Source organism: Microbaculum marinisediminis (assembly GCF_025397915.1).
GTDB classification, from domain to species: Bacteria; Pseudomonadota; Alphaproteobacteria; order Rhizobiales; family Tepidamorphaceae; genus Microbaculum; species Microbaculum marinisediminis.
Map to the genome: position 1 here is coordinate 1 of NZ_JALIDZ010000003.1, position 57671 is coordinate 57671.

General features: G+C 65.4%; 49 protein-coding genes, 2 tRNA genes and 1 pseudogene (1 of these 52 running past the window's edge). 27 read left to right on the top strand and 25 right to left on the bottom strand.

From position 1 onward, the window contains the following. The 4 genes from MUB46_RS06170 to MUB46_RS06185 form a co-directional block, all read left to right on the top strand. On the top strand, window positions 1–656 hold a 656-nt coding region (locus MUB46_RS06170; protein ID WP_261615018.1), incomplete at its 5' end, for a CBS domain-containing protein. Beyond that, the gene (locus MUB46_RS06175; RefSeq protein WP_261615019.1) at window positions 647–1660 is read left to right on the top strand and encodes a 1-phosphofructokinase family hexose kinase; all 1014 of its coding nucleotides are present in this window, start codon (window positions 647–649) and stop codon (window positions 1658–1660) included. The genes MUB46_RS06170 and MUB46_RS06175, both read left to right, overlap by 10 nt. Window positions 1661–1966: 306 nt before the next feature. Further along, entirely contained in the window at window positions 1967–3004 is a 1038-nt protein-coding gene (locus tag MUB46_RS06180) for a universal stress protein (RefSeq protein WP_261615020.1), read from the top strand. Beyond that, the gene (locus MUB46_RS06185) at window positions 3001–11469 is read left to right on the top strand and encodes a glycoside hydrolase family 94 protein (RefSeq protein ID WP_261615021.1); all 8469 of its coding nucleotides are present in this window, start codon (window positions 3001–3003) and stop codon (window positions 11467–11469) included. The genes MUB46_RS06180 and MUB46_RS06185 overlap by 4 nt, the downstream gene beginning before the upstream one ends. 223 nt (window positions 11470–11692) lie before the next feature. Here MUB46_RS06185 and MUB46_RS06190 read toward each other — a convergent pair whose 3' ends face one another. From MUB46_RS06190 to MUB46_RS06200, 3 genes and pseudogenes are all read right to left on the bottom strand, one after another. Further along, window positions 11693–11872 (bottom strand): ATP-binding protein, encoded by a 180-nt coding sequence (locus MUB46_RS06190; RefSeq protein WP_425256229.1) that lies wholly within the window; start codon window positions 11870–11872, stop codon window positions 11693–11695. Between the two features lie 13 nt (window positions 11873–11885). Continuing rightward, window positions 11886–12152: pseudogene (locus MUB46_RS06195) on the bottom strand (integrase core domain-containing protein); the annotation flags it as partial. A gap of 104 nt (window positions 12153–12256) precedes the next feature. Beyond that, a tRNA-Ile gene (locus MUB46_RS06200) sits at window positions 12257–12363 on the bottom strand. Window positions 12364–12492: 129 nt separating this feature from the next. Between MUB46_RS06200 and MUB46_RS06205 the strand changes: the two genes are divergently transcribed. Genes MUB46_RS06205 through MUB46_RS06215 form a run of 3 tightly spaced genes read left to right on the top strand, consistent with a single transcriptional unit; the run spans window position 12493 to window position 15456 of the window. Beyond that, window positions 12493–13188 (top strand): DUF3489 domain-containing protein, encoded by a 696-nt coding sequence (locus MUB46_RS06205; protein ID WP_261615022.1) that lies wholly within the window; start codon window positions 12493–12495, stop codon window positions 13186–13188. A 14-nt stretch (window positions 13189–13202) separates the two neighbouring features. Next, window positions 13203–13688: a DUF2924 domain-containing protein gene (locus tag MUB46_RS06210; protein WP_261615023.1), complete on the top strand. Its 486-nt coding sequence runs from the start codon at window positions 13203–13205 to the stop codon at window positions 13686–13688. Next, window positions 13666–15456, top strand: a complete 1791-nt coding sequence (locus MUB46_RS06215) for a recombinase family protein (protein ID WP_261615024.1) — start codon at window positions 13666–13668, stop codon at window positions 15454–15456. The genes MUB46_RS06210 and MUB46_RS06215 overlap by 23 nt, the downstream gene beginning before the upstream one ends. Before the next feature lie 307 nt (window positions 15457–15763). Here MUB46_RS06215 and MUB46_RS06220 read toward each other — a convergent pair. After that, a tRNA-Arg gene (locus tag MUB46_RS06220) sits at window positions 15764–15840 on the bottom strand. Window positions 15841–15949: 109 nt separating this feature from the next. Here MUB46_RS06220 and MUB46_RS06225 point away from each other — a divergent pair. Together MUB46_RS06225 and MUB46_RS06230 are read left to right on the top strand one after the other, a co-directional pair. Then, a complete protein-coding gene (locus MUB46_RS06225; RefSeq protein WP_261615025.1) occupies window positions 15950–16747 on the top strand; it encodes a thermonuclease family protein in 798 nt (265 codons plus the stop codon). Next, the gene (locus tag MUB46_RS06230) at window positions 16731–18248 is read left to right on the top strand and encodes a M48 family metalloprotease (protein ID WP_261615026.1); all 1518 of its coding nucleotides are present in this window, start codon (window positions 16731–16733) and stop codon (window positions 18246–18248) included. The genes MUB46_RS06225 and MUB46_RS06230 overlap by 17 nt, the downstream gene beginning before the upstream one ends. Before the next feature lie 81 nt (window positions 18249–18329). On the opposite strand, the gene MUB46_RS06235 is transcribed toward MUB46_RS06230, so the two are convergent. From MUB46_RS06235 to MUB46_RS06270, 8 genes are all read right to left on the bottom strand, one after another. Next, the gene (locus tag MUB46_RS06235) at window positions 18330–19193 is read right to left on the bottom strand and encodes an RNA polymerase factor sigma-32 (RefSeq protein ID WP_425256230.1); all 864 of its coding nucleotides are present in this window, start codon (window positions 19191–19193) and stop codon (window positions 18330–18332) included. 161 nt (window positions 19194–19354) lie between these two features. Beyond that, entirely contained in the window at window positions 19355–19924 is a 570-nt protein-coding gene (locus MUB46_RS06240; protein ID WP_261615028.1) for a CarD family transcriptional regulator, read from the bottom strand. A 349-nt stretch (window positions 19925–20273) separates the two neighbouring features. Further along, window positions 20274–20612 (bottom strand): ferredoxin FdxA, encoded by a 339-nt coding sequence (gene fdxA, locus MUB46_RS06245; RefSeq protein WP_261615029.1) that lies wholly within the window; start codon window positions 20610–20612, stop codon window positions 20274–20276. 88 nt (window positions 20613–20700) lie between these two features. Beyond that, on the bottom strand, window positions 20701–21093 hold the full coding sequence (locus tag MUB46_RS06250; protein WP_261615030.1) for an RNA-binding S4 domain-containing protein: 393 nt from the start codon (window positions 21091–21093) through the stop codon (window positions 20701–20703). Further along, complete coding sequence (locus tag MUB46_RS06255; protein ID WP_261615031.1) at window positions 21090–24314, bottom strand: helicase-related protein; 3225 nt, start codon at window positions 24312–24314, stop codon at window positions 21090–21092. Before MUB46_RS06255 ends, MUB46_RS06250 begins: the two co-directional genes overlap by 4 nt. A 450-nt stretch (window positions 24315–24764) precedes the next feature. Beyond that, window positions 24765–25496, bottom strand: coding sequence for a class I SAM-dependent methyltransferase (locus MUB46_RS06260; RefSeq protein ID WP_261615032.1), 732 nt, complete (start codon window positions 25494–25496; stop codon window positions 24765–24767). Between the two features lie 132 nt (window positions 25497–25628). Then, entirely contained in the window at window positions 25629–26498 is an 870-nt protein-coding gene (locus MUB46_RS06265; RefSeq protein ID WP_261615033.1) for a DUF3108 domain-containing protein, read from the bottom strand. Window positions 26499–26636: 138 nt separating this feature from the next. Continuing rightward, complete coding sequence (locus MUB46_RS06270; RefSeq protein ID WP_261615034.1) at window positions 26637–26765, bottom strand: hypothetical protein; 129 nt, start codon at window positions 26763–26765, stop codon at window positions 26637–26639. A gap of 459 nt (window positions 26766–27224) precedes the next feature. On the opposite strand from MUB46_RS06270, the gene rpmB reads away from it, so the two are divergent. After that, entirely contained in the window at window positions 27225–27518 is a 294-nt protein-coding gene (gene rpmB, locus MUB46_RS06275) for a 50S ribosomal protein L28 (protein WP_261615035.1), read from the top strand. A 130-nt stretch (window positions 27519–27648) separates the two neighbouring features. Continuing rightward, the gene (locus MUB46_RS06280) at window positions 27649–28197 is read left to right on the top strand and encodes a queuosine precursor transporter (RefSeq protein ID WP_261615533.1); all 549 of its coding nucleotides are present in this window, start codon (window positions 27649–27651) and stop codon (window positions 28195–28197) included. A gap of 105 nt (window positions 28198–28302) precedes the next feature. Here MUB46_RS06280 and MUB46_RS06285 read toward each other — a convergent pair whose 3' ends face one another. From MUB46_RS06285 to MUB46_RS06300, 4 genes are all read right to left on the bottom strand, one after another. Then, window positions 28303–29334: an esterase-like activity of phytase family protein gene (locus MUB46_RS06285; RefSeq protein ID WP_261615036.1), complete on the bottom strand. Its 1032-nt coding sequence runs from the start codon at window positions 29332–29334 to the stop codon at window positions 28303–28305. Between the two features lie 7 nt (window positions 29335–29341). After that, window positions 29342–31255 (bottom strand): cobaltochelatase subunit CobT, encoded by a 1914-nt coding sequence (cobT, locus tag MUB46_RS06290; protein WP_261615037.1) that lies wholly within the window; start codon window positions 31253–31255, stop codon window positions 29342–29344. Window positions 31256–31282: 27 nt separating this feature from the next. Further along, entirely contained in the window at window positions 31283–32269 is a 987-nt protein-coding gene (gene cobS, locus MUB46_RS06295; protein WP_261615038.1) for a cobaltochelatase subunit CobS, read from the bottom strand. Window positions 32270–32346: 77 nt separating this feature from the next. After that, a complete protein-coding gene (locus MUB46_RS06300) occupies window positions 32347–32985 on the bottom strand; it encodes a J domain-containing protein (protein WP_261615039.1) in 639 nt (212 codons plus the stop codon). A 110-nt stretch (window positions 32986–33095) separates the two neighbouring features. On the opposite strand from MUB46_RS06300, the gene MUB46_RS06305 reads away from it, so the two are divergent. Then, a complete protein-coding gene (locus MUB46_RS06305; RefSeq protein ID WP_261615040.1) occupies window positions 33096–33380 on the top strand; it encodes a BolA family protein in 285 nt (94 codons plus the stop codon). Here MUB46_RS06305 and MUB46_RS06310 read toward each other — a convergent pair. Further along, complete coding sequence (locus MUB46_RS06310) at window positions 33377–33991, bottom strand: helix-turn-helix transcriptional regulator (RefSeq protein WP_261615041.1); 615 nt, start codon at window positions 33989–33991, stop codon at window positions 33377–33379. The two genes, MUB46_RS06305 and MUB46_RS06310, sit on opposite strands and share 4 nt — an antisense overlap. Before the next feature lie 122 nt (window positions 33992–34113). Between MUB46_RS06310 and MUB46_RS06315 the strand changes: the two genes are divergently transcribed. Further along, window positions 34114–35514, top strand: a complete 1401-nt coding sequence (locus tag MUB46_RS06315) for an MFS transporter (protein ID WP_261615042.1) — start codon at window positions 34114–34116, stop codon at window positions 35512–35514. A gap of 21 nt (window positions 35515–35535) precedes the next feature. On the opposite strand, the gene MUB46_RS06320 is transcribed toward MUB46_RS06315, so the two are convergent. The 3 genes from MUB46_RS06320 to MUB46_RS06330 are packed head-to-tail and all read right to left on the bottom strand — an operon-like array spanning window position 35536 to window position 38695. Beyond that, entirely contained in the window at window positions 35536–36861 is a 1326-nt protein-coding gene (locus MUB46_RS06320; protein WP_261615043.1) for an HlyC/CorC family transporter, read from the bottom strand. Continuing rightward, a complete protein-coding gene (aroB, locus tag MUB46_RS06325; protein WP_261615044.1) occupies window positions 36858–38003 on the bottom strand; it encodes a 3-dehydroquinate synthase in 1146 nt (381 codons plus the stop codon). The genes MUB46_RS06320 and aroB overlap by 4 nt, the downstream gene beginning before the upstream one ends. Next, complete coding sequence (locus MUB46_RS06330; RefSeq protein ID WP_261615045.1) at window positions 38000–38695, bottom strand: shikimate kinase; 696 nt, start codon at window positions 38693–38695, stop codon at window positions 38000–38002. Before MUB46_RS06330 ends, aroB begins: the two co-directional genes overlap by 4 nt. 175 nt (window positions 38696–38870) lie before the next feature. Here MUB46_RS06330 and MUB46_RS06335 point away from each other — a divergent pair, with 175 nt between their 5' ends. From MUB46_RS06335 to MUB46_RS06350, 4 genes are all read left to right on the top strand, one after another. Then, window positions 38871–39014 (top strand): histidine kinase, encoded by a 144-nt coding sequence (locus tag MUB46_RS06335; RefSeq protein WP_261615046.1) that lies wholly within the window; start codon window positions 38871–38873, stop codon window positions 39012–39014. A 10-nt stretch (window positions 39015–39024) separates the two neighbouring features. Then, window positions 39025–40020: a site-specific tyrosine recombinase XerD gene (locus tag MUB46_RS06340; protein ID WP_261615047.1), complete on the top strand. Its 996-nt coding sequence runs from the start codon at window positions 39025–39027 to the stop codon at window positions 40018–40020. A gap of 93 nt (window positions 40021–40113) precedes the next feature. Continuing rightward, window positions 40114–41067 (top strand): acetyl-CoA carboxylase carboxyltransferase subunit alpha, encoded by a 954-nt coding sequence (locus MUB46_RS06345; RefSeq protein WP_261615048.1) that lies wholly within the window; start codon window positions 40114–40116, stop codon window positions 41065–41067. Between the two features lie 179 nt (window positions 41068–41246). Continuing rightward, complete coding sequence (locus tag MUB46_RS06350) at window positions 41247–42671, top strand: L,D-transpeptidase family protein (RefSeq protein ID WP_261615049.1); 1425 nt, start codon at window positions 41247–41249, stop codon at window positions 42669–42671. 71 nt (window positions 42672–42742) lie between these two features. On the opposite strand, the gene MUB46_RS06355 is transcribed toward MUB46_RS06350, so the two are convergent. The 3 genes from MUB46_RS06355 to secA form a co-directional block, all read right to left on the bottom strand. Next, window positions 42743–44518, bottom strand: coding sequence for an SLC13 family permease (locus MUB46_RS06355; RefSeq protein ID WP_261615050.1), 1776 nt, complete (start codon window positions 44516–44518; stop codon window positions 42743–42745). Window positions 44519–44591: 73 nt separating this feature from the next. Continuing rightward, window positions 44592–45473, bottom strand: coding sequence for a lipid kinase (locus MUB46_RS06360; RefSeq protein ID WP_261615051.1), 882 nt, complete (start codon window positions 45471–45473; stop codon window positions 44592–44594). A gap of 68 nt (window positions 45474–45541) precedes the next feature. Beyond that, window positions 45542–48364, bottom strand: a complete 2823-nt coding sequence (gene secA / locus MUB46_RS06365) for a preprotein translocase subunit SecA (protein WP_261615052.1) — start codon at window positions 48362–48364, stop codon at window positions 45542–45544. A gap of 368 nt (window positions 48365–48732) precedes the next feature. Between secA and MUB46_RS06370 the strand changes: the two genes are divergently transcribed. From MUB46_RS06370 to MUB46_RS06385, 4 genes are read left to right on the top strand one after another with little or no spacing between them, the layout of a single operon-like run. Beyond that, a complete protein-coding gene (locus MUB46_RS06370) occupies window positions 48733–49644 on the top strand; it encodes a peptidylprolyl isomerase (RefSeq protein WP_261615053.1) in 912 nt (303 codons plus the stop codon). A 24-nt stretch (window positions 49645–49668) separates the two neighbouring features. After that, the gene (argJ, locus tag MUB46_RS06375) at window positions 49669–50910 is read left to right on the top strand and encodes a bifunctional glutamate N-acetyltransferase/amino-acid acetyltransferase ArgJ (RefSeq protein WP_261615054.1); all 1242 of its coding nucleotides are present in this window, start codon (window positions 49669–49671) and stop codon (window positions 50908–50910) included. Between the two features lie 10 nt (window positions 50911–50920). Then, window positions 50921–51334, top strand: coding sequence for a (deoxy)nucleoside triphosphate pyrophosphohydrolase (locus tag MUB46_RS06380; RefSeq protein ID WP_261615055.1), 414 nt, complete (start codon window positions 50921–50923; stop codon window positions 51332–51334). Window positions 51335–51384: 50 nt separating this feature from the next. Further along, window positions 51385–51564, top strand: coding sequence for a Flp family type IVb pilin (locus MUB46_RS06385; protein ID WP_261615056.1), 180 nt, complete (start codon window positions 51385–51387; stop codon window positions 51562–51564). 14 nt (window positions 51565–51578) lie between these two features. Here MUB46_RS06385 and MUB46_RS06390 read toward each other — a convergent pair whose 3' ends face one another. Further along, window positions 51579–52505 (bottom strand): methyltransferase domain-containing protein, encoded by a 927-nt coding sequence (locus MUB46_RS06390; RefSeq protein WP_261615057.1) that lies wholly within the window; start codon window positions 52503–52505, stop codon window positions 51579–51581. A gap of 121 nt (window positions 52506–52626) precedes the next feature. Between MUB46_RS06390 and MUB46_RS06395 the strand changes: the two genes are divergently transcribed. The 4 genes from MUB46_RS06395 (at window position 52627) to MUB46_RS06410 (ending at window position 55140) form a co-directional block, all read left to right on the top strand. Then, complete coding sequence (locus tag MUB46_RS06395) at window positions 52627–53421, top strand: ComF family protein (RefSeq protein WP_261615058.1); 795 nt, start codon at window positions 52627–52629, stop codon at window positions 53419–53421. 59 nt (window positions 53422–53480) lie between these two features. Continuing rightward, window positions 53481–53735 carry a glutaredoxin 3 gene (gene grxC / locus MUB46_RS06400; RefSeq protein WP_261615059.1) on the top strand — a complete coding sequence of 85 codons (255 nt, stop codon included), beginning with the start codon at window positions 53481–53483 and terminating at the stop codon, window positions 53733–53735. 92 nt (window positions 53736–53827) lie between these two features. After that, window positions 53828–54697 carry a carbon-nitrogen hydrolase family protein gene (locus MUB46_RS06405; protein WP_261615060.1) on the top strand — a complete coding sequence of 290 codons (870 nt, stop codon included), beginning with the start codon at window positions 53828–53830 and terminating at the stop codon, window positions 54695–54697. Next, the gene (locus MUB46_RS06410; protein WP_261615061.1) at window positions 54694–55140 is read left to right on the top strand and encodes a DUF1178 family protein; all 447 of its coding nucleotides are present in this window, start codon (window positions 54694–54696) and stop codon (window positions 55138–55140) included. The genes MUB46_RS06405 and MUB46_RS06410 overlap by 4 nt, the downstream gene beginning before the upstream one ends. Before the next feature lie 15 nt (window positions 55141–55155). On the opposite strand, the gene ubiG is transcribed toward MUB46_RS06410, so the two are convergent. Next, window positions 55156–55911, bottom strand: coding sequence for a bifunctional 2-polyprenyl-6-hydroxyphenol methylase/3-demethylubiquinol 3-O-methyltransferase UbiG (gene ubiG, locus MUB46_RS06415; protein WP_261615062.1), 756 nt, complete (start codon window positions 55909–55911; stop codon window positions 55156–55158). A 187-nt stretch (window positions 55912–56098) separates the two neighbouring features. Here ubiG and ppk2 point away from each other — a divergent pair, with 187 nt between their 5' ends. Next, on the top strand, window positions 56099–57019 hold the full coding sequence (gene ppk2 / locus MUB46_RS06420; RefSeq protein ID WP_261615063.1) for a polyphosphate kinase 2: 921 nt from the start codon (window positions 56099–56101) through the stop codon (window positions 57017–57019). A 131-nt stretch (window positions 57020–57150) separates the two neighbouring features. After that, window positions 57151–57671, top strand: the 5' portion of a protein-coding gene (locus MUB46_RS06425; RefSeq protein ID WP_261615064.1) for an aspartate kinase. The gene runs 733 nt beyond the window's last position; only the first 521 of its 1254 coding nucleotides appear in the window; it begins with the start codon at window positions 57151–57153; its stop codon lies beyond the right edge, outside the window.

A 57671-nucleotide genomic window follows, 5' to 3' on the forward strand; every position in this document is an offset into this window, starting at 1 on the left:
CGGTTCGCGTCGACGCGACCGTAGCCGATGCGGCCCAGCTTATGTTGGACCACCGTATCAGTGGGTTACCGGTGATCGACGAGCAAGGAAGTCTTGTCGGCATGATCACGGAGCGTGATCTTCTGCGGCGAGTTGAGGTCGAGACCAACCGCGAGCGACCTCATTGGCTCGAGCTCTTGCTCGGCGCGGGAGAGCTGGCGGAGGAATATGTCCGAACGCACACCAAGCGAATTGAAGACGTGATGACCCGGGACGTGGTGACTGTTTCGAGTGACACGCTTCTGAGCGAGGTCGTATCATTGATGGAGCGGCGCGACATCAAACGAATTCCGGTTGTTCGGGATGGCAAGGTAATCGGCATCGTCAGCCGCGCCAATATTCTGCGCGCCCTGGCCCGTCGCATCGACGATAAGCCCCCGACCGCCGGAGACGACCTCACGGTCCGGCGGAGTGTTTTGGAGGAGCTTGAAAAGCACGGTTGGATACCGGGTGGCGGCCTAGAGATCGTAGCACGGGATGGAGTTGTCGAACTGCGCGGGACGGTCGGTGACGAGCGCGTACGCCAAGCCATTCGTGTCGCCGCCGAGAGCCTACCAGGCGTCAAGCAAGTGGAGGACCGGCTGCACGTCGCAGGGACGCCACCGGGTTGGATCTGAAACGCTACCCGGTCGGCAGCCGAGGAGCGGAGGTTGCGGTGGCGGGGATTCTGACGATCACCATGAGTCCGACGATCGATATTTCGGCGTCGACACGGAATGTAGTCCCCATTCACAAACTGAGCTGCAGTGGGGTACGCCGTGATCCTGGCGGTGGTGGGATCAACGTGGCAAGGGTCGTACGGCGCTTCGGAATGGAATGCCGCGCCCTCTATCCCACGGGTGGCTATACTGGAGATTTTCTTCGCGCGCTCATGGACAAGGAAGGCGTTGAAAGCCTTCACGTGACGATTGCTGCCGACACTCGCGAGAGCTTCACATTGTTCGAGGAGTCAAGCGAGCAAGAGTATCGGTTCGTCCTGCCCGGCCCGGAGTTGCGAGAAGAGGAGTGGCAATGTTGTCTCGACCGGTTGGCAGCGCTTCCGCACCGTCCGGCCTACCTTGTGGCAAGTGGTAGCCTGCCACCTGGCGTGCCGGATGACTTTTATGCGCGGGTTGCTCGGATCGCGGAATTGCTCGGCGCGCGGTTAGTCGTTGACAGCTCGGGAGCGGCATTGAAGGCGGCGTTGGACGCGGGCATATATCTCGTCAAGCCCAACCTTCGTGAGTTGCGGGAGCTCACTGGAGAATCTCTCGAGCTGCAATCGGAATGGGAGGATGCGGCAACGGCGCTGATCAGTGCCGGCAAATCCGAAATCGTCGCGCTAACGTTGGGTGAGGACGGCGCATTTCTCGTCAGCCCGATGGGATGTCTGCGCGCGACAGGACTTCAAGTTGATATTCACAGCGCGGTCGGGGCCGGCGACAGCTTTCTCGCCGCAATGGTGTGGCAGTTGTCGCTTGGCCGAAGCCTCGAATGCGCGTTCCGATACGGCGTGGCTGCCGGGACAGCCGCCCTTGGTACACCGGGCACGGAGTTGTGTCGCATCCAGGACGTCGAGCGGCTGTACGGCGAAGTTCGCGTTGAGCCTGTGGCGTGTACGGGGCGGCGAAATAGTTTGTAAATCTGATTGATACCCATGGCCTTGCGCGACCATGTTCACGCGACTCGTGCATAAGGCGCGGCGAAAGCGCATGGCGGCGGAATGGATTTAATCCTGATCAATGACAATTTCGCCGTAATTGAGGTATTGTTTTAAAAGTAGCAATCGGCGTTAAAAGCGAAAAGGCCCGAAGACCGACGCTCGCGGCGGCGCATCTAGAGTCGGTGACTCCTCAAAGCTGTTAGCCAAGCTATTTCGTTCCTGACTGCATCATATGACTCTGGCGCCTGCCCTTGCCGTGCGGATATGCACAATGGGAGGCAAGTTATGCATGAATCTGCCGTGGCAACAGACTGCGGCTCGCGTGAGCGAGCTACCCCGTCAAACTCGTTGTCGAGCACGGCCTTTCGTCGTGTTGTGGCGTGTGTGGATACGTCAGAGCTGTCGCGCAAGGTGATCCCTCATGCCGTTGTACTAGCCAATGCGGTACGAGCTCCGCTTACCGTACTTCACGTCCTGGAAATCGAACCGACGGCCGGAATACCACCGGACCCCGTAGAGTGGGACGTCCGCCGCCACAGAGCCCACGACCACGCCGTGCGACTTGTTAGGTCGCACGGTGGCGACGTTCCAGAGATCGACGTCCGCATCATTGAGGGCCGCCCGGCCGAGCAGATCTGCCTATGGTCTCGCAGCCATGAGGTGGGCGTGACGGTAATAGGGACCCGCAGCGACTCGGGGACGCCGGCGTGGCAACTCGGCGACACGGCGCGCAAACTCTTGGACCAGGCTTCCGGGATGCTGCTTCTTGTACCCGCGACAGTCGCGGATGTGCCGATAGTGCATTATCGGCGGCTGTTGGTGCCGCTCGACGGGTCGTGCCAGGCGGAGAGCACACTTCCACTCGCGATGCGAATCGCAGAGGCCGAAGACGCAGAGTTGCTGCTCGTTCACGTGGTTCCCGTGCCGGAGCTGACAGAGGTCGGTCCGCTCGAGGCAGCAGATATCAGACTGCGGCAAGACGTAATCAGCCGAAATGAGCAGGTCGCCCGCCAGTATCTCAACCGCATTCGCGCCCTCGTCGCGGAACGCGGCATCGGGGCAAGAAATGTAATACTTTCCGACAACGATGTCCGCAGCCAACTCACCCGGCTCATTGTCGAGGAAGCAGTGGACCTTGTCGTCTTGTCGGCGCATGGTCGCAGCGGTCGCGCCGACGTCTCGTGCGGGAGCGTTGCTTCCTATTTGGTAACGCATGCACAGGCACCGCTGCTGCTCAAGCTTAACGGCACTCTAGCGTCGGCCCGACGTATGATTCCTGGAAGTGGCCGGAACGGGCGGTTTCTCAGCCGCGCCGCGCTGTGAACGACTGGGAAGAGGAAATCCCAATTGATCCATTGGCGGCCGCAGCGCATGAAATTGGCGCTCGCCATGCGATCTCGAAACTGAAGCCAGATCGCATTGCAGCGTTGTCGCGGATCGACCAGATGTCGGGATGGCTGACGCGCGCGCGCGCGGCCGCCGCCCACCCCCCGCCGGAGGCCACCAAGGCAGCCGAGTGGCTACTCGACAACGACTACCAGATTCAGCGCGCTATCGTGCAGATCGAGCATGATCTGCCGCCCCGGTTCTACGAGCGGCTCGCGCGTCTGGAGGGGGGCACGGACGACGGTCTGCCGCGTATCTATGCAACCGCTCACGAATTCCTCCGCGCCTCACATCTTCAGGTTTCGCTCAGTGCCGCAGTCCGATTTGTGCAGGCCTATCAGGAGAGCGCCTCGCTCACCATCGCGGAGCTGTGGGCGTTCCCGACGATGCTTCGACTGGCCTGCCTCGAATTCATGGCTTGTGGTTGTCAGCGACTCTTTCCGGGGCTTGATCCTCCCTTCGCACCAACACCCCATGCAGCGTCATGTCCGGAGTTCGAGGACACTGAGTGCGTCGCGCGCGCGCTTGCAAATCTTGGCGTAATCGCCGCCATTCCGTGGAAGGACTTTTTCGATCGGACCAGCCTCGTCGAAGCTGTCCTCGCGAGCGATCCGGCAGGAATCTATTCGCGTATGGCGTTCGAGACGCGTGATGCATACCGCAAGGCGGTGGAGGAGATTGCATCAGCGGCAAAGCGATCTGAGACGGAAGTCGCTGATTGTGTGATCGGCGGGGCGGGCACGGCCGGCGCCGCGCCGCCGCGCGACCATGTCGGATATTGGCTGGTCGGAGACGGTCGCAGAGACCTAGAGCGGCTGGTCGAGTTCCACGCATCATGGAAAGCAGCCTGTGTCCGGGAACTTGCGCGCCAAACCGGGCCGCTTTACGCTGCGGCCATCGCCACTGCTTCTCTCGCTGCGCTGCTCGTGCCGGCGATGTATCTGGCCGCGGCCGGGGCGGGTCCGGGCGCCTGGTTCATCGGCGTTGGTATTGTGCTGCTGCCGGCGTCCGTACTCGGCATCACGGCGGTGCATTGGATTGTTACTCTGCTCGTGCCACCCCGAGTCCTGCCCAAGCTCGACTTCCAGGCACGCATTCCGGCCGATTGCAACACGGCGGTAGTCGTTCCGGTGATCATCCGCGCCGCCACCGAGGTGCCGCGCCTGATCCAGCGCCTGGAGCGACATCGTTTGGCCAACCCGGACCCGTCTCTGCGCTTCATAATTTTGAGCGATCATGCCGACGCGCCTGCCGAGCACATGCCGGGAGACGACGAAATAGAGGGGGCGCTCCTGGATGGCATTCGTCAACTCAACAGCCGCTATGGAGGATCAACCAGGCAACCGTTTCATCTGCTGCATCGCCCGCGTCGCTACAACCCTTCCGAAGATTGCTGGATGGGATGGGAGCGCAAGCGGGGCAAGCTGGAGGAGTTCAACCTCCTCCTCCTCGGCGGTGACGGTCGCGGGTTCTCACTGCATGAGGGCGATCGGAACGCACTCAACCGAATCCGTTTCGTCGTTACGGTCGATGCCGACACTATCCTTTCTCCTGGGTCGGTCAACCGGCTCGTGGGAACAATGGCTCACCCATTGAACACGGCACAGTTCGACGAGCGTTCTGGCCGGGTAAGTGCCGGGTACACGGTTATCCAGCCGCGCGTGGAGATTTCTCCGGAGAGCGGCAACCGGTCACTGTTCGCCCGCCTCTATGCCGGCAACACGGCGATCGATATCTATTCGCGGGCTGTGTCAGATGTGTACCAGGACCTGTTCGGCTCGGGCATCTTTGTGGGCAAGGGCATCTACGAGGTCGGGCCGTTCCAGCGCAGCTTCGACGGGCGGATTCCCGAAAACGCCCTGGTCAGCCACGATCTCTTCGAGGGCATTAACGGCCGGGCGGCGCTCGCAAGCGATATCGTCCTCTATGAGGATTTTCCGACGAGCTATGTCGAATATGCTCGGCGCTGGCACCGATGGGTCCGCGGCGATTGGCAGCTGTTGCCTTGGCTCGGCATACGTGTGCCGGGCCCCGGCGGGGAGCGGCTCGGGAACCGGCATTCGATCCTCGACCGCTGGAAGATCGTGGACAATCTGAGGCGCAGCCTCGTACCGCCCGCGCTTGTGACTTTGGCTGCTGCGGGATGGCTGGCGCTGCCCGGGAGTCCCTGGGTGTGGACGGCGTTCACTGTGGCCGCCCCTGGCGCTTATCTGTTCACTGACCTGGTGACGGGCCTCGCCCGTGGGCGCCGGCGGGGCGCAGCGCGCAGGATGCTCCACCAACTCCTCGATCACTCAGGACGCTGGCTGCTTGCCATCGTATTCCTGGCTCAGGATGCTGCTGTTGCCGTCGACGCCATCGCCAGGACGCTCTGGCGCCTCCTGGTCTCCCGACGGCATCTCCTCGAATGGGTATCGACGGCGCACACGGCGGCAGCCAACGATGGTCGCAATTCACTGACGGCGCGATGGTTCCAGATGTGGCAGGCTCCGACCTTGTCCGTGACCTTGGGGGGCGCTGTCGCCCTGGCGCACCCGTCGGCTCTGCTACCTGCGGCCTGCCTCCTCCTCCCTTGGTTCGTTTCGCCCGAGATCGCTGCCTGGTTCAGTAGGCCCCGTCTCCCACGCAAAGAGGAGCTCGGCGCGAGCGACCTCACATATCTGCGGCGGTTGGCAAGGCGTACTTGGCTCTATTTCGAGACCTTCGTGGGTCCGGGTGACAATTGGTTGCCACCCGACAATGTACAGGAAGAGCCGCACGCAGCGATCGCCCATCGCACGTCGCCAACCAATATTGGCATGATGTTCCTTTCCTCGCTTGCCGCTTGGGACCTTGGTTATGTGAGTTCGACGGATTTTGCTGCGCGCGTCCACAACGCACTTGATTCCCTCGATCGACTCGAGCGCCACCGTGGCCATTTCCTCAACTGGTACGATACGCAACGCCTCGAGCCGCTTGAGCCTCACTATGTCTCGACGGTCGACAGTGGCAATCTCGCGGTCTGCCTCCTGGCGATGAAGGAGGGTTGCCGAGAGGCATTGTCGGCTCCGGCCATGCGCCATGAGCAATGGGACGGTCTCGCCGACACACTCGACCTGCTAGTGGAGGCCGTTAAGCGGATTCCGGACACGGAAACTCATGAATTGCTGCAGGTGCGCGTCGCCGCGATCTCGGCCCATATCGACAGTGCTCGACGCGATGTTTCGGCGACATGGCCGATTTTGGCCGAGCTGCGCCAGCAGGCGTTCACCGACCTCGAGTCCATCGTCGGACGCGCCATCGCGCTGCCGGGACCACCTCCGGAGGGCACCCTGCGCGACATCCAGATTTGGCTCGAGCGGGCTCGCCATCATCTTGTCCGCATGCAGCAGGATCTCGAGTTGCTCGCACCCTGGTTACCGCTGCTTGAGGCGCCACCTCCCGACTGTAAACGACTTGCGCGTGAGATCGGCGAAAAGGTGAACACCTCAGCGCCGATGGGGAAGATCGTCCAGCGCTGTGCCACTGCCCGCGAACTGGTGGCGGCCGTCGCGGGATCGGGACCCGACACCGCGACTACGCAATGGCTGATCGAACTTGACGCCGCGCTTGAGCAAGGCGCTCGCTCCCAAGCCGAACTGGCGGATGAACTGCTCAACAGCGCGAGACGGCTGGAGACGCTTGCTTTCGCCATGGACTTCAGGATGCTGTTTGATGACGAAACTCGCCTATTCCACATCGGCTACAACGTCAGCTCCGATCGTATCGATACCTCTCACTATGATCTACTGGCCAGCGAGGCTCGCCTGGCGAGCTTCTTTGCGATTGCAAAGGGCGACGTCCCGTTCGAGCACTGGTTTTTCCTAGGGCGACCAATCACTCGCACGTCGGATGGTCTTACGCTCGTCTCGTGGAACGGGTCGATGTTTGAGTACCTCATGCCGGCCCTTTTGCTGCGGAGTGAGCCGGACACGCTGATAGCCGAGAGTGAACGGACCGCCGTCGATGCCCAGCGCCGTTTCGCAGAGGAACGCGGGGTCCCTTGGGGAACATCGGAATCGGCATTTGCCTCGCGGGATTCCAGCCATCACTACCGCTATCGGGGTTTCGGTGTGCCGGAGCTTGGCCTGCGTCGGGGCCTGTCGCTCGATATCGTAGTGGCACCCTACGCCACCGCCCTGGCGCTTACCGCTCATACCAAAGCGGCCGTCGACAATCTTCGCGAGCTGGATCGCCTGGGACTTACCGGCAGCTACGGCCTGTTCGAGGCGGCCGATTTCACGCCGGAGCGTATCCCGGCGGGAACACGCTTCTCCCCCGTGCGGGCGTACATGGCCCACCATCAAGGCATGATGCTTTCCGCCCTGGATAATGTGCTCCGCGGTGACATCCTCGTGCACCGGTTCCACCGGGACCCGCGCGTGCGTGCCGTCGAACTGCTGCTCCAGGAGCGCGTGCCCCGGGAATTGCCGCCCGAGATCCGGGCACTTGAAGAGCGCGACGCGCCGCTTATGCGCCGTTCGGCTATTCCCGCGCCGCATGCCTGGATACCTGCTCCCGACGCGACCTTTCCGCAGATTCATACCCTCGGCAACGGTCGACTGGCGAGCTGGATATCGGAGGCCGGTGGTGGTGGCCTGAGCTGGCACGGGCACGCGCTGACGCGTTTCCTGCCCGACCCGACACGCGACGCTTGCGGCCTGTGGGTCTATGTCCGCGACGAGACCGATGGCGCGATCTGGTCGATCGGCCGCCAGCCTACGGGGATCACAGCGGATGAATACCATGTTGTCTTCCATCCGCATATGGCGGAGCTGCAACGCCGTGATCATGGTATCGGTCAGAGGATGGAGGTAGGTGTCGTCCCTGGCGACGACCTGGAGATTCGTCGGATCAGCGTCGTCAATGAGAGTGATCGCCGGCGCTCCCTGCGCATTACAAGCTTCGGCGAAGTGGTTCTGGCACCGCCGCTCGAAGACGAGCGCCATCCCGCATTCAGCAAGCTCTTCGTGGGCAGCGAATACCTGTCCGAGTTGGACGGACTACTCTTCACGCGACGCTCACGTAACCCGGGCGAGGCACCGCCTGTGTTGTTGCATCGAGTGGTTGCCGATGACGCCGGCGTCGAGGTCACCGGCTTTGAAACCGACCGGCGCCGTTTTCTCGGCCGCAAGGGCAGCGCGCACGAGCCGCGCGCCGTGCGGGAGGGGCTTTCCGGAACGACGGGCTGGACGCTCGATTCCGTCATGGCGATCGAGGTGCGGATTGTACTGGAGCCGCAGGATCGACGACAGTTCGCTTTCCTAACGATTGTCGCCGGCTCGCGGGAATCGGTACTCGCTATTGCCGAGCGCTACGCAACGCTCGCCTCGCTCGACTGGGCGCTCGCCGACGCCGCCTCTGACGTTGCCCGCGAAGCGCAAGAACTCCGCATCGAGCCAGCACGCCTGCCTGAGCTGCAATCGCTCGCCTCGCTCCTGCTCTACCGGCACCCGGCATTGCGTGGCCGGCCGGATGCAGTTGCCGAGAATAGGCTCGGCCAGCCGCGCCTGTGGGGACTCGGCATATCCGGCGACCTTCCAGTCCTTGCCCTTCGTGTCGCCGATCCAAAGGAGACGGACCTTCTACGTGCTCTCATCGCCGGCCACGAGTTGTGGCGGAGGCGGGGCATCCACGTCGACCTCGTGATATTGCGCGGCGGCGCTTCCGGCTATGTCGAGCCGTTACGGGAAAGCCTGCTGTCGCTCCTGCAGGAGGCAGGCAGTCAGGAACTACTGGGGCATAGAGGCGGAATCCACCTCGTCTTGGGCGACCAGATCGGGGATGAGGACCGATGTCTGATCGAGGCGACTGCTTGCGTCATCCTCGACACGTCGCAGGGCACGATCGAACACCAGCTGACCTCTGCTTCGGTGCCGCACTCGCTGCCACCGCGCTTCGAACCGACCCGGAGGGTCCCGCTTGTCGAGGATTCACCCAAGCTGCCGCGTCGTCTCGACCTGGCCTTCGACAACGGATTCGGCGGCTTTACCGCAGACGGCAGGGAGTATGTAATCCATCTCGAGCCGGGAGAGACGACGCCGGCGCCGTGGTCCAACGTGCTCGCGAACGAACGGTTCGGTACGATCATCACCGAATCCGGCGGTGGATTCACATGGGCTCTCAATAGCGGCGAGAATCGGCTGACGCCGTGGACCAACGATCCTGTAGCTGATCCACCGGTAGAGGCACTCTATCTCAGGGATGAGGAGACGGCCGAGATCTGGACACCTACACCTGGTCCAGCCGGGGACGGGGCGGCCTGTGAAATCCGACATGGCGCCGGCTATACCGTCTGGCAGCACGTGAGCCACCGGCTCGAGCAGAAACTCCTTGTCTTCGTGCCGCCGGACGATCCGGTGAAGATTGCACGCCTCACGCTACACAATCTGGAATCCCGCCCACGGCGGATTACCGCCACGTACTATGCCGAATGGTTGCTGGGAGCGCTCACGAGCGCCCGGCCGTTCGTAGTCTGCGAATATGATGCAGCACGTCATGCCCTGCTGGCTCGCAATCCCTGGAATCCCGACTTCGCCGAGCGCGTTGCGTTTCTGACATCGAACCATCCACCTCACAGCCTCACAACGGACCGGCAGGATTTCCTCGGTCGCGAAGGAGCCATGGGCGCACCGGAAGGTCTCATGCGCTGGGACCTCGGCGGTCGCGTCGAAGCAGGTGCGGACGCCTGCGCCGCCTTCCAGGTGCATATAGACATCGATGCGGGCGCCACGTCGGACATCGTATTCGTGCTCGGCCAGGGGGACAATCGGTCACATACCGATGAACTTGTGCGTCGCTGGCAGGATCTGGGTCATGTCGACCGCGCCTTCGACGCGTGTAACCATTTCTGGGACGAGCGGCTTGGCGCAGTCCACGTGGAAACGCCTGATTCCGCCTTCAATCTGATGGTGAACCGCTGGTTCCTCTATCAAACCCTGGCATCGCGCCTGTTTGCGCGCGCCGGATTCTACCAGGCTGGAGGGGCCATAGGCTTCCGCGACCAGTTGCAAGACGTCCTTGCCATACTCCACGCCGACCCGAAGAGGGCGCGGGCCCATATTCTCACAGTCGCTGCGCGGCAGTTCGAAGAAGGCGATGTTCTGCACTGGTGGCACCCGCCCTACAACCGAGGGGTTCGAACGCGCTGCTCCGACGACCTCTTGTGGTTGCCCTATGTGACGGGGTGTTATGTGGAGGCGACCGGCGATGAGTCGATCCTGCATGAAACGGTCCCGTTCTTGCGGGCGCCACCCCTCGCACCTGATGAGGAGGATCGTTATGCGCGCTTCGACACGATTTCCGAGCCGCGTCCGCTCTTCGAGCACTGCGAGCGTGCGCTCGAGCGCGGCCTCACCCCGGGATCGCACGGCCTTCCGCTGATCGGCGCAGGTGACTGGAATGACGGGATGAACCGGGTCGGCGCCGCGGGCCGGGGCGAAAGCGTCTGGCTGGCTTGGTTTGCCATTGCCACCATCAGGCAGTTTACCGCCCTGGCTCAGAGGATGAAACGCAATGACCTCGCAGAGCACTGGCTGACCCGGATCAGTGAGCTCCAAAAGGCGGTCGCGAAATCCGCGTGGGACGGGAAGTGGTACTTGAGAGCCTTCGACGATGACGGACACCCATTGGGTTCGGCCGATTCCGATGAATGCCGAATTGACTCAGTTGCTCAATCCTGGGCGGTGCTGTCGGCCGATCGTGTTTCTGAACGGGCTCGCACTGCCGTGGATAGCGCCGATCACGAATTGCTGCGCAAGGACGAAAGGCTTATCCGGCTGCTCTGGCCACCCTTCGATGCGACCCCGCACGATCCGGGATACATCAAGGCCTATCCCCCGGGTATCCGCGAAAACGGTGGTCAATATTCGCACGCCGCCGCCTGGCTAGGACACGCCTTCGCTCGCCTCGGTGATGGCGAGCGGGCAATGCAGGTTTTCAATATCCTCAATCCGATCCGTCATGCAATCACCCGCTCCGACGTGGAGCGTTATCGCGTGGAGCCCTACGCTTTGGCCGCCGATGTGAGCAGTGTTGCTCCCAACATCGGATGCGGGGGCTGGACTTGGTACACCGGAGCAGCAGGCTGGACTTGGCGGCTCGCCGTTGAGGCGACACTGGGCCTGCGGCTCCAGGAGGGCCGGCTTATGATCGATCCGTGCCTGCCGAAGGGCTGGGACTTTTTCAAGGTCGAGGTCAAAGGTCCCGCCGGCAATCTGGCTGTCCGGTTCGAGGATCCCGATCAGATTGGCAGGGGGCTCGTTGAAATATTTGTTGACGGAGAGGTACATCCGAACGGACCAGTGGCGTTTCCGACGGATGGCTCGACTCGTCAGGTCACGGCACGCCTTTGCCGGAAGCCTGCTCAGACTGCGACGTCGTGACGGCGGGAACTCTAAACATGAACGCGTCGTTCGGTGCCGAGCGTAAGAAATCGCGTGGGGGCTGTACGCGTCAGCGCCACGTTAAGCGGATTGAGTGCTTTCATTCATGTCAACGCCGGAGCAAAAATGCGCCGGTTGGCCGGAGTAAAAATGTGCCAGATGACGTCATGCGAAGGGGCCCAATCGGGCCCCTTCGCATGACGGCGCGCCGCTGCGTTGTGGATCAGCCTGCTTCGGGATCCCGTTTTGGCTCGGCAGCCTTGCGGGATTGCGCGAGACGATAACTTTCGCCGTTCATTTCGAGGATGTGGACGTGGTGGGTGAGCCGGTCGAGGAGCGCGCCAGTGAGCCGCTCGGAGCCGAAGACGCTGGTCCAGTGAGCTACTCCCCGATCGTTGGACAGATTTCGGCGTAAATTAAGCTACTCTCTGCCCCTGCTGGTCGGCTTCGATCTTGGTGGAGTAGACCACGGCGGGCGGCTGTCCGCCATGGGCGGCATGAGGCCGCTGGTGATTGTAGAAGGCGATCCACCGACCGACGCCAGCCTTGGCCTGCGTCCCGGTCTCCCGAGCGTGCAGATAGACGCACGCGTACTTCAAGGATCGCCACAGGCGCTCGATGAAGATGTTGTCGATGCAGCGCCCCTTGCCGTCCATCGAGATCCGGGTGCCGAGCCGTCTCAGCCAGTCGATCCAAGCGAAAACTGCGCAAAATGTGTAAAAACTGTGCAATACTAATCCGGAACAAAATCAAGGGGTTAAGCTTGCGCTTAACCCCTTGATTTTGTTGGTTACAGGGTAGGAACTTGAACCTACGACCTTCAGGTTATTAGCCTGACGGTCGCGCCGGAATGATACTGCACTTCCTTCGCATTGTTCTGCTGGACTTCCTGCGCACCGGAAGCATGCATAGGGACAACGGCGGGACCCTACGGCGCCGTCGGGAAGCCGCCCGGATCAAGTTCCGGGCTTTGGGTGGTGGAAGCGCTGGTTCGGGATCAGCGCGCTCGACAGGAGCCACCCAATGTCCACGAAGACGAAACCCAAACCCCTCTCCGACATGCAACTCGTCATCCTGACTAACGCCGCCGGTCGCAACGACGGCAGCGTCTTGCCCGTGCCCGCCTCTCTGAAGACAAAAGGCGCCGCGCTGAGCCGGGTGCTCGGGACCCTGCTGAAGTCTGGGCTGATCTCGGAGCGGCGCGCCAAACGGGACGACGAGGTCTGGCGAACGGACGACACCACCCGACTGACGCTCGCGATCACGCAAGCAGGCCTCTCGGCAATCGGCCTGGAAGAGCGCGAGACCGACGACACATCTTCCGATACGGCCGTTCTTGCGAATGGCGAGACCAGCTCGGTGAAGAAGCGGATGCGGTCCAGCAAACCGGCTGTCTCCGACCATCACCGCGGCAAGTCCAAGGAGCCTGGCAAATCCAGCGAACGTGACCGGTCGCGCCGGGAACAGGATTGTTCCTCGAGCAAATCACAACGGTCGACCAATGCCGCGCAATCGGAACGGCCTGCGAACAAGACCGCGACGATCACGGCCCTCCTGCAATCGTCGGATGGAGCAACCGTCAGTGACCTGATGGAAGCCACGGGATGGCAGGCCCACTCTGTCCGCGGCTTCCTGTCCGGTACGCTCAAGAAGAAGCTTGGCTACACTGTCACCAGCGAACGCCAGGACGGTGTACGGCGCTACCGGATCCCGGCCTAGGGCGCGGTGTCCCGATGGGACCAGACAGACGAAACAACGCAGGCATCGAGATCGGCGACCTCGCCGCTCTCGACCTGCAGTCCCTTCGCGAGCACTGGCGCACCTTGTACGAGTGTGAACCGCCTGTCCGGATGAGCCGGGAGCTCTTGATCCAGTCCATCGCGTACAGGCTACAGGAACAGAGGTACGGCGGCCTGTCCCGCCAGATGAGACTGAAGCTGGCCGAAGCTGGGAAGCTCGGGACAGGCGGCAAGAACCGTGACAAGTCGAAGGCTTCCGTTCGCCGGAAGATCAAACCGGGCACACGCTTCCTGCGCGAGTGGAAGGGCAGGACCCATGAGGTCACCGCCACAGCCGACGGCCGCTTTGTCTACAGGGGCACATCCTACCGATCGCTGAGCGCGATCGCCCGGGAGATCACCGGCACACGCTGGTCGGGGCCGGCATTCTTTGGACTCTTCGCGAAAACCAAAGCCGATGGCCAGACGCGGCAAAGATAGCGATCGCCGTTTCGGCGACGATCCAATGGCGCGGCGCAGGCTTCGCTGCGCCGTCTACACCCGCAAGTCCAGTGATGAAGGTCTGGAGCAGAGCTTCAACTCTCTGCATGCCCAGCGCGATGCCTGCGAAGCCTATGTCGCAAGCCAGAAGCACGAAGGCTGGATGCTGCTGCCTCAGGCCTATGACGATGGAGCCTACTCGGGCGGCTCAATGAACCGACCTGCCCTACAGCGGCTCCTGGACGACATCCGCTCGGGGTTGATCGACATCGTCGTGGTCTACAAGGTCGATCGCCTGACCCGATCGCTCGCCGACTTCGCCAAGCTGACCGAGCTGTTCGATGCAAATGGCGCGAGCTTCGTGTCGGTCACCCAAGCCTTCAACACTTCGACCTCTATGGGCCGGCTCACCCTCAATGTGCTGCTGTCCTTCGCCCAGTTCGAGCGGGAGGTCGCCGGCGAGCGCATCCGCGACAAGATCGCGTTGTCGAAGCGGCGTGGCATGTGGATGGGCGGTCTGCCGCCGCTCGGCTATGACGGCATCGACAAGAAACTGGTCGTCAACGAACCCGAAGCCGACACAGTCCGGCAAATCTTCCACCGCTATCTGAAGCTTGGCTCCATCGCAGCCCTCAAGCAGCATCTCGATGCATCCGGCGTCGTCTCCAAGCGACGGCGCTTCAGCGACGGCCGGGAGGTCGGCGGTGTCTCGCTCAGCCGCGGTGCGCTCTACCAGATCCTGCGCAACCGTCTCTATCGTGGTGAGATCGCCTATCGGGGCGAAGTCCATCAGGGCAACCACGAAGCCATCGTCGACGAAGACCTGTGGTCGCAGGTGCAGGACTTGCTGATCGCCCAAAGCCAGCGCAAGCGCAGTGCGCCACAACATCCCGATGACAACGGCGCCGGCCAACGATACCGGGAGCCGGCCCTTCTTGCCGGGCTCGTATTCGATGAACAGGGCAATCGGCTGACGCCGACCTACGCAACAAAGCGCGGGCGCCGGTATCGCTATTACGTCTCGGCGCCGCTCACGCGCGGTGAACGCAACGCCGATGGCATTCGGGTTCCAGCGCCCGACCTGGAAGCCCTCGTCGCAGAGACGCTCGAGCGGTACCTGTCTGATGGCTCCTGGGTCTGTGAGCACTTCGGCGCCGGTCTGGATGCCACGCAATTGGAGAGGTTGGTCGCTGCAGCTGGAAACCTCGCGAACCGGATCGCTTCACCGGCATCTGAAACCGAAGGGGATGTCGCCAGCCGTTCAGACGAAGGCCTTCGATCTCTGATCGCGCGAGTGATGGTTGGCAAGCAACGGCTGGCCCTCGAAGTCGATGAGAAGTGTGTTGTTGAAGCCCTGGAGGAGATCGATCGCGGGCTAGTTCAGGTCGACGTTCGAGAGGAGGCAATCCCAATCGAGGTCGAAGCGCATACCCTTCGCTGCGGCAAGCAGACCCGTCTCGTCGTTGGCGATGTCGAGACAGAGCATCGCTCACCGGATCCCAAGCTGGTCAAACTAGTTGCCGATGCGCATCGCTGGTTCGACGATCTCCGAACCGGCCGGCGGGCGACCATCGCGGAGATCGCTGCAAACGCAAATCAGCAGGTCTCGCATGTGAGCCGGACCATAGGGCTGGCGTTCCTCGCGCCGGATATCGCCAAGATGATCCTGATGGGCAGCCAGCCCATAAGCCTCACGCCGGAGCGACTCAAGGCCAATCGCCCGCTTCCCCTCGAGTGGAACGAACAGCGCGTCATTCTTCTCCCCTAATCTCCGTCTCGTCGGCAGCGCTGACCGATGCGAATCGCGCCGGCTAGGATGCATCCTATCGTCCTTTCTTCACTTTTTCGGACGGTTTGTTCGCATTCCGTCCGCACAGCTACCAATCAGGCATGGACTACAATCCGCAGCATGTCGCGGAAACAGTCCAACGGAGAACGAGGCGGACATTCGAGCTGAAATGGCGTCAAACAGCGCGGAGAGAGAGGCGCGACAGGGGTCTCTTGGTTGGTAAAGCGCTGAAACGTCGAGACAATTCAGCGTCTTCCAAAAGTGGCCCGCAGTCAGCCCGACTGAGTGGCGTCCCCGGCAGGATTCGAACCTGCGACCCTCAGATTAGGAATCTGATGCTCTATCCTGCTGAGCTACGGGGACCCCGGCGGCTGCGGTAACTGTCGGTCAGCCGGACATCGGTTCATACCATGGTCAACCGACTCGTGCAGCCTCATATAGTGCGAATGGACACGGAAACGGAGACCGCCCCGTGCGGACACTTGCCGTCATCGCGCTGGCGGGGCTGATGTGGCCCTTCGCGGCGGGGGCGCAGACGTGTCCGCCGCGGCCGCAGGAGACCGTTCGGGCCGCCGAGGCGATCGACGGGGACACGCTCAGGCTCGAGGACGGGCGGATCGTTCGGCTGGTCTCGGTGCTCGCGCCGAAGGCGGAGCCTGGCGCGCGAGCCGATGCGGCACGCCGGCTTGCCGACACCGCGCGCAGCGCGCTTGCCGAGGCGGTTGTCGGGCGCGACCTGGGCCTGGCCATCACCGGCCAAAAACAGGATCGCCACGGCCGATTTCTGGCACACGCCTTCGTGGACAGCGATCCGGACCGCTGGCTGCAGCGCGACATAGTCGCCAAAGGACTTGCGTGGGCCTATGCGCTGGAGGACAATTATCGCTGTGTCGGGTCGCTGCTGGACGCGGAGGCAGGTGCGCGGGCTGCGCGCGTGGGCCTTTGGGCGACGGACCTTGGCGCAATAGCGGATGGCGGCCGGCCGCGGCAGCTATCGGGGAGAACCGGCCGGTTCGCGATCGTAGAAGGACGCGTGCTATCGGTTGGCGAACGGCCGAGGAGAACCTATCTCAATTTCGGCACGAATTGGAGCGAGGATTTCACCGTCTACGTGGATCGTGGGGACTGCGCGCGCTTTGACACCGCAGACATCGCCCTCAAGGGGCTCGCGGGGCGCCGCGTGCGCGTGCGCGGCTGGATCCTCGACGACAGGGGCCCCGCCATTCATATGACGAATCCGGAGCAGCTCGAGATTGTCGACGCGCGCTAAATCGCTGACCTGGCCGAGAACGGCGTGGCGCAAGGCCCCGGCGGCGGGGATGCTGCTGGCCGCGCTGGCGCTCGCCGGCTGCGCCAATGGCGGCCTGAGCCTGGGTGACGGAGGAAGCCTCTCGGCCGCCGCCATCCAGCCGGTCCAGAGCAATGCCGGCTTCGACGAGAAGGAAGTGGCACTGGGCAAGCGCGAGCATCCCAAGATCGTCACCGCCTTCGGTGGTACCTATGCCGACCCGCAGCTGCAGCGCTATCTCAATGCGACCGTGGAGAAGCTGAGCCGGGCCTCCGACCGGCCCGACCTGGGCTACACGGTGACGGTGCTCAATTCGCCGTCGATCAACGCCTTCTCGCTGCCCGGCGGCTATGTCTACGTCACCCGCGGGCTGCTGGCGCTGGCCAACGATTCCTCGGAGGTCGCCAACGTCCTCGCCCACGAGATGGCGCATGTGATCGCGCGGCACGCGATCCAGCGCGAGGAACAGGCCAATTCGGTCGCGGTGATGAGCCAGGTCGTCAACGACGTGATCCGCGACCCGGAAGCGGGCCAGGCGGCGCTGGCGCTGACCAAGGGGCGGCTCGCCCAGTTCTCGCGCCAGCAGGAGCTCGACGCCGACGTGATCGGCATCCGCATGGCGGCGAAGGCGGGCTACGACCCGGAAGGGGCGGTGGCCTTCCTGCGGGCGCTCGAACGCCAGACGGACCTGCATTCCAAGGTGTTGAACCAGGTCTACGACGCCGGCCGCGTCGACCTGTTCGCGAGCCACCCGGCGACCCCGCAGCGCATCCTGTCGGCCGAGCGCGAGGCCACCCAGGTCGGCCGCAACGCCGACATGGAGCGCGACCAGGCGAGCTATTTCCAGGTCATCGACGGCATGGCCTATGGCGACGATCCGCGCGAGGGCTTCGTCTCGGGCCGGACCTTCATCCATCCCGCCCTCGGCATCACCTTTACGCTGCCGGAGGGCTACGGGCTGGAGAACACGCCGCGCGCCGTGGTCGGGTTCTCCGAGAATGGCGACATCATCCGCTTCGACGCGGTCGCCGTGCCGAGCACGGTGTCGCTGTCGGACTACCTTGCCGCCGACGCGGTGCGCGGGGGCCGGGTGACGGATATCAAGCCGATGACGGTCAACGGGTTGCCGGCGGCAACCGCGACCGTCGGCGGGGAGGGGTGGACCTTCAAGGTCGCCGCCATCCGAGGCGACGGCAACCGCGTCTACCGGTTCATCCTGGCCTCGCGCGATCTCGACTACGCGCGCGAACAGGAGTTGCTGGCCGCGGCCCGCAGCTTCCGGGTTATCCCGCAGGAGGAGGCGCGGTCGATCCGGCCGCAGCGGCTCGACATCGTTGCCGTCAGGCCCGGCGACAGCATCGAGAGCGTCGCCTCGCGCATGGCCTTCGACGACCACCAGATCGAACGTTTCCGTGTGCTGAACGGGCTGTCTCCCGCCGACCGGCTGCGCGCCGGTCAGGAGGTCAAGATCGTCGTCCGCTGAGCCGACGGGCGCTGATCCGACGGGCGGTGATCCGACGGGCACTGACCCGGCGAACCGGGACGCGCAGGCTAATCGGGAAACTCAGGTGAAGGCGCTCGCGTCGGGCTCTGCGGCCAGCAGCGCCGCACGCAGCTTCTCAAGCGCCCGGCTCTCGATCTGGCGTACCCGCTCCTTGGAGATGCCCAGCGCCTCACCCAGCGCCTCCAGCGTCGCGCCGTCCTCCGACAGCCGCCGCTCCTTGACGATCCTGAGCTCACGGTCGTTGAGCACCTCCAGCGCGGCATAGAGCCGCTTGGTGCGCTTTTCCTGATCGATCGCCTCGCCGACGGTCTCGTCGGGCAGCGGATCCTCGCTGACCAGGAAGTCCTGCCGCTCGGCGCTGCCCTCGCTTTCCAGCACGGGGGCGTTCAGGCTCGCGTCGAACCCGGACAGGCGCGCGTCCATGCGCGCGACGTCATCCTCGGAAACCCGGAGCGCCTTGGCGATATGGGCGTGCATCTCATGCTCGGCCATCGGCGAAGGGCCGCGTCCGAGCTTGGCGCGCAGGCGCCGCAGGTTGAAGAACAGCGCCTTCTGGGTGGAGCTGGTGCCGCCGCGAACGATCGACCAGTTGCGCAGGATGTGGTCCTGGATCGAGGCGCGGATCCACCAGGTGGCGTAGGTGGAAAAGCGCACCTCGCGTTCCGGCTCGAAGCGGGCGGCTGCCTCCAGGAGCCCGACATGGCCTTCCTGGATCAGGTCGGACATCGGCAAGCCGAAATGCTTGAACCGGGCGGCGATGGCGATCACCAGCCGCATATGCGCATGGGTGAGGCGGTGCAGGGCGTCGACATCGCCGTCCTGCTTCCACTTCACTGCCAGACCATGCTCCTCGTCCCTTTCGAGATAGGGAGCGTTCATGGCCGCCCTGACGAACCGGCGGCGATGGCTCATGGCGTTCTTCATGGCATCCATACCGAGGCGTCTATTCCGCCCTTCCTGCATCGATCCTCACAGGGAAACGATCGACTTGGCTGCACGGTTCACCAATCAAAGCAGAAAAGCCGCCCGGCTTGAAGCCGGGCGGCCTGCAGATCGGCTATGCGCCAGGTAAAAGGCGCGTGATCTCAGGCGGCTTCGTCGCGCTCGTCTTCCTCGGCGGCGGCACCGCGGCGCGGGCCCTTGGCCAGCATCGCCTCGATCTCGCGGATCGCCTCGGTCTCGGTGATCTTCTTCACCGCCGCGACCTCGCGGGCCATGCGGTCGAGCGCGGCTTCGTAGAGCTGGCGTTCGGAATACGACTGCTCGGGCTGCGACTCCGCGCGGTGCAGGTCGCGCACCACTTCGCCAATGGCGATGATGTCGCCGGAATTGATCTTGGCTTCGTATTCCTGGGCGCGGCGGCTCCACATGGTCCGCTTCACGCGGGCGCGGCCCTTGAGCACGGTCAGCGCCTTGCCGACAAGGGCGTCCTCGGACAGCTTGCGCATGCCGACGGCGGCGGCCTTGGCGGTGGGAACCCGCAGCGTCATCTTGTCCTTTTCGAAATTGATCACGAACAGCTCAAGCTTGGCGCCCGCCACTTCCTGTTCCTCGATGGCGGTAATCTGCCCAACACCATGCGCCGGATAGACGATGTACTCGCTCGTCCGGAAACCCTGACGCTGAACCGATTTCTTGCTGTTACGAGTGGTCATACTCTTTCTCGAACTCCTGCCTGTCGCCGCATAGCGACCAAATGTCCCACCTCGTGCCCGGCCTGCTCGCCCGAAAGGAGCAGGCGCGAAGTGCGGACGCCAAACGCGCCGTCGAAATCCCGCACAAAAAGCCCATCCGGACGCCTGAGAGGGCCTCCGGCAGAACAGCCAACCTAGCTCTCACAAAATATGCCCGATTTACGGGCAGTATGGGCGAGGGATTTCATCAGCTATTTGAAATATATAACACAATACTGGACAAATTCCAAGTGCTGCGCCGCATCATCGCCGAGCACAGCACCGTCTCGCCGATCCAAAAGCGCGCGTTCAACCCGGGTTTCCGGGCGGTTCAGTCGCCTTCGCCGGGCTCGGGCGAAAACTGCGTCTCCAACTTGTTGGCCACGCCGTCCCATTCCTTGGAGTCCGCCGGCGGTTCGCGCTTGATGGTGATATTCGGCCACTTCTCGGCGTACTCGGCGTTGAGCTCGACCCATTTCTCCAGGCCCGGCTCCGTATCGGCCTTGATCGCCTCGGCGGGGCATTCCGGCTCGCAGACGCCGCAATCGATGCATTCGTCGGGATGGATGACCAGCATGTTCTCGCCTTCGTAGAAGCAGTCCACCGGACAGACTTCGACGCAATCCATGTATTTGCACCGAATGCAGTTGTCGATGACGACATAGGTCATGTGAAGCTCCACGAAGAATGCGCGGGAAGAATACGCCGGAGGTGGTGCCTATCCGTTTTGTCCAATCGGTTCAAGACGGGCCGAAGGATTAGATTTCTCCGTCATCTGGGGCGCGTAGATCGTCTTTCCAGGCGACTATTTGCCGCCGGTCGCGTTTGGTGGGCCTACCACCGCCACGGGGGCGCGATCCCGGGGGCGTTTCTTCCGGCGGGAGTGGCGGGGGCGAGAGATCGCAATAGAGCGTCGCCGCCTCGCTCGCCGGTCCGCGCCGGTCGCCTATCGCCTCGATGCGCAGAACCAGAATGCGGCCGCGCAGCGCGATCGTCACCACGTCGCCGGGCTTGACGGGCTGGCTCGCCTTGGAAATCCGGGCGCTATTGAGCCGGACGTGGCCGCCCGTGACAAGCGAAGCGGCCAGTGTCCGTGTCTTGGCGACGCGCGCGTGCCAAAGCCATTTGTCGATGCGCTGGCTGTCGCTCACGCGCCCGAGCGCCCACGCTCGTTGAGCGTGTCGCGCAGGTCCTTGAGGGCGGCGAAGGGCGATAGCGGATCCGGCTCCTTCGGCGGGCGCTTGCCCTGCGGCGGGCCGTCGGGCCGGGAGCGGCCGCCCTTGCGGCCGTCGCCACGACCGCTTTTGCGACCCTTTGCCTCACCGCGCGAGGGCTTCTTGCCGTCGCCCTGGCGCGCCTTCGCGCCCTTCTGCTCGGGTTTGCGGCGGCGTGGCGCGTCGGGCCGGCGGCCGGGTCGCCAGACGACGATCTCCGCGGATTCGGCCTCGCCGGTTCCGGCCTCGGGGACCTCGGTCGCGGTCGCTGTCTCTGTTGGCGTCCCGTCCGGTGTCTCGGTCGGCGTTTCGGCCGTTGTCTCGGCCGGGGTATCGACCGTGGCTTCGACCGGGGTTTCGGTTTGGGCCTCTGCCGGTCCTTCCGCCGGGGCGGCGGCCGCCTCGGCGGGCTCCGCTTCTGCCGGTTCCGCTTCGGCTGGCGCGGCTGTGGGCTCCACCACCTCCGGTGTCACCACGTCTGGTGTCACCGTTTCCGACTCAACCGCTTCCGATACGGTCTCGGTGTCGCTCTGCGGATCGCCTTCGCTCGTAACGGCGGGCGTCTCCGCCGTTTCGACCCTAGCGGCTTCGGCCGCTGTCTCGGTCTCCGTCCCGGGATGCTCCGATGTCGTTGCCGCGTCACCAGCATCGGCGGTTTGCGGTGCCGGTTCCGTTTTCGCTTCGGTCGTCGCGGGTGCCGGGCGGCGTTCACTGCGATAGCCGAGGGCCTTGAGGATCTCCGCGAAATCGTCGCCGGCGCAGCCGGCGAGCGACGTCATCTGCTCGCTGACCCGGAACGTACGGCCGTCGACCGCGCCGGGGGGCGGGGCGGCGTCGCCGTCGGGACGCCAGGACAGGGCGGTGCGGATCAGGTCGGCGATGCGCTCGAGGATGTCGATGCGTACCGCGCGGCTGCCGCAGGCGCGGAAGCCGAAGGCGCGGTAGAGGCTGCGCGCGGTGCCCGGCGCGACGGCGACCGACATGCGCCCGCTCTGGGCGAGGGCGGCGATGTCGTCGAAGCCCGGCTGATGCAGCCCGCCGTGATGCAGCGCCCAGAGCTGGGCGGCGAGAACGCGCGGACCGGGCTTGAGCAATATCGGCAGATAAACGTGATGGGCGCCGAAACGCACGCCGTGCTTCCTGAGCTGCGCGCGGTCGTCCTGGCTCAGGGCCTTCACCTCGTCGGCGACGCGGGGCCGCTCGAGCACGCCCAGCGCCTCGCCGAGCTGGAAGGCGACGCCGCGGGCCATGCCGGTGATCGCCTCGTCGCTTTCGAGCGCGCGCAGCGGCCCGAGATGCACCGCGATGCGGCCGTCGATCCACTTGGCCAGACGCGCCTCGGCATTCTCGCGCGGCGCGCCGGCCAAGTGTTCGTCGGCCAGCAGCACGACGCGCGGGCTCAGGACGGAATCGCCCTTCTCGACGCGGCCGATCGTGGCGCCGCGCCAGGAGAAGGTGCCGTCGAGGCTGAGCTGGATAACCTCGTCGGCGTCCTTGGCAAGGCGCTCGGCGCGGGTATTGAGCTCTCCCGTCAGGGTGCGCCGCGCGGCGGCGGCGATGGCCTTCAAGTGCTGGCCATCGGCCTCCGGATCGGGCGTGAAACGCAATCCCTCGAGGCGGCCGACATGGTGGCCCTCGACGGTTACATCTCCGCTGGCGTCGATTTCGGCTTCCATGGCCGGATTCTCCCTCAAGCTTCGGGCAAGCACGCTGGTGCGGCGATCGACGAAACGCTGCGCCAGACGTTCGTGCAGGGCGTCGGACAGCCGGTCCTCTACAGCGCGGGCGCGCTCCTGCCAATGGGCGGGATCGCCAAGCCACTCGGGCCGGTTGGCGACGAAGGTCCAGGTGCGGATATGGGCAATACGGTTGGACAGCGTATCGATATCGCCGTCGTCGCGGTCGCACTGGCCGATCTGGCGCGCGAACCAATCATCATCGATGTGGCCGTAGCGCATCAGCTGGCTGTAGAGCGTGGCGACCAGCTCGGCATGGTTGGCGGGTGCGATCTTGCGGTAGTCGGGGACCTGACAGACGTCCCACAACAGTTCCACGGCGTCGCGGCCCCGGGCGATGTCGGCGATCTCCAGATCGCGTGCGACGGCCTCCAGCGCCAGTACGTCGTCGCTCGCGGGCGCGCGGGTCAGCGTGTCCTCGCGCGGCAGGGCGGCGAGGCTCGCGTGCAGGCTCTCCATGGTGGCGAAGTCGAGATGCGTGTTGCGCCACTGCAGGATGCGGACCGGCTCGAAATCGTGGCTTTCCAGGCGCGCGACGAGCTCGTCCTCGAGCGGGTCGACGCGGCCGGTGACGCCGAAGGTGCCGTCGCGCATGTGGCGGCCGGCGCGGCCGGCGACCTGGCCCATCTCGGCGGGATTGAGGTCGCGGAACTGCCAGCCGTCGAACTTGCGCCGCGCGGCGAAGGCGACGTGATCGACGTCGAGGTTGAGGCCCATGCCGATGGCGTCGGTGGCGACCAGGAAGTCGACGTCGCCGTTCTGGTAGAGGCCGACCTGGGCGTTGCGGGTCCGCGGGCTGAGCGCGCCGAGCACCACCGCGGCGCCGCCGCGCTGGCGGCGCACCAACTCGGCGATGGCGTAGACGTCGTCGGCGGAGAAGGCGACGATCGCGGAGCGGCGCGGCAGGCGGGTGATCTTCTTCTGGCCCGAATAGGCCAGGTGCGACAGGCGCGGGCGGGTGATGACGTTCAGGTTCGGCATCATCCGCGTCAGGATCGGCCGCATGGTGGCAGCGCCCAGCAGCAGCGTCTCCTCGCGGCCGCGCCGGCGCAGGATGCGGTCGGTGAAGACGTGACCGCGGTCGAGGTCGGCGGCAAGCTGCACCTCGTCGATGGCGACGAAGGCGACGTCGAGGTCGCGCGGCATCGCCTCGACCGTGCAGACCCAGTATTTCGGGTTCTCCGGCTTGATCTTCTCCTCGCCGGTGACCAGCGCGACGGCCTCCGCGCCGGCGCGCTCGACGACACGGTTGTAGACCTCGCGCGCGAGCAGCCTCAGCGGCAGGCCGATGACGCCGGACTCGTGGCCCAGCATCCGCTCGATGGCGAGATGGGTCTTGCCCGTGTTGGTCGGGCCCAAAATGGCCGTCACCGCGCGGCTGCGCGCCGCGGGATGGTGGCCGACATCCGGCGCGATACTCATGACGCCTCCCCGGCGAGGGACTTCAAGGGCGCGGCTGTCGCATCTTCGCGAGGCGCTGTAAAGGCCGAACCCGGGTCAAGGTAAGCGCCGGCGTCCCATTTCGGCACAAAATCGCCGCCGCCGTTAACCTGTAGAACGAGCCTAGAACAAATGCTGGCCGAATCGCTGACTCCGACGGAATCGCGTTTCGTTCCCGGCAAGATATTGGGTGGCTGGTTCATAATCCTACGATATCTGGATTCAGTCGGGTTGCGGCGAGGGTCTGCGGGCGCGTCAATCGTTAACCCGCGAACGGGAGTCATCCACAATCGCGGGCAAGCCGAGATCGGCGGTCAGGCGCGATTGGGCCTGAAGATGGTGACGGGGGCATGGCGATAGAAGGGCAGGTGGCATAGCCGCCTACTCTTTATAGCCGGGGGGCCGAACGGAGTCCGCCGGACCTCCGGCAGTTCATCGGCTCTCAAGCAGCCGGTAGCCGCAATCGAGGGATTCGAGACCAGCGAAATGTCCATGGCGGCGTTCCCATTCGCCGCTTTCCAGATCGTTCGCCAGCTTCGCCAACCCCTCCGAAACGTCGCCCATTGCCCAGAAACAGGACATCGCGGTGCGGACCCTCTCGTCGAGATAGGCCGCCGGACGTCGCCAGTAGCCGGCCAGAAACCCGTCCGTGCAGTCGTGCGGAACAGGCACCGACGAAACCGAAATGGGCCCGAGCCAGCGCGCGAAGTCGGCCATCGTGGGCATCTGGCCTTCGTCCAGTGAAACGAGCGCCGGAAAATACTCGGCGAGCCAGAACCCGCGAAACGAAGGGTCGTAGGTCAGGAAGACGATTTTTCCGCGGGTTACGCGACGCATCTCGGCGACGCCCCGCTCCTTGTCCGACCAGTGGTGGATCGTCAGAACCGCCATCGCGGCATCGAACGACTTGTCGCCGAAGGGCAGATTTTCCGCGCTTGCCTGAATGACGGTCGCGTCCGAAGCGGGGCGCTGCCCGATCATCCTGGCCGAGGGTTCGACAGCCGTGATCTGGCGATCCGAAGGCTCGTAGGAGCCTGTCCCGGCCCCGACGTTCAAGACGGTTTCCGCATCGCCGAGGGCTGTTTCGACTTGCCGGGCAATTCGTGGGTCAGGTCGACGCAGATCCGCGTAGTTCAGGCCGATCGTGTCGTACAGATTGTTCATGCGCGCGCATGCCTTGGAGCAACATTCCACCCCCCGACCAACAGCCGATGGACCGCAAGTCGACGCGCGCCGTTCCGCCGGCGTCAGATCTGTGCCGGGGGCCGGCCTGCGGGGCTTGCGGAGGTAACCCGATTATTCGCCGAGCGCGGCTGCGCGCGTGTTCAATGCGCCGGTCGTCGTGGTCGCGCCTGCCTGGATGACGGCGAGGCCGATCGGGGTCGGGATCGAAATGCGGTAGGGCACCAGCAGATCGGATCCGGCGACCGGGGCGAGCTTCAGCTCGATATCGATCTTCTCGGCCATCTCCACCTCCTTCTTGTCGGTGCGATGGCCGGCAATGGCGCGGTAGTGGGCGCCGCAGACGAGAACCTGTCCGCCCGGGACGTCGCTGCTGGAGATCGATTCGATCTTGCGGAACTCGAGCGTCACGTCGAAGCGCTCGCGGCCGTTGTAGATCGGCACGGTGCGTTCGCAGGCGCGCTTGTCGATTCCGCTCGGCGTATTGCCGCCGGCGACGATCAGGGCGCTCATCGGATCGATCGTGTTCTTGGTATGCGCGTCGGTGACCTGCACCCGATTGGGGTGCTTGTACCATTCCTTGGGCACCGGCGGGGTCAGCTTCAGGCGGCGGACGCCGTCCTGGTTCATGGTCATGCGGACCTTGGCGGACTTCTTGCCGTCGGTGGCGTCGACGCTGAAGGCGCGCGGCTGTGTTCCGCCCGACATCAGGCGGCCGGCCGAGGAGGCGCTGGCCGTATAGTCATAGACGGCACCGGCGAGCCCGGTGAGCTTGCCGTATCCGTCGAGACGGTACTGGGGGCCGTCGAACGTGCCGCTGAGGGTGGCCTTGCCGACGGGGACGCCGGCGAGATAGGCGCTGTAATCGGTCTTGAACTTGTACTCGGCGGCCGATGTCGTGCCTGCCGACAGGACAAGCCCCGCAAACGCGACCGCGCAGGCGGACCTTCCGCCAAGACCGGCCAACGATGCACCTGCCTTCATCACCTTACCGCCTCATACTGACCGGCCGGCAGAACCGGCCTTGCCGGAAACGCTACGCCCTACGGAGCGCAGAATCTCGTGCCAAGGTTAAGGAACAGTATAGCGCAATTTCGTCGACAGCGTGGCGAGGCGGTATTTTCAGCCGGCTTTTCTCCCGGCCGCCAGGGCGGCGGAGGCGTCCCCCCACAGGCGGGCGATGGTGTCGGCCCCGAACCGGTTTCGGCAGAATTCGCAGGTCTTCGCGTAGAACAGTCGGGTTTCGTCCAAGGCGTCTTGGCTCAGCGCGGTCCGGCGCGGCGTCGAAGGCGCGTTTCAGGTTCCGGATGGTCACTTCGTACCGGGTGCGCAATCGCGGCCGCGGAGTATCGAAGCTCTCCCGGAGAAGGGGATTCAGCACAGTTTCCTCGTCCTGGTCGGCCTCGACCGTCCAGCGCTTATGCAGTTTCATGCGCAGGGACGACTAGATGCGCTCCAGGGGGCGCGCATCAGAAACAGGGCTTTGACCGTGAAGCCCCTGGGTTCCAGCAGCGATCGGATGTAAAGGAAATGGTCCGGTCTCAGTCCGCCGACGGAACAGCGGGACGAGACTAAGGCGCAGTGATTCCGTCTGCCCGCTTGACGCTTGGCGGCCCGCTTACTATACGCTTTCGACGAAATCCCTACACGGCAAGGCCAGACTCGGCCACCGGCGTCTCCGGCGGCCGTAGACAATTGAGGATCAGTAGAATGGCCCGGCGTTGTGAATTGACCGGAAAGTCGGTCATGACCGGAAACAATGTGAGCCACGCCAACAACAAGACCCGGCGTCGGTTCCTGCCCAATCTCGTCAACGTGACGTTGCTGAGCGACGTGCTCGACCGCGGCTACAAGCTGCGCGTCTCCGCGCATGCGCTGCGCAGCGTCGAGCATCGCGGCGGTCTCGACGCGTTCCTTCTGAAGGCGCGCGACGAGGATCTGTCCGACAAGGCGCTCACGCTGAAGCGGGACATCGCCAAGGCGACGGCCGCCAAGGCGGCCTGACCCGACGCCTGTCCGGCAGCTTCGCTCCGACGGCGCGCGAGAGATGTCGCATTCCGACGAAAAGAGCAAAACCGGGCCGGCCAAGGCACGGTTGCTCATTCCGTCCGGGCTGTTCGTTCCAATCGGGGCGATGGCCCTGGTGGTCGTCGCCTCGAACATTCTCGTCCAGTACCCGTTCACGCCCTGGGGCCTTGCCGACTATCTCACCTGGGGCGCGTTCACCTATCCCTTCGCCTTCCTGGTCACCGACCTGACCAATCGCCGCTTCGGGCCGAAGGCCGCGCGCACCGTGGTCTATGTCGGGTTCGCCGCCGCCGTCGTGCTGTCTATCGTGCTGGCGACGCCGCGTATCGCGCTCGCCTCGGGAACCGCGTTCCTGACCGCGCAGCTGATCGACGTTGCCGTGTTCCACCGCCTGCGCCAGCGTCTCTGGTGGATGGCGCCGCTGGCGTCCTCGCTGATCGGCTCGACCGTCGACACCGCGCTGTTCTTCACGCTTGCCTTTGCCGGCAGCGGTGTCGGCACGGCCGATTACTGGGGGCTGACGCTGCCGGTCTGGGTCGGCTGGGCGACGTTCGATTTCCTGGTGAAGGCCGTGCATGCGGTCGCTATGCTCGGCCCCTTCCACCTCCTGCGCTCGCGCATCAAGGCCAGTCGGGAAGAATATCCCGCGCTGTGATCGCGGGTGAAGCCCGCAGGTTGGCCGTCCTCGAAACGGCGAGCCCGTGTTCCTCGGGATGACGTGTGGTTGTCGCGACTACGGCGGCACCGGGGGAATTGCGCCCTACAGAAGCTCGAACTGCAGGATCAGCGTGCGCTGCAGCAGGTTGAAGTTGTCGTCCGAGATGATCGTCAGGACGGTGCGGCCCTGCGCGTCCGTGTGCACGGCGACGCCTTCCATGTTGTCGACCTCGTGGGCGGAGCCGGCGGTCAGGAGCGTGGCGGCCTCCATCGGTTGGGGACCGTCGAGCGCGGCGGCGGGAATGCGCCGCAGCCGCATGGCCACGCCCGAGAAGATGCTGAAATAGCGCTCCAGAACGATCAGATCGCCGCCGGGCAGGGCGACGATGTCGGTCAGGTTGAAATCGGAGGTGCGCTTCAGGCCGAGGTCGCGGATCTCTCCATTCCGGATCATCCAGCCGGGAATGACGTCCGGTTCTTCCGTCACGATGCTCTCGGCGAAGGTGACGATGGCGCCGCCATTGGGGGCGCCGGGCGGGATGACGGCGATGCCCTCCAACCCCTTGTTTTCGGGCAGGGCGGCGACAGCATCGGGCAGGGCGAGGCGCTTTGCCGTGACCGGCGCGCCTTTGTCATCGACGCGGACCTGCAGGATGCGGTTGTCGCGTTCGAAACCGATAAGAAAGTCGCCCGACACGCTGCCTTCGGCAAGGCCGTTGCCGCCGAGGGCCCTGAGCGATTCCGCGTCGGAGCTCTCCTTGTCGCCGAGCGGCTTGCCGTCGGCGCCGATCAGCCGGTAGGCGGCGACGTCGGACAGGCCGGCCAGGATACCGTCGTCGTAATCGAGGGTGGCGGAGAACAGGTCGCCGTTGTCGCCGACGAGAAGCGCCTTGCGGCCGTCGCCGGAGATCTCGATTCCCGACAGGCCGCCGAATCGGTCGTCGGAGGAGTCGACCTCGATGCCGCCGAGAAAGCGCAGGCCGTCGAATACGGCTCGCGACGGATCGTCCTCATCGAAGGCGGGGACGGGGCTCGCCTCGACCGGCACGGCCGCCTCGGTCGCCACCGCTTCCATCGGCGCGGACCAGCTCGCCAGCAGCAGCGCGAAGAGCAGGGGGGCGGCAGTCCGGGGCATGACCCCGTCAGGCCACGGCGCGCGTACGCGCGCCGCCACCACGCGGCATGCCGCGCGAAGGGCCGGGGGTCTCTTCGAACAGTTCGGCGAGCTTCTCGGTCATGGCGCCGCCGAGCTCCTCGGCGTCGACGATGGTGACGGCGCGGCGGTAGTAGCGCGTGACGTCGTGGCCAATGCCGATGGCGATCAGCTCGACCGGCGAGCGGGTCTCGATGTCCTCGATGACCTGGCGCAGGTGGCGCTCCAGATAGTTGCCGGGATTGACCGACAGGGTGGAGTCGTCAACCGGGGCGCCGTCGGAGATCATCATCAGGATCCGCCGCTGCTCGGGACGCGCCAGCAGGCGATCATGCGCCCAGGCGAGGGCCTCGCCGTCGATGTTTTCCTTCAGGAGCCCCTCGCGCATCATCAGGCCCAGATTGCGCCGGGCGCGCCGCCACGGCATGTCGGCGGGCTTGTAGATGATGTGGCGCAGATCGTTGAGGCGGCCGGGATTGAGAGGCTTGCCCGACGAAAGCCAGTGCTCGCGGCTCTGGCCGCCCTTCCAGGCGCGGGTGGTGAAGCCGAGGATCTCGACCTTGACGCCGCAGCGCTCGAGCGTGCGCGCCAGGATGTCGGCGCAGGTGGCGGCGACGGTGATCGGCCGGCCGCGCATCGAACCGGAATTGTCGAGCAGCAGCGTCACCACCGTATCGCGGAAATCGGTGTCGCGCTCCATCTTGAAGGTCAGCGGGTGCAGCGGATCGATGACCACGCGGTGAAGCCGCGCGGCGTCGAGGGTGCCTTCCTCGAGATCGAAGTCCCAGGAGCGATTCTGCTGCGCCATCAGGCGACGCTGCAACCGGTTCGCGAGCCGCGTGACGACGCCCTGGAGGTGATGCAGCTGCTTGTCGAGGAAGCCGCGCAGGCGCTCCAGCTCCTCCGAATCGCACAGCTCGTCGGCGGTGACGGTCTCGTCAAAGCGGGAGGTGAAGATGCGATAGGCGTTCTCCCCCGTCATGTTGGAGAACGGGAAATTCGGCCGCCACGGCTCGGTGGAGTCGGTGGCGTCCGCGGCGTCGGCGTCCTCGTCGATCTCCTCGGCGCTGGTTTCCGTCGCCTCGACCTCGCCTTCGTCCTGCTCGGAGGATTCCTGGCTCTCGTCGGCGGCGGCCTCGGCCGCCTCCTGCTCGCCTTCCTCTCCGGACTCGCCCTGGGTGTCGGAGGAATCGTCGCCCTCGGCGGATTCGTCGTCGTCCTCCTGCTCGGCGCCCAGCTCGTCGGCCATGTCGAAGGCGGCGATCATGTCGCGCACGAGACGGGCATAGCCGTCCTGGTCATCGACCAGCTCGGAGAGGCGGTCGAGTTCGCCGCCGGCCTTCTGCTCGATCCAGTCGCGCCACAGGTCGACGACGCGCTGGCCGCTCGGCGGCGGGGCCATGCCGGTCAGGCGCTCGCGGGTGATCAGCGCGACGGCTTCCTCCAGCGGCGCGTCGGCGCGCGACTCGGCGGCCGAGGTGTTCATGCGCTGGTAGCGCGCCTCCAGCATGGCGCCGATGTTGTCGGCGACGCCGGACATGCGCTGCGAGCCAATCGATTCGCAGCGCGCCTGCTCGACCGCCTCGAACAGCGTCCGCGCGTTGCGGCCCTGCGGCAGCAGCTTGCGATGGACACCCTGGTCGTGACAGGCGAGCCTGAGCGCCATGGAATCGGCGAGGCCGCGGGTGACGGCGGCGTCGGCGGCCGTCATCTTCCGCGGCGGCTCCGGCAGCCGGACATTGGTGCCCGACGCACCGGCCCGATCGGAGGCGTAGGTGACCTCGACGTCGTTGCGCCCCGAGATCGCCTTAACCGCGGCCGTGACGGCGCGCTTGAACGGCTCGTTCGGCGCGATACGGCCGGGCTGGCCGGGCTTCCTGTTGCTGGTCGGGGGGCCGGACACGGGGCGTCACAGAGCCTCAGTTAGCGATCAATTCAGGGCGACGTTGACCGCCGACTCCGGCAGATCCCTGCCGAAGCAGCGCTGGTAGAACTCGGCGACGATGCCGCGCTCGACCTCGTCGCACTTGTTCAGGAACGTCATGCGGAAGGCCATGCCGATATCGCCGAAGATCTGCGCGTTCTCCGACCAGGTGATCACCGTGCGCGGGCTCATCACCGTCGACAGGTCGCCGTTGATGAAGGCGTTTCGGGTCAGGTCGGCGACGCGCACCATCTTCGAGACGATGTCGCGACCCTCGTCGTTCTGGTAGTGCTTGGCCTTGGCCAGGACGATCGCCACCTCGTCGTCGTGCGGCAGGTAGTTCAGGGTGACGACGATCGACCAGCGGTCCATCTGGCCCTGGTTGATCTGCTGGGTGCCGTGATAGAGCCCCGAAGTATCGCCGAGACCGATGGTGTTGGTCGTGGCGAACATGCGGAAGGCGGGATGCGGGCGGATGACGCGGCGCTGGTCGAGAAGGGTCAGCTTGCCCGAAACCTCGAGAACGCGCTGGATGACGAACATCACGTCCGGGCGGCCGGCATCGTACTCGTCGAAGACGAGCGCGGTGTTGGTCTGCAGCGCCCACGGCAGGATTCCGTCCTGGAACTCGGTGACCTGCATGCCGTCCTTCAGCACGATCGCGTCCTTGCCGACGAGATCGATACGGGAGATGTGGCTGTCGAGGTTGACGCGCACGCACGGCCAGTTCAGTCGCGAGGCGACCTGCTCGATATGGGTCGACTTGCCGGTGCCGTGATAGCCCTGGATCAGGACGCGGCGGTTGTAGGCGAAGCCGGCAAGGATCGCGAGCGTGGTTTCCCGGTTGAACTGGTAGTCCGGATCGACCTCCGGAACGTGCTCGTCCGGCTCGGAATAGGCCGGCACTTCCATGTCGCTGTCGATACCAAACACCTGGCGAACCGACACCTTCATGTCCGGCAAAGCTTGCGGCTCCGTAACTGCGGTATTCATGCTGCCTCCAGCTTGCGGAACACGCATGGCGTCCCGACTGTCAAACCCTCGCGTTTATTGAAGCGCGCCGACAATACTCAGCTATCGCGATAGAAGCCAGAGGCCTTGAGGGTATTGTAGGCCTCGATGATCGAGCGCAGCCGATCCTCCTTGGATCGATCCCCGCCATTGGCGTCCGGGTGATGGCGCTTCACCAGTTCCTTGTAACGAACCTTGATTTCGGGGCCCGTTGCCGTCTCGTCAAGACCAAGGACGTCGAGCGAGCGCCGTTCGAGTGCGCCGATACGGCGTTTTCTCACCGACGGCTCGTCGCCACGCGGTGTGCCGCGGCCGGCCTCGGCGAAGAAATCGTAGGGATCGGAGTACATTCCGGCCCGGAACGCCTCGGCCGCGCTGCGCTTGCCAGCGGCATTTTGTCCTTTTCCGTCGACGCCCATAGACCAGGTCGGCCGGTGGCCGGTCGCGCGCGACCGCAGCCACTCCTGAACATCGCTCTCCGACATGCCGGAGAACCAGTTGTAGGACTTGTTGTAGTCGCGCACGTGGTCGATGCAGAAATTGTAGTACTCGCCCTCCTTGTGCCGGCCCTTGGGCGCGCGATGGCCGCCCGGCTGACGACAGCCCGGCGCCTCGCATTGCGGCACGCGCTCGGCGGCACGGCGCTCCTCGTCGGGGCGCACCCGGATCCGGTCGAACCATTTTGAATTCAGTTTCATGGGTCGAATTATGGGTAACCACGTGAATCGGCACAAGCGGTGCGCAGAAACGCGCCATGCGCATAGCTCGACGGCTTGACAGTCGTGCTTGCGCCGGCCACGAAAATCCGATGAGCACCGGAACGAAGAACACCGGCGATCGTATCGCCGAGAAGTTGACGACCGCTTTCGCGCCGAGCGCGCTGGAAGTGATCGACGAATCCGAACGCCATCATGGCCACGCCGGATGGCGGGAAGGTGGCGAGACCCATTTTCGCGTGAAGATCGTCGCGCAAGCCTTCGCGGGGAAAAGCCGCGTCGACCGGCACCGCATGGTCAACGACGCGCTCGCCGACGAACTGGCCGACCGTGTCCACGCGCTCGCGGTTTCGGCGAAGGCACCCGGCGAAGACTAGGCGGGCCTGATTCGGTAGGCGCACCGTCGCGCGCCGGCCAGCAGATGCTCGGTGCGCTCGACGGTGCAGTCGGGTCCGAGCACGCGGGCGAAGACCTCCATCTCGGCCCGGCAGAAGCCCTGGCAGGCGCGCGCGGCGACGTAGATCGGGCAGTGGTTCTCGATCAGCAGAAATCCGTCTCCGTCCTCGGCCGGCCGCCATTCGGCCATGTAGCCCTCGCGGTCACGCAAGCCGGCGAGCGCGGCGACCTTCCGGTCGAGCGTTTCGCAGGCCGACAGGGCCTCGGCGTAGCGCAGTTCGGTTTCCCGTTCGCGATGGCCGATCAGCCGGTCGAGCGCATCTTCGCCGAGCGAGCCGCGGATCGCCTCGATAAGACTGACCGATAGATCGGCATGGGTATCGGGAAAGCGCTTCCACGCTTCCCGCGACAAGTGCCAGACCCGTTTCGGCCGGCCGATGCCGCGCGCCTCGTCGCGGTGTTCGACGAGCCCCTCTTCGGCAAGACGGGCCAGCCTCTCGCGCACCGCCTGGGCCGAGACGCCGAGGCTCCCGGCGAGGTCGCCGGCGGTCAGTCCCCCGCGCATTTTGAGTTGAAACAGCAGCTTGTCCATTCCGGGCCGTTGGATTGCGTTTCGGTCCCCTTCGCGGGCCTCAGTAAATTCGACAAGTATCGGCTTGTCAAAAGAATGTCTTCTGTTAAACAATGATGGTCTTGTCAAAAGAGGGGGCGACCGTGGCGGACGGGGGCGAAACGAGCTTTGCGGCGGTGCTGCGCGGGGGCGGCGCGACGGTGGCCGTTCTCTGCCTCGGCGTCTGGCTGCATGCCGCCGATTCGCTGCTGGCCGCCACCGTCATGCCGAGCGCGGTCGAGGATATCGGCGGGCTTGCCTGGATCTACTGGACGATCGCCCTCTACGAACTCGGTTCGATTGCGGCCGGTTTCCTCGCAGCCCTGATCGCGCTGAAATTTGGCCTGCGCCATGCCATGGCCGGGGCCGCTTTGGTCTATGCCGTCGGCTGCGCGGCGAGCGCGGCGGCGCCCGACATGTCGACGATGCTGATTGGTCGGCTTCTGCAGGGGCTCGGCGGCGGCTGGATGATGGCGCTCTGCCATGTCGGCATGGCGCAGCTCTTCCCCGAGCGGCACTGGCCGAAGTTGCTTGCCTTGATCTCGGCGACTTGGGGCGCGTCCGCCCTGGTCGGTCCGCTCGTCGGCGGCGCGTTCGCCACGATCGGACTGTGGCGCGGGGCGTTCGTCGCGTTCGGGGTGCAGGCGGTGCTGTTCGCCGGGCTGTCGCTGCTGCTGTTTCCCGCCCGCCGCAGCGATGTCGTCGACGATGCGGTTTTTCCGTGGCGGCGGCTAATGCTGGTCAGTCTCGGCGTACTCGTCATTCTGGGCGCCGGCGTGCGCCCGCAGCCGCTGCTGGCGGTCGTGCTCGTCGCCGCCGGCTTCGCCTGCCTGTTTCTGGCGCTCCGGCTCGACGGCCGCAGTCCGCTGCGACTGTTGCCGCCGTCGCCTCTGGCGCTGGCGAAGCCATGGGGCGCCGGCTACCTGATGGTCCTCGCCCTGTCGATCGCGACGGTCTCGTTCACCGTCTACGGCCCGCTGCTGATGGAAGCGCTCTACGGCATCACGCCGTTCACCGCCGGGCTCATGATCGCCGTCGAATCGGTGTCGTGGACGATCGCCGCGATCGTCTTCGTGAATGCCGGCCCAAAGCTCGAAGCCTGGCTGATCCGGCTCGGCAGCCTCGCCATTTCCGGCGGCATCCTCGGCTTCGCGCTGACCATGCCCAACGGCCCGCTGGAGGCATTGCTGCCCTGGGCGGTGCTGCAGGGGGCGGGATTCGGCATGGCATGGGCGTTCATCATCCGCCGTATCGTCGCCTCGGTCGCCAAGGCCGAACGCGAGCGCGCGTCTTCGGCGGTGCCGACGCTTCAGATGCTCGGCTATGCGATCGGCTCGGCGCTTTCGGGCATCGTCGCCAATACCGTCGGGCTCGGTCACGGCACGTCGCCGCAAGCCGTCGAAAGCGCGTCCTTCTGGGTGTTCGCGGTGTTCCTGCCGGTGGCCGCGGTCGGCATCTGGGCGGCCTGGCGGCTTGCCTCCCGCGACGTGCCGGCTACGGCGTAGTGGCTGCGGCGCAGTGGCGGCTCAATCCTGGCCGCCGCCCTCCGCGGGTTTTTGCGGCTGTTCCTTGCGCGATGTCTTCGGCTTGGTGACCGGCGTGATCCTGAGTTTGGTCAGGCGGTTTCCGGCCTTGCGCAGAACCTGGAAGCGGAAGCCGTGGAACGTAAAGGCCTGGCTCGGCTCGGGGATCTGGCGCGCCTCGTGAATGACGAGGCCGGCGATCGTGGTCGCCTCGTCGTCGGGCAGGTTCCAGTCCATCGCCCGGTTCAGGTCACGGATCGGAACAGAGCCGTCGACGGCGACCGAACCGTCGGGCTGCGGGCGCACGCCTTCGACCACGATGTCGTGCTCGTCGGCGATGTCGCCGACGATCTCCTCGAGGATGTCCTCGAGCGTGACCAGGCCCATCACCTCGCCGTACTCGTCGACGACGAGCGCGAAATGCGCCTTGCGCTTGAGAAAGGCGTTGAGCTGGTCCTGCAGCGTGGTGACGTCGGGCACGAACCACGGCGGGTTCAGGATCGCGTCGATATCGATCTTGCTGGCGTCGGCGTTCTCGGCCGCAAGCGCGCGCAGCAGGTCCTTGGCGTGCAGCACGCCGACGATGTTCTCCGGCGAGCCCTTCCACATCGGCATGCGCGTGTGCGGGCTCGCCAGCACCTCCTGGACGACCTTCTCCGGCGGTTCGTCGCCGTTCAGCATGCGCATCTCGGTGCGATGGACCATGACGTCGGAGACCTCGAGGTCGCGCAGGTCGAGAATGCCGCCGAGCATGTAGCGGTCCTCGGCGATCACCGCGCCCTCGCGGTGATGCAGGTCGATGGCGCCGCGCAGCTCCTCGTGCGCCGACAGCAGCGGCTGCGTATCGGCGATGTTGCTGCCGAAGGCGCGCATGATGCCGCGCACCAGGAATTCGATGGCCATGGTGACCGGACCGAACACCCAGACGATCACGCGCACCCCCGGCGACACGAACAGCGCGACGCGGTCGGGATGGAGAATGGCGTAGGTCTTCGGCAGCACCTCCGCGAAGACGACGACCAGCGCGGTCATGACGACGGTGGCGTAGACGACGCCGGCGTCGCCGAACAGCTGGATGGCGACGCTTGTGGCCATCGCCGAGGCCAGGATGTTGACGAGGTTGTTGCCGAGCAGCAGCGCGCCGATCAGGCGCTCGCGCGTCTCCAGCAGCCGGTTGACGGTGCTGGCGCGCCGGTCGCCGGTCTTTTCGAGCTGGTGCATGCGCGCGCGGGACGCGGCTGTCAACGCGGTCTCCGACCCGGAGAAGAAGCCCGAGGAGATGATCAGGCCGACAATGGCGCCGATGATGATGGCAATCGCGAGGGTCATGATTTGGGTCTGGATTCCAGTCGTTCGAGAAGGAACTCCCGCACCGCCGTCTCCGGCACGTCCTTCCTGACGAACGCCTTGCCGATGCCCTCGACCAGAACGAATGTCAGGTTGCCGCGTTCGACCTTCTTGTCCTGACGGATCAGGTCCATGAGCCGGTCGGCCGAGGGGAGCCCGCCTTCAATATGGGACGGCCTGGTCGGCAGTCCAACGGCCGCCAGGTGACGGGCGACGCGATCCTCGTCGGCGGGATCGCACAGGCCGAGCTTCGCCGAGAAGCCGAAGGCGAGCACCATGCCGATCGCCACCGCCTCGCCGTGGACGAGCCGGCCGGTGAAGCCGGCGTCCGCCTCGAAGGCATGGCCGAAGGTGTGGCCGAGATTGAGCAGCGCGCGCTGGCCGGCCTCGCGCTCGTCGGCGGCCACCACGCGGGCCTTGGCGCGGCAGCTCGTGGCGATCGCCCTGATGCGCGCCGGGCCGCCGGCGAAGACCTCGCGCCAGCTCCCCTCCAGCCAGGCGAAGAAGGCGGGATCGTCGATCAGACCGTATTTCGCGACCTCGGCGTAGCCGGCGCGGAACTCGCGCGGGCTCAGCGTATCGAGCAGCGCGGTATCGGCGACGACGAGGGCGGGTTGATGGAAGGCGCCGATCAGGTTCTTGCCGTGAGCGGTATCGATGCCGGTCTTGCCGCCGACGGAGGAATCGACCTGGGCCAGCAGGGAGGTCGGCACCTGCACATAGCGCACGCCGCGCCTGAGGACCGCCGCCGCGAAGCCGGCGAGGTCACCGACGACGCCGCCGCCGAAGGCGATGACAAGATCGCCGCGCTCGACCCGGGCATCGAGCAGCGCACCGACGACGCGCTCCAGTTCGGCGAAGCACTTGGACGATTCGCCCGGCGGCACGGTTATGGTCGCGGCGACCTCGACCCGGCCCGATAGCGCGGCGCGCAATGCGGGCCCGTGCAGTTTTTCCACGGTCTCGTCGCTGACAACCGCCACCCTAGCGCCGGGCGCCAGCGCGGCGACCAGGCCGCCGAGGCCGGACAGGGCGTTCGGACCTATGACGATGTCGTAGGCGCGCTCGCCGAGATCGACACGCACGGTCTCGCCGGAAGGCACGGTTCTGGTTTCGGCGGTCATGACGTCATCCTCGTATCGTCGCCGGTCGTCTCGTCGCTCACGGACTGGTCACCCGCGGACTCGTCGCTTGCGGCCTCATCTGCGGCGGGGGGAAGGCATCGGTCGAGCGCGGCCAGGATCTCGTTGACCACGACGTCGTGCGGCACGTCGCGCGAGTGCACCGCCGCGTCGGCGAGCGCGTAGACGGGATAGCGCTCTCCGACGAGCCTGCGCAGGGTGCTGTCGATATCCTCGACCTTCAGCAGCGGCCGGTTGCCGCGCCGCTTGACCCGCCGCAGCAGAACGTCGAGATCAGCGTTGAGCCAGACCGAGACGCCGTGCGCGGCGATGTTTTCGCGCGTGGTCTCGTTCATCCAGGCGCCGCCGCCGGTCGCCAGCACCTGCGGACCGTCTTCCAGCAGCCTGGCGATCACCTTGCGCTCGCCGTCGCGAAAATAGGCTTCTCCGTGCTGCTCGAAGATCTCGGAGATCGAACAGCCGGCCGCCGCTTCGATCTCGGTATCGGCGTCGACGAAGGGCAGGCCGAGACGCGCGGCCAGCCGTCGGCCGACCGAGGACTTGCCCGCCCCCATCATGCCGATCAGCACCGCGGAGCGGTCGCCGAGCCGGGCACGGATCTCCGCAGGCTCGGGAACCCGGCCCCGTTGGGCTTTCCGGCGCGCGCTGCGGGGACTGTTACGTGTCGACGGCATCGGTCGCTTTCCGGCGTCCTTTCGAAACCCGTGTCGTTGGCATAAACCGCCAAATTATCCTATATCGGCGGCTGGCGGGCCTGATGGAGTACTTTCACTAGTCGCCGACCGGCTTCGATACAAGCGTCGCGCGCCGCCCGAGGTGGCGCCCGCGGGCGGACGGGAGATTTGCAGGGTGCCGAGTCTATTTCGTTTCCTGGTGACGATCGGCTTCCTTGTCGGGATTGTCTACGCGACGATGTTCGCGCTGGTCACGTTCGTCGATCCCGAGCCGCGCGAGATTTCGGTGCGGGTTCCCGCCGACCGGTTGCAGCCCTAGAGGGCCGGCGATGGCCGCGGCCCGTCCTTCGGATCGTTCCCGCACGAGCTCTGGCACCGGCTCTGGCGTCGGCTCCGGCGCCGTCGTCGAGGCTTTCCTGGAAATGATCGCCGCCGAACGGCTCGCCTCGCAGAACACCCTCGATGCCTATCGCCGGGACCTGGAGGACTTCGCCGGTTTCGCCGGCGAACGCCGCGCGCGGGTCGATGCGGCCGATGACCGGCTCGTGCGCGCCTATCTCGGCGACCTGGAGGCGCGCGGCTTCGCCGCCACATCGCAGCAGCGGCGCCTGTCGGCGCTGCGCCAGTTCTATCGCTTCCTGGTCGAGAGTGGGCATCGCGAGGACGATCCGACCCGAACGCTCGACAGCCCGAAGCGCGGCCGGCCGCTGCCCAAGATTCTGAGCCAGGACCAGGTGACGGCGCTGCTCGAGCGGGCGGCGAGCGAAGCCTGCGACGGGGAGGCCTCGAAATCCAAGCGGCTGCGCGCGGCGCGCATGCGATGCATGCTGGAGCTGCTCTACGCGACGGGCCTGCGCGTCTCCGAACTGACGGGCCTGCCGGCCTCGGCGGGACGCGGCGACCGGCCCGTGCTGGCGGTGATCGGCAAGGGCGGGCGCGAGCGGCTGGTGCCGCTGACGGATGCGGCCCGCGAGGCGCTCGCGGACTGGGACGCGGCGAAAAGGGATGCCGGATTGACCGGACGCTGGCTGTTTCCCGCCGATTCCGACACGGGCCATCTGACGCGGCAGGCCTTCGGCCGCGATCTCAAGGGGCTGGCGGCGCGTGCCGGCTTGCCGTCGGCGAAGGTTTCGCCGCACGTCCTGCGCCACGCCTTCGCCAGCCACCTGCTGGAAAACGGCGCCGATCTGCGCGTCGTGCAGCAGCTTCTCGGTCACGCCGACATCTCGACGACGCAGATTTATACCCACGTGCTGGAAGAACGCCTGAAACGCGTGATGTCGGACCATCACCCACTGGCCGACCGGGGTGGCCGGGCGCGCTGACGGGCCGGGTGGGGGTGCGTCAGGCGCACGCTTGACACGGCATACGCGGAAAGCCAGTTTCCGTCGGCCCCGATGGGCAGGTAAAGAGAACCCATGAAAGTCTATCTGGATTTCGAAAAACCGGTCGCCGACCTGGAAGGCAAGCTTGCCGAGCTGCGTGCCATAGAGGAAGGCGAGGGCGGCGTCGGCATCGCCGACGAGATCGCCCGCCTGCAGACCAAGGCCGACCAGGCGCTGCGCGAGATTTACGGCAAGCTGACGCCCTGGCAGAAGACCCAGGTCGCGCGCCATCCCGGGCGGCCGCATACGCTCGACTATATCGGGCGGCTGATCGAGGACTTCACGCCGCTTGCCGGGGATCGCCAGTACGGCGAGGACGAAGCGCTTATCGGCGGTCTCGGGCGTTTCCGCGGCCAGTCGGTGATGGTGATGGGCCATGAGAAGGGCTCGGACACCGAGAGCAGGCTGAAGCACAATTTCGGCATGGCCCGTCCCGAAGGTTATCGCAAGGCGGTGCGGCTGATGGAAATGGCCGACCGGTTCGACGTTCCGGTGATCGCCTTCATCGATACCGCCGGTGCCTATCCCGGCGTCGGCGCCGAAGAGCGCGGCCAGGCAGAGGCGATCGCGCGGGGAATCGACGCCTGCCTCACGCTCGGCACGCCGAACGTCTCGGTGGTCATCGGCGAGGGCGGGTCCGGCGGCGCGGTCGCGATCGCCGTGACCAACCAGGTGCTGATGCTGGAGCATTCGATCTACACCGTGGCCTCGCCGGAGGCTTCGGCGTCGATTCTGTGGCGGGATTCTTCACGCGCGGCCGACGCGGCGACGGCGATGAAGGTCACGGCGACGGATCTGAAGCGTTTCAACATTATCGACACGATAATTTCCGAACCCGTCGGAGGAGCGCATCGCCAGCCCGAAGAAGCTATCGAATCAGCTGGTCGGGCCATCGAATCGGCTTTGAAGGACTTCGCAGGGCTCGATTCCGATGAAATTCGGCGTAGACGCCGCGAAAAGTTCATCGCGATGGGCCGGACTCTTTAACCACAGTCGAACCGCGATCGGTGCACTGCCATCGTTTCGCCGCTAAATTACGGTTGCGATAGCCGGGTCCGTCGGCGCAAAATCGTTGACGTCGGTTCAGGCGGTAAACGAAGTCTTAACGCTATCGGCCCAAATTGAGCGGTACGGTAGTCTCTGTGTACGGATTTTCGGACCACCACATGATCACGCTTCGCCATTCCCGCATAGCGCTTGTTTCCCTCTCGCTCCTGGCCGTCGGCGGCTGCATGGACGAGCAGTTGGGCGGCGCCAAGCATCTGCAGCCGCTCAGCTACGCCACCTTGCAAGAGCTCGAAGACAAGGGCATGCGCAAGGAAGACCCCCTCGTCGTGCGGATCTACAAGGAAGAAAGCACGCTGGAGGTCTGGAAGCCGGGCAAGGACGGCCGCTTCGCCCTGTTCAAGACCTACGACATCTGCAAATGGTCCGGTGAGCTCGGCCCGAAGCGAAAAGAAGGCGACCGGCAGGCGCCGGAGGGCTTCTATACGGTCGCGCCGGGGCAGATGAACCCGAATTCCAGCTATTATCTGTCGTTCAACATCGGTTATCCCAATGCCTATGACAAGGCGCTGGGGCGTACCGGCACGCACCTGATGGTGCACGGCGCCTGCTCGTCGGCGGGCTGCTACGCGATGACCGACGAGACGATCGCCGAGGTCTACGCGCTTGCCCGCGATTCCTTCCGGGGCGGCCAGCGCGAATTCCAGGTGCAGGCCTATCCTTTCCGCATGACGCCGGCCAACATGGCGCGCCATGCCGGCAATCCCAACATGCCGTTCTGGAAGACGCTCAAGGAAGGCAGCGACCACTTCGAGGTCACCGGCGTTCCGCCCAAGGTCGGCGTTTGCGGGAGCGACTACGTGTTCAACGCCAAGCCGGCCAATCCGAACCAGAAGCTGATCGCCAACGCCCGCTGCCCGCAGCTCGACGTGCCCGACACCATCGAGGTCGCCGTCGCCGCGAAGAAGATGCGTGACGAAACCGCCTTCCAGGTGGCGCTTGCCGAACTCAAGATGCAGGAGCAGCAGTCGTCGGCGCGCTCCAACGTCATCATGACCGCTTCGCTCGAGGAGCAGGGCGACGCGGCGAACACGTCCGACGCCAAGGCCGACGAAGTGCTCGGCAAGCAGGTCGCCGAGGCCGAGACGCCTGCCGAAACGAAACCGGCCGAGTCCGACTTCGCCTTGACCGGAAACCCGGCGCTGGCCGATGCCGACGCCGGCAACGGTTCCTCCGTCGCCACCGCCTTCTCGGGCGTCTGGGGCAAGCTGGTGGGGATCACCGGCGGGCTGCGCAGCCTCGGCAACGTCAAAGGCAACGAGGCGGCTGCCGAACCGGATCCGGATGCGGATCCGATCACCACGGGCACCGTGCCGACGCCGGCGAAGGCGGCGGACGACAAGAGCGCGTCGATCGATAGCGGGCTCGAGGACGGGTTGCCGCGCCTGACGCCGGCAACCGCATTCGTGCCGATCCTCGTCAACGAGAACCCGTTCGCCGTGTTCGACTATTTCGAGGAGGTCGACGGCGTATCGGTACCGGCCGACCTTGCATCGCACGAGCGGACGAAGGCCCCGCGCCGCTAAGGACGCGGTTTCCAGGATTCAGCCAGGACGCCCGGGGTTTGCCCCGGGCGTTTTCATTTGCCGCCGGCCCTTCAGAACGGCCAGACGATCATGATCGTCGGGATCGCCACGGCGATGACGATGATCTCCAGCGGCAGGCCCATGCGCCAGTAGTCGCCGAAGGCATAGCCGCCCGGCCCGAGGATCAGCGTATTGTTCTTGTGGCCGATCGGCGTGAGGAATGCGCAGGACGCGGCGACCGCGACCGCCATCAGGAACGGATCGGGGCTCGTCCCCAGGCTGTTGGCGATGTCGACGGCGACGGGGGCGGCGATGACGGCCGTCGCGGTGTTGTTGAGCACGTCGGACAGCGTCATCGTTACCACCATCAACAGGGTGAGCACGACCCAGGGCGGCGTACCGGCGGCGATCGTCACCAGGCTTTGGGCGATCAGTTGCGTGCCGCCGGCATTCTCCAGCGCGATGCCAAGCGGGATCATCGAGCCGAGCAGGACCACCACCGGCCATTCGATATCCTCGTAGACTTCACGCAGCGGAATGATGTCGGTGAGCACGTAGACCACCACCACGGCGGCGAGCGCGACCGGCAGATAGACGACGCCGAAGCTGGCCGCGGCGACGGCCAGGCCGAAGATGCCGGCGGCAAGCCCGGCGCGGCCATGTTGCGTCACCTGCAGGCCGCGCTTGGCCAGCGGCAGGGCGCCGATGCGCATCGACGCGTCCTCGATGCGCTCGACGGGGCCTAGAAGCAACAGGATGTCGCCGGCCTCGATGGGTAGCCGCCGGACCCGTTCGCGGAAGCGCTTGCCGCGCCGCGAGATGCCCAGCAGGGTGACGCCGTATCGGCTCAGCAGGCGCACGTCGTCGGAGGAGCGGCCGACGATGCGGGCGTCCTGCGGCACCACGACCTCGATGACCTCCAGATCGGCACCGGCCGCCTGGCGATGTTTTTCCTCGCCGATGAAGCCGAGCTTGAGGGCGCCGACGAAGGCGTCGATGGCGCTAGGTGTGGCGTCGACGACGAGAAGGTCGCCGGACTGGATCTCCTCGCGCCGGGCTCCGCCGGGCAGGCGGGTGCCGCGCCGGACGAGGCCCACGACCGAGACTTCGTGCTCCTCGGCGACTTCGTCCAGGTCCGCGACCTTCTGGCCGACGGCGGTCGACTTCTCGCCTACGACCAGCTCGGCGATATAGCCGTGGATGTCGCGCAGTTCGGCGCCGGTGTTGCGCTCGGTCGCAGATTTCGGGATCAGTCGCCAGCCGATCGTGGCGACGAAGGCGACGCCGACCACGGCGCAGGCCAGCCCGACCGGCGCGAAATCGAACATGTGATAGCTCTCGCCGAGCGTGCGTTCGCGGAACGAGGCGATGATGATGTTGGGCGGCGTACCGATCAGGGTGACGAGGCCGCCGAGGATCGTGGCGAACGACAGCGGCATCAGCGTGATCGCCGGGCTGCGGCCGGCCTTGACGGCGGCCTGGATGTCCACCGGCATTAGCAGCGCCAGCGCGGCGACATTGTTCATGAAGGCCGACAATGCCGCGCCGATGCCTGCTAGCTTGACGATGTGGCTGCCGACGCTCTTGCCGCCGTCGGCGATGACGCGCATGACGATCTCGATGGCGCCGGAGTTCACCAGTCCGCGCGAGACGACGAGCACCAACGCGACGATGATGGTCGCCGGGTGGCCGAAGCCGGCGAAGGCGTCCTCCTTGGGCACGACGCCGACGACAATGGCGATCAGCAGCGCCGAAAACGCGATGACGTCGTAACGGAAACGTCCCCACAGCATCATCGCGAAAACGCCGGCGAACAGGGCGAACAGGAAAGTCTGGTCGAAATTCATGAAAGGCCTGAGTAACAGTGCGGGTCTTGAGCGACTCAATGTGTAGCGGCACCGAACCGTTCCCGCGACCCCCTTACGGATCCGGCGGTGGGGCGAAGACCGTCAGTGCGGCGCGATCGACACCGAATTCGGCAGGCGACTCGGTGGTCACCTCGCCGTCGGTATTGATCGGCAGGGGCTGCGTGCTGGCGATGCGCACGCGCGCTCCGCGCAGCGAGACGACGTCGTCGCGCTCGAGGTGCCTGCCGGCCCTGAGGGCGGGCGCGAGGGCCAGCAGCTCCAGGACCGTCGCTGCCTTGATCGCGTAGACGTCGAGCAGGCCGTCGTCGATTGCCGCATCCTCGGCGATGCGCATGCCGCCGCCGTAGAAGACGCCGTTGCCGACGGCGATTTGGTAAGTGTCGACCACGACCGACTCGTCGTCGCATTCGATCTCGGCGCGAAACCGATTCGCCTCGCCGAGCACCTCGATAGTCGTCAGGAGGTAGCTGAACGCCCGCCATTGCTGCTTGCGGCCGGTATCCTGGCGCCGGGCGATATCGACCGACAGGCCGATCGAGGCGACGTTCAGGAACGGCTTTGCGTTGACGCGACCGACATCGATATCGCGGCTGTGGCCGGCGATGATGATGTCGGCGGCGGCTTGCGGGTCGGCGGGAATGCCGAGGGTCTGGGCGAGGTCGTTGGCGGTGCCGACGGGCAGCAGGCCGACGGGCTTGCCGGCGTGGATGAGGGCTTCGGCGGCGGCATTCACCGTGCCGTCGCCGCCGGCGACGACGATGGCGTCGCACCCCGGCGCTTCCTGTTCGATCAGGGCCGGAATGTCGTTTGCGTCGTCGGGCTGCCGCAGATCGAGATCGAAGCCGGCCGCAGCCAGCGTTCCCACCGCCGGCCCGAGCGCGACATCGGCGCGGGACGCGCCCGGGTTGGCGACGATCAGCAGGCGGTTAGGCATGGCACGGTCCGTCCGAGTGTTCCGACCCTACCGGAAACGCCAACGGACCGCCGCAGGTTCCGCGAGACCTATGCGAGCTTGCCGTGGCAGTGCTTGTACTTCTTGCCGGATCCGCACGGGCAAGGCTCGTTGCGGCCGACCTTGCCCCAGGTCGCGGGATCGGAGGCATCGCGCTCGGGCTTGCGGGCGACGGCCGCGGACGATGCCAGAGCGGGGGCCGCGCCGCCGTGCGAATAGGCGTATTCGGCATCCGCCAGCGCCATCTCGTCCTCGCCGGTGGCCGGGTCGAGGTGGTGGGCCTCCATGACGGGAAGCGGCTCGGGCTCGGGCGCCTCGCGGACGAGCTCGACGCGCATCAGCTGGCTGGTGACGGCCTCGCGCAGACGGTCGATCATCGACTCGAACAGCTCGAAGGCCTCGGTCTTGTACTCGTTGAGCGGATCACGCTGGGCATAGCCGCGGAAGCCGATCACCTGGCGCAGGTGGTCGAGCGTGATCAGGTGCTCGCGCCAGAGATGGTCGAGCGTCTGCAGCAGTACCGCCTTCTCGATCTGGCGCATGACGGTCGGCGAGAAATCGGCGACCTTTCGCGCGAAGCGCTCGTCGGCGGCCTTGATCAGCCGCTCGGTGATCTCCTCGTCGGCGATGCCCTCTTCCTTGGCCCATTCGTCGACGGGCAGGTCGAGGTTGAGCACCTCCTGCACCTTCGCCTTGAGGCCTGCGGTGTCCCACTGCTCGGCATAGGCCTTCGGCGGGATATGCTTGGAGACCAGTTCCTCGACGACCTGATGGCGCATGTCGGCGACGGTCTCGGCGATGTCCTCGCCGGACATCATCTCGATGCGCTGCTCGAAGATCACCTTGCGCTGATCGTTCATCACGTTGTCGAACTTCAGCAGGTTCTTGCGGATGTCGAAGTTGCGCGCCTCGACCTTCGACTGCGCCTTCTCCAGCGCCTTGTTGATCCAGGGATGGACGATGGCCTCGCCCTCCTGCAGGCCGAGCTTCTGCAGCATGCCGTCCATGCGGTCGGAGCCGAAGATGCGCATCAGGTCGTCCTGCAGCGACAGGAAGAACTTGGAGTGGCCGGGGTCGCCCTGGCGACCGGAGCGGCCGCGAAGCTGGTTGTCGATGCGCCGGCTTTCGTGGCGTTCGGTTGCGAGCACGAAGAGGCCGCCGGCGTCCTTGGCCTTCGCCTTCAGTGTCTCGATCTCGTCGTGAATCCGCTTGATGGCGGCCTCGCGCTCGGGGCCGTCTTCGATGCCTTCAAGCTCGTGGCGGATGCGCATGTCGGCGTTGCCGCCGAGCTGGATATCGGTGCCGCGGCCGGCCATGTTGGTGGCTATGGTGATGGCGCCGGGCACGCCGGCCTGGGCGATGATGTAGGCTTCCTGCTCGTGGTAGCGGGCGTTAAGGACGGCGAAGACCTTCTCCTGCGCGGTGCCCTGGTCGCCGTCATAAAGCGGCTGGAAGGCGTCCGGATCGGTGAAGTCCTTCTGGCGGTAGCCGTTCGCCTTCAACACTTCGGCCAGCTGCTCGGAGCGCTCGATCGAGGTGGTGCCGACCAGGACCGGCTGGCCGCGCTTCTTGCAATCGGCGATCAGCTCGAGGATGGCGTCGTATTTTTCCTTGGCGGTGCGGTAGACCTCGTCGTCGTCGTCGATACGGGCGACCGGTACGTTGGTCGGGATCTCGATGACCTCGAGACCGTAGATGTCCATGAATTCGTCAGCCTCGGTCGCCGCGGTGCCGGTCATGCCGGCAAGCTTCCCGTAAAGGCGGAAATAGTTCTGGAAGGTGATCGAGGCCAGCGTGACGTTCTCGGGCTGGATCTGCACGTGCTCCTTGGCCTCGAGCGCCTGGTGCAGGCCTTCCGAATAGCGCCGGCCTTCCATCATGCGGCCGGTGAATTCGTCGATGATGACGACCTGGCGATTCTTGACGATGTAGTCCTTGTCGCGCTGGAACAGCTTGTGGGCACGGACCGCCTGGTTGACGTGGTGGACCAGCGTGACGTTCTCGACGTCGTAGAGCGAGCCTTCCTTCAGCAGGCCCACTTCCTTCAGCTTCTCCTCGATGAACTCGGTGCCGACCTCGGTGAGGGTGGCGGAGCGCTGCTTCTCGTCGACTTCGAAATGCTCCGGCGACAGGGAGGGTATCAGCGTGTCGATCTGGGTGTAGAGATCGGAGCGGTCCTCGACGGGACCGGAGATGATCAGCGGCGTGCGCGCTTCGTCGATCAGGATCGAGTCGACCTCGTCGACGATCGCGAAATGATGTCCGCGCTGGACCATCTGGTTCAGCTCGTACTTCATGTTGTCGCGCAGGTAGTCGAAGCCGAGCTCGTTGTTGGTGGCGTAGGTGACGTCGCAGGCGTATTGGCGATGTCGCTCCTCGTCGTCGATGCCGTGGACGATACAGCCCACGGTCAGGCCGAGGAAACGGTAGATCTGGCCCATCCACTCGGCGTCGCGGCTGGCGAGGTAGTCGTTGACGGTAACGACGTGGACACCACGTTCGCTCAACGCGTTCAGGTAGACGGGCAGGGTGGCGACAAGGGTCTTGCCCTCGCCGGTCTTCATTTCGGCGATGTTGCCCTCGTGCAGGACCATGCCGCCGATAAGCTGCACATCGAAATGGCGCTGGCCGAGCGTGCGTTTGGCCGCCTCCCGGACGGTGGCGAAGGCGGGTTCGAGCAGATCATCGACGGTGGCGCCGTTGGCGAGTTGCTCGCGGAAGGCCGCGGTGCGGGCGCGCAGCTCCTCGTCGGAGAGCTTCTCGATCTCCGGTTCGAGGGCGTTGATCTTGTCGACGCGGGATTGGTAGGACTTGACCTTCCGGTCGTTGGCGGAGCCGAAAAACTTGCTGGCGAAATTGCCGAGGCCGATCATGAGTGCCGTCTCTCCGGCGCCTCGCCTGGAACGGTTGGCGCCTCTTGGGAATGTGATCGCCACTGGGGCGGTCGGTCGAAACATGGCCGGTCCAGCGGGGCCGGTCGGGTGGGCCGGACTCGACCCCAGAAATGCGACCGTATCATTAAGGGTCGGGCGCATTTGTGGCCGAGTGGACAACGTTCGGTGAGATAAGAGTCGGATTTCTCCTTGTCAACGCGGCCGGTTTGGGCAAGCTTGGCGCCGGCATCCAAATGGTCGCGCGCGCCGCTCATCGGGGCGGCCGGCGCGGCGGCGATCTTAGGGATGAAAAGCCGTGGCGATGCGCGCCCGGCAGACCGACACCAGCAAGACGGAAAACCCGGCTCATGACGATTTCTATCCCCTCGTCGCTCACGCGCATGTGCGTGGCCGCCACGCTCGCCGCCGGACTGGCGATGACCCTTCCGGTGCCCCTTTCGGCGCAGGATAACCAGGAAAACGACGTCGTCGCTCGCGTCAACGGCAAGGACATCACCAAAGACGACCTGAAAATGGCCCTCGAAGACATCCGCGAGTCCATGCCGCAGATGTCCAAGGCCCAGCGTCGCGACTATCTGGTGAGCTATCTGACGGATCTGGAGCTCGTATCGGAGGCTGCCCGCAAAGCGGGGCTAGCCGACGAGGAGGAGGTCAAGCAGCGCCTCGACTACCTGGTCAAACGGGCGTTGATGGAAATGTACCTCAGCCGCGAAGCCGAGAAGGTCGCCACGCCCGAGGAGGCGCAGAAGCTCTACGATCAGGTGATCGCCGACATTCCGGCGGAGGACCGCGTGCGCGCCCGCCATATCCTGGTCGAGACCGAGGACGAGGCCAAGGAAATCAAGGCGGAGATCGATGCGGGCAAGGATTTCGCCGAAATCGCCGCGGAAAAGTCGAAGGATCCTGGTTCCGGGGCCGAGGGTGGGGATCTCGGCTGGTTCACCAAGGAACAGATGGTTCCCGAATTCGCCGAAGCCGCCTTCGCGCTCGGCATCGGCGACGTGTCCGAGCCGGTGAAGTCGGATTTCGGCTGGCACATCATCAAGGTCGAGGAAAAGCGCGACAAGCCGGGTTTCGACGAGGTCGAGGACCAGCTTTACGAGATGCTGGTGCGGCAGAAGCAGCGCGACATCATCATGGGCTTGCGTGATGAGGGCACGGTCGAGCGCCTCGACAAGCCGGCCGATGACGAGCAGCCGTCCGCGGACGACGCGGACGAAGGCGAACCGGCCGCCGCCGAAGAGAAGACGTCGGAATAGCGCGAGCTGGGTCGAGGACGTTCCATGGCGCATGAAGTCTCGCCGCTGAAGCCGGCCGAAATTCCGAGTCTGCCCCCCGTCGACGGCGTCCGCATGGCGGTCGCCGAAGCCGGCATCAAGTACAAGGGGCGCAAGGACGTGCTGTTGATGGTGTTCGATCCGGGCACCACGGTCGCCGGCGTTCTAACCCGTTCGAAATGCCCGTCCGCCCCGGTCGAATGGTGCCGGGACAAGCTGTCGGGCGGCGAGGCGCGGGCGCTGGTCGTCAATTCCGGCAATGCCAACGCCTTCACCGGAATGAAGGGGCGGGATGCGGTCGCCACGACGGCGAGGGTCGCTGCCGAGGCGGTTGGCTGCGAGGTCGCAGAGGTGTTTCTGGCTTCGACCGGCGTGATCGGCGAACCGCTCGATCCGGCGCCGTTCGAGACGGTGCTGGGCGGGCTTGCGAAACAGGCGAAGCCGGATGGCTTCGCCGACGCGGCCAGCGCCATCATGACCACCGACACGTTTCCCAAACGCGCCACGGCAAAGGTCGACATCGACGGCACGGAGGTGACGATCTGCGGCATCGCCAAGGGCGCCGGCATGATCGCGCCCGACATGGCGACCATGCTCGGCTTCATCGTCACCGACGCGCCGATCGCCGCGCCGGCGCTGCACAAGCTGCTGAAACGCCTGACCCGCGACAGTTTCAACGCCATTACCGTCGACGGCGATACCTCGACCAGCGATACGGTGTTGCTGTTTGCCACCGGCAAGGCCGCCGAGCGCGGCGCGCCGCTTATCGACGATGCCAAGGACAAGCGGCTGAAAGCCTTCCGCAGGGCGCTCGGCACGGTGATGGGCGAGCTCGCCCGGATGGTCGCGCGCGACGGCGAGGGGGCGACGAAGTTCGTCACCGTCGAGGTCGGGGGCGCGAAATCGAAGAAATCGGCGAAGCGGATCGCCATGGCGATCGCCAATTCGCCACTGGTCAAGACGGCCGTCGCCGGCGAGGACGCCAATTGGGGCCGCGTCGTCATGGCGGTCGGCAAGGCGGGCGAGCCGGCCGAGCGGGACCGTCTGGCGATATGGTTCGGAGATATCCGTGTGGCCGTCGACGGGGAGCGAGACCCCGAGTACAGCGAAAAGACCGTGTCGGCCTACATGAAGACACCGGAGATCGTGATCCGTGTCGATCTGGGTATCGGCGACGGCAAGGCGCGGGTTTGGACCTGCGACCTCACTCACGGATATATCGCGGTCAACGCCGATTACCGGAGCTGACGGGTTAACCATGCCGACAGCCGGGCGCCCGCTCGTTCTGGTCGCTGCCGTCGCCTTGGTCGATGTCGACGGGCGGGTACTGATCGCCCGTCGTCCGATGGGTAAGCCCATGGAAGGACTATGGGAATTCCCTGGCGGCAAGGTCGAGCCCGGCGAAACGCCTGAGGACGCGCTCACGCGTGAACTCGAGGAAGAGCTCGGAATCACGGTTCACGACTCCTGCCTCGCCCCCCTGACCTTTGCGAGCCACGGTTACGAAAGCTTTCATCTTTTAATGCCACTTTTCGTTTGCCGGCGCTGGAAGGGCGATGTCCGGCCCCTGGAAGGCCAGGAACTCGCCTGGGTGCGGCCTCTGCGCCTCGGCGACTATCCGATGCCGCCCGCGGACCTGCCTCTGGTGCCGATGTTGCGCGATCTTTTGTAGGTCGGCGCGGATCAAAGGGGGCGGACCAAAGAGATTGCGAGGACCGGACAATGATTCCGTCGCGAGTTCGAAATCCCGTGAAACGTTTCTTTGCCGATGAGCGTGGCACGTCGGCAATCGAGTATGGCCTGATTGCCGCCGGAATCTTTGTTGCGATTACGGCCATCGTATTCGAGTTCGGCGGAACGCTGACTTCCAACTACCAGGCCGTCAACGACAGCATCAAATAGCGCCGCGCAGCGGATCAGCCTCGATCCGGATCTTCCCGCGTGCCGGCGCGCTCTCCCGCCGAATGCTCTTTGGTGCCCAGCGCATCGGCCAGGCGCATGCGCGCGCTGCCCGGCATCAGCGGTTTTTGCTGGCTCTCGTCGGGCGCCCAGCCCAACAGATAGATGAACTCGAACGTGGCGCGCAGGCGTCTGTCGGGATCAGCATTGCGCTCGGCGTAGAGTTCCATGGCTCTTACCAGGACGTCGCGGCGCATCGGCGTCCGCGCGCGGTCGGTGAGCGCGTTCGACCAGCCCATGTGCTTCAGGTCGCGCAACAGCGCGAAGGGCTCGCCGTAGCGCACCGTCAGCGTGTCGGCGTCGACGACGGGCAAGGCGAAGCCCGCCCGTTGCAGCAGTGCGCCGGCATCGCGGATCTCCACGAACGGAGCGACCCGCGGCGAAATCCCGCCAAGGATCTCCGTCTCGGCGGCGATGAAGGCCTCACGCAGCTCCTTCAGCGATTCTCCGCCGATGATCGCGGCCATGAACAGGCCGTCGGGTCTCAGCGCGCGGCGGATCTGGATCAGCGTCCCGGGCAGGTCGTTGACCCATTGCAGCGTCAGTGACGACAGCACGAGATCGAGGCTTTCGTCGCGAATCGGCAGTGCCTCCTCGTCCAGGGCGAGCCTGGGCGCCGATAGTCTGGATAACAGCGGCCGGCAACCCTCGGCGCTGATCAGCGTGCCGATCTTGCCGGTGGCGAGCGCGGCGCGGCCGAGCTGCCCGTCATGGGCGCCGAGATCGAGGGCGAGGGGAAAGTCCCGCGCGATCGGCAGCAGGCGGGAGGCGAGCCCGTCGGCGGCCTCGGCCAGCAGAAAATCGGCTTCCGCAAGGGTTTCGGCGGCACGGGCGCGGTTGCGGGCGAGCGCGGCCCGGTCGAACAATGTCAGCCCGTCGGTCACGGGAAAGCATCCTAGTTTCGATCTTCATGGCAGATATGACGCGTGGTGGGCCAATGGTCAAAGGCGCTTGACGGATCCCCATCGGCGACCGACGCTTGCCGTCAAGGCAAGTTGGCTGGTCATGAGCGTCGAGGTCGAAGGAGCGATCGCGAAGCGGATCCGCTCCGGCTTCGTGAACACTATCGCCGTGGCCCTGGAGGGCGCCGGCAGGCGTGTTGTCGACCTGGTCCTGCCGCCGCGCTGCGCTGCCTGCGGCGGCGCCGTGACAGCGCCGGGCCTGTGCGGGCCGTGCTGGGCCAAGGTCGATTTCGTCGCGCCACCCTTCTGCCAGACGCTCGGCACACCGTTCCCCTACGATTCCGGCGAGCCGCTCGTCAGCCCGGCGGCAATCTCCGATCCGCCGGATTACGACCGCGCCCGCACCGTTGCCCGCTACGATGGTCCCGCGCGGGCGCTCGTTCATGCGTTGAAATTCAAAGATCGGCTGGAGATGGCCGATGTCATGGCGATGCAGATGATCCGCGCCGGCGCCGCGCTGATCGGCGATTGCGATGTGGTCGTGCCGGTGCCGCTGCATCGCCGCCGCCTGTTTTCGCGCCGCTTCAACCAGTCCGCCCTTCTCGCCGAACCGATCGCGCGGCGAACCGGCCGCGACTACGCGCCGACGGCGATCTCGCGGGTCAAGGGGACGCGCCGCCAGATCGGCCTTTCGGCGTCCGAGCGGCGGAGAAACGTCTCGGGCGCCTTCAAGGTGATGCCCGAAGACCGACCGCTTGTGGAGGGGCGCCGGGTGCTGATCGTCGACGACGTCATGACGACGGGGGCGACGGTGGACGCCTGCGCCCGTGTCTGCCGGCGTGCGGGGGCCGTGAGCGTCGACGTGCTCACCTTCGCCAGGGTTGTTGCCCCGATTTGAGCCGCCATATATTCCGTGCCCGGCATATGTCCGGTGCCGTTCTGATCGGGATTGCTTCAATGGCCAAAGTCATCATCTACACCACTCCGTTTTGCCCCTATTGCTTCACCGCGAAGCGGCTCCTGAAGGCGAAGAACGTCGAATTCGAGGAGATTGACGTCAGCCGCACTCCCGCGCTGCGCACCGAAATGATGCAGAAATCCGGCCGCCATACGGTGCCTCAGGTGTTCATAAACGGGGTGTCGGTGGGTGGATCCGACGACATCCACGCCCTTGACCGCGAGGGCAAGCTGGACGAGATGCTGGCGGCGTGACGCCATCAACGATCCGTTAACCATGATCCGACGTGCCGCCGATAGGCAGTTTCGGTTAAGATGGCCCGGTTAGATTGTTCGAAGGTGACGAAATGACCGCGAAGATGGCCGGTTCCCGGAAATTCACGGCAGCCTGCGTCCAGATGCAGGGGACGCGGTCGGTCGACCGCAACATCGAGGCGGCCGTCGCCTTGATCCGGGACGCGGCCAAGCGCGGCGCCGATTACGTGCAGACGCCGGAACAGACGGCGATCATGGAGCTCAAACGGGCGAAACTGTTCGAAGCCATCACCGACGAGGAGAACGACAAGGCCCTTGCCGCCTTCCGCAAGTTGGCCGCCGAGCTCGGTATCTGGCTGCATGTCGGTTCGCTCGCCATCCGCGTCTCCGAGACCCAGGCAGCCAACCGCGCCTTCGTCATCGATCCGCAGGGCGCGATCGCGGCTCGCTACGACAAGATCCACATGTTCGACGTCGATCTGCCCAACGGCGAGACCTACCGCGAATCGGCGACTTACCGTCCGGGTACGGCGGCGGTCGTCGCGGATCTGCCTTGGGCCCGGCTCGGCCTGTCGATCTGCTATGACATCCGCTTTCCCTATCTCTACCGGGCGCTTGCCAAGGCGGGCGCGACGGTGCTGTCGGCGCCTGCCGCCTTCACCAAGGTGACCGGCGAGGCGCATTGGCACCTGTTGCAGCGGGCGCGGGCCGTGGAAAACGGCGCATTCCTGATTTCCGCCGCGCAGGGCGGCATGCACGAGAACGGGCGGGCGACCTACGGTCACAGCCTGATCGTGGCGCCGTGGGGCGAAGTGCTCGCGGAAGCGGGAACGGAGCCGGAAGTGATCGTCGCCGAGATCGATCTGGCGAAGGTCGAGGAAGCGCGCGGGCGGGTGCCCTCGCTGACGCACGACCGGACGTTTCAGCCGCCGGTCGAAACGCAGGAACGGCGCGCATCATGATTCGCTATTCCCTGACCTGCGAGCAGGACCACGCGTTCGAGGGCTGGTTCAAGGATTCGGCCAGCTTCGACAAGCAGGTGAAGGCCAAGGCCGTCGCCTGCCCGGCCTGCGGCTCGACGACGGTTTCCAAGGCACTGATGGCGCCGGCGGTAACGGGAACCAAGAAAAAGGGCGCCCAGGCCCCGGCCGAGGCCGTGCCGGTGGCCACGCCCGATCCGCGCCACGCGGAACTGATCGATACCCTGCGGCAACTGAAGAAGCACGTGGTGGAAAATTCCGAGTATGTCGGCGAGCGTTTCGCCGAGGAAGCGCGCAAGATCCACTACGAGGAAGCCGACAAGCGCTCGATCTATGGCGAGGCGAGCCTTGAGGACGCCAAGTCGCTGATCGATGAGGGGGTCGAACTGCATCCGCTGCCGATCCTGCCCGAAGACAAGAACTGAGCGGGCAGGTCGCGCTCAGGCCTTTTCGGCCACCAGCATGTAGTTGACGTCGAGATCGCGGGCGCTGCGGCGCCATTCGTCGGTCAGCGGCGAATAGACCGCGCCGGCGCGGTCGAGCACCGACATTCCGTGGTGGCCAAGCGCCTCTTCCAGTTCTTGCGGCGTGACGAACTTGTCCCACTGGTGGGTGCCGCGCGGGACCCAGCCGAGCACGTATTCCGCCCCGACGATCGCCAGCGCGAATGCTTTCAGCGTGCGGTTGATGGTGGCGATGAACATCAGTCCGCCCGGCTTCACCATAGTCGCGCAGGCGCCAAGGAACAGGTCGATGTCGGCGACGTGCTCGACGACCTCCATGTTGAGGACGACGTCAAACGTCTCGCCCGCGTCCGCCAGCGCTTCGGCGGTGGTGGCGCGGTAGTCGATGGCCAGGCCCGATCCTTGCGCATGGACACGGGCGGTGCCGATGTTCTTCTCCGCCGGGTCGACGCCGACGACATCAGCGCCGAGCCGCGCCATCGGCTCGCAGAGCAGCCCGCCGCCGCAACCGATATCGAGAATGCGCAGGCCCTCGAAGCTCTTGTCGCTCCAGGAATCGCGGCCGAAATGCGCGGTGACATGGTCTCGGATATAGTCGAGACGGACCGGATTGAACTTGTGCAGGACGCCGAACTTGCCGGTCGGATTCCACCATTCGGCAGCAAGCGCCGAGAAATGGGCGACTTCGGCCTCGTCAATGGTGGTTGCGGTTGCTGTCTTGCGCGTGACCATGCGCTACGCCTCTCGCGACGGGGGCTTCAAGTCAAGCACAGTTTACCCGAGACGTCGCCGGAGCCGGCGTGCCGTTGCCCTTCGTCCAATGCTTCGGCCGGATTTGTGCCCGATATGCGATTGTCAAACCGCTATCCTAGTTTGAACATGCCAACGGCGAGTGGCGGGACCAATCAGGAAGAACGGGATGACGACGGACGGACCGGAAAGTGACGCGAAAAGCTGGGTCGAGGCGGAGCTGCAGGACAGCTTTGACGAAGAACTGGAGATGGAGATCGACGACGAGCGCCTGATGGGCGACCTCGACGCGATCAAGGCGCTCAGGCACAAATCCGAGATCGACCGTCGGCTCTACTTCCACGAGCTGTTTCGTCTCCAGGCCGAGCTGGTCAAGCTGCAGGACTGGATCGCCCACACCGGTTACAAGCTCGTCGTCATCTTCGAGGGGCGCGACGCTGCCGGCAAGGGCGGCGTCATCAAGCGCATCACCCAGCGGCTCAACCCGCGCGTCTGCCGGGTGGTGGCGCTGCCGGCTCCTACCGAGCGCGAAAAGACGCAGTGGTACTTCCAGCGCTACGTGCCGCATCTGCCCGCCGCCGGAGAAATGGTGCTGTTCGACCGCTCTTGGTACAACCGCGCCGGCGTCGAACGTGTGATGGGGTTCGCGACGCCGGATCAGGTCGAGGAGTTTTTCCACGACGTGCCGGAATTCGAGCGCATGCTGGTGCGGTCCGGCGTCAAGCTCATCAAGTACTGGTTCTCCATTACGGATCAGGAGCAGCAACTACGCTTCATGATGCGCATCCACGATCCGCTCAAGCAGTGGAAGCTGAGCCCGATGGACCTCCAGTCCCGGATCCGCTGGGAAGACTATACCAAGGTCAAGGAGGAGATGCTCGACAGGACGAATATCTCCGATGCGCCCTGGTGGATCGTGGAGGGAGATGACAAGAAGCGGGCGCGGCTGAACTGCATACACCACCTGTTGACCGAGGTGCCCTACGAAGACATCCCGCAAGAGCAGGTCGATCTGCCCGAGCGCGTGTTCAATCCATCCTACGAACGCAAGGTCCTGCCGGACGAGCTCTACGTGCCCGAACGTTACTAGAGCGGTTCCGCCGCTGTCGAAGCGGCCGGTTGCGCCGACGGAAGCGAACGAGTATCTAGTGCGCGGGCAAGGCCCGCCGCGCGCTTTCGTGCGTATTCTGTTTCAACGAGACCCCGTTTTCGGACCCCACCATGGCCCGTATCGTGATGAAATTCGGCGGGACTTCCGTCGCCGATATCGGCCGCATTCGCAACGTGGCGCGCCACGTGAAGCGGGAGGTCGACGCCGGCAACGAGGTCGCCGTCGTGGTTTCGGCGATGGCCGGATTCACCAATCAGCTCGTCTCCTGGACGCGGGAAGCCGCGGCGATGCACGACGCGCGAGAGTACGATTCGGTGGTCGCCGCCGGCGAGCAGATCACCAGCGGGCTGCTTGCCATCGTGCTGCAGGACATGGGCGTCTCGGCGCGCTCCTGGCTCGGCTGGCAGATTCCGATCCATACCGATTCCGCGCATGGTGCGGCGCGGATCAGGGACATTCCATCGGAGATCCTGGTCGACCGGTTCCGCCAGGGCCAGGTCGCGGTGATCGCCGGCTTCCAGGGCATCGCCCCCGACAACCGTATCGCCACGCTCGGGCGCGGCGGCTCTGATACCAGCGCGGTGGCTGTCGCCGCCGCGATCAGCGCCGACCGTTGCGACATCTACACCGA

Excerpts from the sequence above, each read along its gene's own strand:
- MUB46_RS06180 (WP_261615020.1), top strand. The coding sequence starts at position 1,967 with ATGCATGAATCTGCCGTGGCAACAGACTGCGGCTCGCGTGAGCGAGCT.
- MUB46_RS06205 (WP_261615022.1), top strand. The coding sequence starts at position 12,493 with ATGTCCACGAAGACGAAACCCAAACCCCTCTCCGACATGCAACTCGTC.
- MUB46_RS06210 (WP_261615023.1), top strand. The coding sequence starts at position 13,203 with ATGGGACCAGACAGACGAAACAACGCAGGCATCGAGATCGGCGACCTC.
- MUB46_RS06215 (WP_261615024.1), top strand. The coding sequence starts at position 13,666 with ATGGCCAGACGCGGCAAAGATAGCGATCGCCGTTTCGGCGACGATCCA.
- MUB46_RS06235 (WP_425256230.1), bottom strand. The coding sequence starts at position 19,193 with ATGAAGAACGCCATGAGCCATCGCCGCCGGTTCGTCAGGGCGGCCATG.
- MUB46_RS06240 (WP_261615028.1), bottom strand. The coding sequence starts at position 19,924 with ATGACCACTCGTAACAGCAAGAAATCGGTTCAGCGTCAGGGTTTCCGG.
- fdxA (WP_261615029.1), bottom strand. The coding sequence starts at position 20,612 with ATGACCTATGTCGTCATCGACAACTGCATTCGGTGCAAATACATGGAT.
- MUB46_RS06255 (WP_261615031.1), bottom strand. The coding sequence starts at position 24,314 with ATGAGTATCGCGCCGGATGTCGGCCACCATCCCGCGGCGCGCAGCCGC.
- MUB46_RS06260 (WP_261615032.1), bottom strand. The coding sequence starts at position 25,496 with ATGAACAATCTGTACGACACGATCGGCCTGAACTACGCGGATCTGCGT.
- MUB46_RS06265 (WP_261615033.1), bottom strand. The coding sequence starts at position 26,498 with ATGAAGGCAGGTGCATCGTTGGCCGGTCTTGGCGGAAGGTCCGCCTGC.
- rpmB (WP_261615035.1), top strand. The coding sequence starts at position 27,225 with ATGGCCCGGCGTTGTGAATTGACCGGAAAGTCGGTCATGACCGGAAAC.
- MUB46_RS06280 (WP_261615533.1), top strand. The coding sequence starts at position 27,649 with ATGGCCCTGGTGGTCGTCGCCTCGAACATTCTCGTCCAGTACCCGTTC.
- MUB46_RS06285 (WP_261615036.1), bottom strand. The coding sequence starts at position 29,334 with ATGCCCCGGACTGCCGCCCCCCTGCTCTTCGCGCTGCTGCTGGCGAGC.
- cobS (WP_261615038.1), bottom strand. The coding sequence starts at position 32,269 with ATGAATACCGCAGTTACGGAGCCGCAAGCTTTGCCGGACATGAAGGTG.
- MUB46_RS06300 (WP_261615039.1), bottom strand. The coding sequence starts at position 32,985 with ATGAAACTGAATTCAAAATGGTTCGACCGGATCCGGGTGCGCCCCGAC.
- MUB46_RS06305 (WP_261615040.1), top strand. The coding sequence starts at position 33,096 with ATGAGCACCGGAACGAAGAACACCGGCGATCGTATCGCCGAGAAGTTG.
- MUB46_RS06310 (WP_261615041.1), bottom strand. The coding sequence starts at position 33,991 with ATGGACAAGCTGCTGTTTCAACTCAAAATGCGCGGGGGACTGACCGCC.
- MUB46_RS06320 (WP_261615043.1), bottom strand. The coding sequence starts at position 36,861 with ATGACCCTCGCGATTGCCATCATCATCGGCGCCATTGTCGGCCTGATC.
- aroB (WP_261615044.1), bottom strand. The coding sequence starts at position 38,003 with ATGACCGCCGAAACCAGAACCGTGCCTTCCGGCGAGACCGTGCGTGTC.
- MUB46_RS06330 (WP_261615045.1), bottom strand. The coding sequence starts at position 38,695 with ATGCCGTCGACACGTAACAGTCCCCGCAGCGCGCGCCGGAAAGCCCAA.
- MUB46_RS06340 (WP_261615047.1), top strand. The coding sequence starts at position 39,025 with ATGGCCGCGGCCCGTCCTTCGGATCGTTCCCGCACGAGCTCTGGCACC.
- MUB46_RS06345 (WP_261615048.1), top strand. The coding sequence starts at position 40,114 with ATGAAAGTCTATCTGGATTTCGAAAAACCGGTCGCCGACCTGGAAGGC.
- MUB46_RS06350 (WP_261615049.1), top strand. The coding sequence starts at position 41,247 with ATGATCACGCTTCGCCATTCCCGCATAGCGCTTGTTTCCCTCTCGCTC.
- MUB46_RS06355 (WP_261615050.1), bottom strand. The coding sequence starts at position 44,518 with ATGAATTTCGACCAGACTTTCCTGTTCGCCCTGTTCGCCGGCGTTTTC.
- MUB46_RS06360 (WP_261615051.1), bottom strand. The coding sequence starts at position 45,473 with ATGCCTAACCGCCTGCTGATCGTCGCCAACCCGGGCGCGTCCCGCGCC.
- secA (WP_261615052.1), bottom strand. The coding sequence starts at position 48,364 with ATGATCGGCCTCGGCAATTTCGCCAGCAAGTTTTTCGGCTCCGCCAAC.
- MUB46_RS06370 (WP_261615053.1), top strand. The coding sequence starts at position 48,733 with ATGACGATTTCTATCCCCTCGTCGCTCACGCGCATGTGCGTGGCCGCC.
- argJ (WP_261615054.1), top strand. The coding sequence starts at position 49,669 with ATGGCGCATGAAGTCTCGCCGCTGAAGCCGGCCGAAATTCCGAGTCTG.
- MUB46_RS06380 (WP_261615055.1), top strand. The coding sequence starts at position 50,921 with ATGCCGACAGCCGGGCGCCCGCTCGTTCTGGTCGCTGCCGTCGCCTTG.
- MUB46_RS06385 (WP_261615056.1), top strand. The coding sequence starts at position 51,385 with ATGATTCCGTCGCGAGTTCGAAATCCCGTGAAACGTTTCTTTGCCGAT.
- MUB46_RS06395 (WP_261615058.1), top strand. The coding sequence starts at position 52,627 with ATGAGCGTCGAGGTCGAAGGAGCGATCGCGAAGCGGATCCGCTCCGGC.
- grxC (WP_261615059.1), top strand. The coding sequence starts at position 53,481 with ATGGCCAAAGTCATCATCTACACCACTCCGTTTTGCCCCTATTGCTTC.
- MUB46_RS06405 (WP_261615060.1), top strand. The coding sequence starts at position 53,828 with ATGACCGCGAAGATGGCCGGTTCCCGGAAATTCACGGCAGCCTGCGTC.
- MUB46_RS06410 (WP_261615061.1), top strand. The coding sequence starts at position 54,694 with ATGATTCGCTATTCCCTGACCTGCGAGCAGGACCACGCGTTCGAGGGC.
- ubiG (WP_261615062.1), bottom strand. The coding sequence starts at position 55,911 with ATGGTCACGCGCAAGACAGCAACCGCAACCACCATTGACGAGGCCGAA.
- ppk2 (WP_261615063.1), top strand. The coding sequence starts at position 56,099 with ATGACGACGGACGGACCGGAAAGTGACGCGAAAAGCTGGGTCGAGGCG.